34 protein-coding genes, 1 other RNA gene and 1 pseudogene are annotated in these 55,917 nt (G+C 45.8%); 26 read left to right on the top strand and 10 right to left on the bottom strand.

The genetic code is table 11. The annotated features are described in order from the left end of the window. Window positions 1-360: 360 nt before the first annotated feature. Together LN893_RS13330 and LN893_RS13325 are read right to left on the bottom strand one after the other, a co-directional pair. Window positions 361-3,315, bottom strand: coding sequence for a M16 family metallopeptidase (locus LN893_RS13330; RefSeq protein ID WP_229970831.1), 2,955 nt, complete (start codon window positions 3,313-3,315; stop codon window positions 361-363). Window positions 3,316-3,368: 53 nt separating this feature from the next. Continuing rightward, window positions 3,369-5,270, bottom strand: coding sequence for a DNA polymerase III subunit gamma/tau (locus LN893_RS13325; RefSeq protein ID WP_229970829.1), 1,902 nt, complete (start codon window positions 5,268-5,270; stop codon window positions 3,369-3,371). A 594-nt stretch (window positions 5,271-5,864) separates the two neighbouring features. On the opposite strand from LN893_RS13325, the gene LN893_RS13320 reads away from it, so the two are divergent. From LN893_RS13320 to LN893_RS13255, 14 genes are all read left to right on the top strand, one after another. Further along, on the top strand, window positions 5,865-6,362 hold the full coding sequence (locus LN893_RS13320; RefSeq protein WP_229970827.1) for a hypothetical protein: 498 nt from the start codon (window positions 5,865-5,867) through the stop codon (window positions 6,360-6,362). Window positions 6,363-6,573: 211 nt separating this feature from the next. Continuing rightward, window positions 6,574-6,943, top strand: a transfer-messenger RNA (tmRNA) gene (gene ssrA, locus LN893_RS13315). A gap of 399 nt (window positions 6,944-7,342) precedes the next feature. Then, window positions 7,343-8,602, top strand: a complete 1,260-nt coding sequence (locus LN893_RS13310) for an exo-beta-N-acetylmuramidase NamZ family protein (protein WP_229970826.1) — start codon at window positions 7,343-7,345, stop codon at window positions 8,600-8,602. A 538-nt stretch (window positions 8,603-9,140) separates the two neighbouring features. Next, window positions 9,141-12,209 carry a SusC/RagA family TonB-linked outer membrane protein gene (locus LN893_RS13305; protein WP_439651208.1) on the top strand — a complete coding sequence of 1,023 codons (3,069 nt, stop codon included), beginning with the start codon at window positions 9,141-9,143 and terminating at the stop codon, window positions 12,207-12,209. A gap of 11 nt (window positions 12,210-12,220) precedes the next feature. Then, the gene (locus tag LN893_RS13300; RefSeq protein WP_229970822.1) at window positions 12,221-13,837 is read left to right on the top strand and encodes a SusD/RagB family nutrient-binding outer membrane lipoprotein; all 1,617 of its coding nucleotides are present in this window, start codon (window positions 12,221-12,223) and stop codon (window positions 13,835-13,837) included. A 17-nt stretch (window positions 13,838-13,854) separates the two neighbouring features. Then, window positions 13,855-14,682 carry a DUF4397 domain-containing protein gene (locus LN893_RS13295; protein WP_229970819.1) on the top strand — a complete coding sequence of 276 codons (828 nt, stop codon included), beginning with the start codon at window positions 13,855-13,857 and terminating at the stop codon, window positions 14,680-14,682. Window positions 14,683-14,781: 99 nt separating this feature from the next. After that, window positions 14,782-16,329: a glycoside hydrolase family 10-like protein gene (locus tag LN893_RS13290; protein WP_229970817.1), complete on the top strand. Its 1,548-nt coding sequence runs from the start codon at window positions 14,782-14,784 to the stop codon at window positions 16,327-16,329. A gap of 292 nt (window positions 16,330-16,621) precedes the next feature. Further along, window positions 16,622-17,821, top strand: a complete 1,200-nt coding sequence (locus tag LN893_RS13285) for an anhydro-N-acetylmuramic acid kinase (protein ID WP_229970815.1) — start codon at window positions 16,622-16,624, stop codon at window positions 17,819-17,821. Between the two features lie 56 nt (window positions 17,822-17,877). Further along, window positions 17,878-20,889 (top strand): SusC/RagA family TonB-linked outer membrane protein, encoded by a 3,012-nt coding sequence (locus tag LN893_RS13280; RefSeq protein ID WP_229970812.1) that lies wholly within the window; start codon window positions 17,878-17,880, stop codon window positions 20,887-20,889. A gap of 26 nt (window positions 20,890-20,915) precedes the next feature. Then, window positions 20,916-22,232, top strand: a complete 1,317-nt coding sequence (locus LN893_RS13275; protein WP_229970810.1) for a RagB/SusD family nutrient uptake outer membrane protein — start codon at window positions 20,916-20,918, stop codon at window positions 22,230-22,232. Between the two features lie 387 nt (window positions 22,233-22,619). After that, window positions 22,620-24,452: an outer membrane protein assembly factor BamB family protein gene (locus LN893_RS13270; RefSeq protein ID WP_229970808.1), complete on the top strand. Its 1,833-nt coding sequence runs from the start codon at window positions 22,620-22,622 to the stop codon at window positions 24,450-24,452. Window positions 24,453-24,476: 24 nt separating this feature from the next. After that, window positions 24,477-25,289, top strand: coding sequence for an N-acetylmuramic acid 6-phosphate etherase (gene murQ, locus LN893_RS13265; protein WP_229970806.1), 813 nt, complete (start codon window positions 24,477-24,479; stop codon window positions 25,287-25,289). A 353-nt stretch (window positions 25,290-25,642) separates the two neighbouring features. Then, complete coding sequence (locus tag LN893_RS13260) at window positions 25,643-27,163, top strand: sodium:solute symporter (protein ID WP_229970804.1); 1,521 nt, start codon at window positions 25,643-25,645, stop codon at window positions 27,161-27,163. Between the two features lie 12 nt (window positions 27,164-27,175). Next, the gene (locus LN893_RS13255; protein ID WP_229970802.1) at window positions 27,176-30,064 is read left to right on the top strand and encodes an FAD-binding and (Fe-S)-binding domain-containing protein; all 2,889 of its coding nucleotides are present in this window, start codon (window positions 27,176-27,178) and stop codon (window positions 30,062-30,064) included. A gap of 121 nt (window positions 30,065-30,185) precedes the next feature. Here the strand turns inward: LN893_RS13255 and LN893_RS13250 are convergent, their stop codons facing one another. From LN893_RS13250 to LN893_RS13240, 3 genes are all read right to left on the bottom strand, one after another. Continuing rightward, entirely contained in the window at window positions 30,186-30,929 is a 744-nt protein-coding gene (locus tag LN893_RS13250; protein WP_229970800.1) for a DeoR/GlpR family DNA-binding transcription regulator, read from the bottom strand. A gap of 117 nt (window positions 30,930-31,046) precedes the next feature. Continuing rightward, window positions 31,047-32,222, bottom strand: coding sequence for an acyltransferase family protein (locus tag LN893_RS13245; RefSeq protein WP_229970798.1), 1,176 nt, complete (start codon window positions 32,220-32,222; stop codon window positions 31,047-31,049). A gap of 80 nt (window positions 32,223-32,302) precedes the next feature. After that, the gene (locus LN893_RS13240; protein ID WP_255710060.1) at window positions 32,303-35,350 is read right to left on the bottom strand and encodes a serine hydrolase domain-containing protein; all 3,048 of its coding nucleotides are present in this window, start codon (window positions 35,348-35,350) and stop codon (window positions 32,303-32,305) included. Between the two features lie 306 nt (window positions 35,351-35,656). On the opposite strand from LN893_RS13240, the gene LN893_RS13235 reads away from it, so the two are divergent. The 10 genes from LN893_RS13235 to LN893_RS13190 all read left to right on the top strand — a co-directional run bounded on the left by LN893_RS13235 (window position 35,657) and on the right by LN893_RS13190 (window position 49,746). After that, a complete protein-coding gene (locus LN893_RS13235) occupies window positions 35,657-36,577 on the top strand; it encodes an N-acetylmuramoyl-L-alanine amidase (protein WP_229970796.1) in 921 nt (306 codons plus the stop codon). Window positions 36,578-36,831: 254 nt separating this feature from the next. Next, window positions 36,832-38,088 carry a D-alanyl-D-alanine carboxypeptidase gene (locus LN893_RS13230; RefSeq protein WP_229970793.1) on the top strand — a complete coding sequence of 419 codons (1,257 nt, stop codon included), beginning with the start codon at window positions 36,832-36,834 and terminating at the stop codon, window positions 38,086-38,088. Window positions 38,089-38,371: 283 nt separating this feature from the next. Then, window positions 38,372-38,515 (top strand): hypothetical protein, encoded by a 144-nt coding sequence (locus LN893_RS13225; RefSeq protein WP_229970791.1) that lies wholly within the window; start codon window positions 38,372-38,374, stop codon window positions 38,513-38,515. A gap of 173 nt (window positions 38,516-38,688) precedes the next feature. After that, window positions 38,689-39,708: a dipeptide epimerase gene (locus tag LN893_RS13220; protein ID WP_229970788.1), complete on the top strand. Its 1,020-nt coding sequence runs from the start codon at window positions 38,689-38,691 to the stop codon at window positions 39,706-39,708. Next, window positions 39,708-40,796 carry an aminotransferase class I/II-fold pyridoxal phosphate-dependent enzyme gene (locus tag LN893_RS13215; RefSeq protein WP_229970786.1) on the top strand — a complete coding sequence of 363 codons (1,089 nt, stop codon included), beginning with the start codon at window positions 39,708-39,710 and terminating at the stop codon, window positions 40,794-40,796. Before LN893_RS13220 ends, LN893_RS13215 begins: the two co-directional genes overlap by 1 nt. A gap of 354 nt (window positions 40,797-41,150) precedes the next feature. Then, window positions 41,151-42,413 (top strand): DUF819 family protein, encoded by a 1,263-nt coding sequence (locus LN893_RS13210; RefSeq protein WP_229970784.1) that lies wholly within the window; start codon window positions 41,151-41,153, stop codon window positions 42,411-42,413. Between the two features lie 76 nt (window positions 42,414-42,489). Beyond that, the gene (locus LN893_RS13205; RefSeq protein ID WP_229970782.1) at window positions 42,490-43,698 is read left to right on the top strand and encodes a C40 family peptidase; all 1,209 of its coding nucleotides are present in this window, start codon (window positions 42,490-42,492) and stop codon (window positions 43,696-43,698) included. 257 nt (window positions 43,699-43,955) lie between these two features. Beyond that, entirely contained in the window at window positions 43,956-45,878 is a 1,923-nt protein-coding gene (gene nagB / locus LN893_RS13200) for a glucosamine-6-phosphate deaminase (RefSeq protein ID WP_229970780.1), read from the top strand. Window positions 45,879-45,964: 86 nt separating this feature from the next. Further along, window positions 45,965-48,316: a glycoside hydrolase family 20 protein gene (locus LN893_RS13195; protein ID WP_229970778.1), complete on the top strand. Its 2,352-nt coding sequence runs from the start codon at window positions 45,965-45,967 to the stop codon at window positions 48,314-48,316. A 137-nt stretch (window positions 48,317-48,453) separates the two neighbouring features. After that, window positions 48,454-49,746, top strand: coding sequence for a sugar MFS transporter (locus LN893_RS13190; protein WP_229970776.1), 1,293 nt, complete (start codon window positions 48,454-48,456; stop codon window positions 49,744-49,746). A gap of 115 nt (window positions 49,747-49,861) precedes the next feature. Here the strand turns inward: LN893_RS13190 and LN893_RS13185 are convergent, their stop codons facing one another. Then, window positions 49,862-50,680 carry a sialate O-acetylesterase gene (locus LN893_RS13185; RefSeq protein WP_229970774.1) on the bottom strand — a complete coding sequence of 273 codons (819 nt, stop codon included), beginning with the start codon at window positions 50,678-50,680 and terminating at the stop codon, window positions 49,862-49,864. Window positions 50,681-51,027: 347 nt separating this feature from the next. On the opposite strand from LN893_RS13185, the gene LN893_RS13180 reads away from it, so the two are divergent. Next, window positions 51,028-51,525: a DUF4112 domain-containing protein gene (locus LN893_RS13180; RefSeq protein ID WP_229970772.1), complete on the top strand. Its 498-nt coding sequence runs from the start codon at window positions 51,028-51,030 to the stop codon at window positions 51,523-51,525. Here LN893_RS13180 and uvsE read toward each other — a convergent pair. From uvsE to LN893_RS13160, 4 genes are all read right to left on the bottom strand, one after another. Beyond that, window positions 51,517-52,413: a UV DNA damage repair endonuclease UvsE gene (uvsE, locus tag LN893_RS13175; RefSeq protein ID WP_229970770.1), complete on the bottom strand. Its 897-nt coding sequence runs from the start codon at window positions 52,411-52,413 to the stop codon at window positions 51,517-51,519. The genes LN893_RS13180 and uvsE overlap by 9 nt on opposite strands. A gap of 108 nt (window positions 52,414-52,521) precedes the next feature. Continuing rightward, window positions 52,522-53,166 carry a carboxypeptidase-like regulatory domain-containing protein gene (locus LN893_RS13170; protein WP_229970768.1) on the bottom strand — a complete coding sequence of 215 codons (645 nt, stop codon included), beginning with the start codon at window positions 53,164-53,166 and terminating at the stop codon, window positions 52,522-52,524. A 170-nt stretch (window positions 53,167-53,336) separates the two neighbouring features. Next, window positions 53,337-53,801 carry a hypothetical protein gene (locus tag LN893_RS13165; RefSeq protein ID WP_229970767.1) on the bottom strand — a complete coding sequence of 155 codons (465 nt, stop codon included), beginning with the start codon at window positions 53,799-53,801 and terminating at the stop codon, window positions 53,337-53,339. Between the two features lie 319 nt (window positions 53,802-54,120). Continuing rightward, window positions 54,121-55,350 carry a metallophosphoesterase gene (locus LN893_RS13160; protein WP_229970765.1) on the bottom strand — a complete coding sequence of 410 codons (1,230 nt, stop codon included), beginning with the start codon at window positions 55,348-55,350 and terminating at the stop codon, window positions 54,121-54,123. A gap of 142 nt (window positions 55,351-55,492) precedes the next feature. Here LN893_RS13160 and LN893_RS13155 point away from each other — a divergent pair. Beyond that, window positions 55,493-55,882: pseudogene (locus tag LN893_RS13155) on the top strand (UPF0758 domain-containing protein); the annotation flags it as partial. Window positions 55,883-55,917: the final 35 nt, after the last annotated feature.

The following is a 55,917-nucleotide window of genomic DNA, read 5'->3' as shown; positions in this document are numbered from 1 at the left end:
AGTACTGTAAATCCTTAAGTTGACGGCATTGGGGGCAGGGGCCCTCGATTTGGAGCGTCTTGATTTTTTTGGTTCTTTTTGTATCAAGACAAAAAGAACAGAGACTTAAACTATAAAACAATCCTGTTCGACAGCAGTATCTCAGGCAGCTATGCGAACTTAGGCTTCCATGCCAGTGGCTGGTGCTTAACCTCCCTTCAACCAAGATTCCTGCGGAATGACAGAGAGGGGAAAGCTTTTACCATTATAGCACAAGATATAAATCTTTGTACAAGAACTATAGAAACAACAAGAGCAACCAATTTTGGCTGCTCTTGTTGTTTTGATCTAAGATCTAAAGTCTAGTATCTATAATCTAAATTAGTACCCAAAAATCTCCTCCAGCTTTAGCTGCTTCACTTTCCCGTATTTCTCCAGTTCCTTAAAGTTCAATCTGTCTTTAGAACCGATGACAAGTATGGCTTGTGGCTGCTCTTTAATGTACTGCTGCTGGAACTGCTGCATCTGATCGAATGTCAGGCTGTTGACGCTTTCGTACACGTCTTTGCGGATATCGTAATTAATACCCAAGCGTTTGGCACGCTCGTAATCGAACAGGATAGAGGATTTGGTGATGCGCTCCGTTGAAATGCTGTTGCGCAAAGAGGCTTTCGCGATCTCGTAGTTCTGCTCGGCCAGCGGCATGTTGTTGAGCAGTTCCTGCATACCTGCCATGGCTTCTGGCAGCTTGTCCGCCTGCGTACCGATGTACGACATGACATAGTTGGAGCGGTCTTTCTTAGCGGCCGTGCTGTAGCTAGAGTAGGCAGAGTATGCCAAAGCTTTAGACTCGCGCAACTCCTGGAATACGATAGACCCCATGCCAGAACCAAAATACTGGTTATACATTCTGATAGTTGGAATCATACCAGCATTATAAGGTATAGACTTGCTCAGGAACAGCAACTCTGCCTGCACCATGTTATAATCGACCCAGTAAACCATTGGCTGCTTAATATCCAGCTCAGCATATTCTTTCTCGGCAGGCGTTGGCTTAAGTTTGGCAGGAACGATATGGCCTGCGTTCAGGGCAGCTACCAGACTGTCTGTTTCACGTGGACCGTAGTATAGCACGCGGTGCTCGTAAGTAGGAATGCTTTTGATGATGCTTACCAGTTCCTGCGGCTTCACAGCCTTCAGCTGCTTTTCAGATAGGTTGGTTGTGAACGGATTTTTAGGTCCGTACTTGGCATAGTTCACCAGTGCCTGATTCAGAATAACGCTTTTGTTCAGCTTAGCATCGTTACGTGCTTTCAGCATACCCGCTACCATGTTGTCTAATGCAGCTTGGTCTGGTTTCGGGTTCTGAAGCGTGTTCTCGAACAGCGCCAATGCTTGCTCAAAGTTCTCATCCAGGCCAGACAACGTTACATACACCTGGTCGCCAGAAGTAGACACGTTAAAAGAGGTACCGAGTTTATAGAACTCCTTCTTTAAATCCTCTGCGCTGTACTTGTCGTTGCCCAGGTAGCGCAGGTAGTTCACCGCCATACCCAGCTTTTGGTCGTTGTTCGTGCCCATGTCCAGGATGTAGTACAGCTGGAAAAGGCCATTCTCTTTGTTCTGCGTGTACAGCAGCGGGATATTGTTCTTTAGCGATGCTTTTTTGATATCTTTTTCATAGTCTACAAAAACTGGCTCTAAAGCAGGCGCCTCTTTAGCCAAAATGTTTTTATAGTACTCTGACTGCGCATCACGGTTTACAGGCACAGGCGTTATGCTTGGCTTTTCTACCTTTTCGGCTACTGCGTTTTTGTTGTTTCGCTTGTACACCAGCACGTAGTTATCGTTCAGGTACTTGTTAGCCACCTCCATTACATCCTGCTTCGTAATCTTGGCAAACTCCTCTGGTCTGTTTACATAGTCTTTCCAGTCCATGCCGTAAATAAAAGCGGTTACAAAGGCATCAGCGCGGTTGTTGTTGCTTTCGTAAGACTGCATCAGCGATATCTTGTTGTCGTTAATGATAGCAGGAATCAGCCAGTCTTCAAATTTACCTTGCTTCACGAGCTCTACCTGAGACATCAGCAGGCTTTTCACTTCATCCAGGCTCTGGCCCTGCCGCGGAGAACCACCAAGACGGAAAACAGAGTAATCCTTCATCTGATTGTCGTAACCGTAAGCCTGCAACACCTTCTGTTGCTGGTTCAGGTTCAGGTCTATTAAACCAGCCTGGCCATTGTACAGAATACTGCTGATCATGCTTAGCACCAGCGCATCACGCGAACTCATGCCAGGGAAGCGGTAACCAATGGCTATACTTTCAGCACTTGGGCCAGACACCTCTTTTATAACGGGCTGCGCAATAGGCTTCTCCTGCGCCACGTTAAACGTAGGTACAGGTTTCTTCTCCAGCTTTCCGAAATGCTTGTCTATGGCTCGTATCGCCTGGTCAAAATCAATGTCACCACTTAGGGCGATGGCCATGTTGTTCGGTACATAGTATTTATCAAAATACTTCTTTATCTCTATGATAGAAGGATTTTTTAGGTGCTCTATGGTACCGATGGTGGTTTGTGTACCGTACTGATGTGTCGGGAAAAGTGCTGCGTTTAGCGTCTCCATCACTTTCCAGCCGTCGTTGTCGAGGGAGCGGTTTTTCTCTTCGTATACTGCCTCCAGTTCCGTGTGGAACAGGCGTGGCACCATTTCAGAAAAACGATCGGCCTCCAGTTCCACCCAACGCTCCAATTGGTTTGAAGGAATGTCGTTGGTATAAACCGTCTGCTCTACCGATGTATAAGCGTTAGTGCCTTTTGCTCCGATGCCGCCTAAAATCTTGTCGTACTCGTTGGCAATGGCATAAGTAGCAGCCACACCCGAAATGCTGTCTATTTGGTGGTAGATCTGCTTGCGGGCAGCTGGATCTGTGGTACTACGGTGCTTTTCGTATAGCGCCTCAATCTTGTCCAGCTCTACTTTCTCTTTTTCCCAGTTTTGCGTGCCTAGTTCGGTAGTGCCTTTAAATACCATGTGCTCCAGGTAGTGTGCCAAACCTGTGGCATCGGCAGGATCGTTTTTGCTGCCTGCACGAACCGCAATATACGTTTGTACACGCGGCGCATCCTCGTAATCCGTCAGGTATACTTTCAGACCGTTATCTAAGGTATAGATGCGGGCATTCAGCGGGTCGTTTGGTACAGTTTCGTATTTGTATTCTTTTTCGGTAGCAGTAGCCTGGGTTGTAGCCTGCGACTGATATGTTTCGTTTTTACATTGCGTAAAGGAAAGGCCCAGCGCAAGCAACAACAGAGAAGATGTTCTTCTTGAAGTCATAGAATTGTTAAATAGTCAAGGTTAGCACTATTCAAATATAATATTATAACTGATTAAAAATCAGTATCGAGTCCAAAACGCTGCTTTAAATCGACGAGCACAGGATATTTCTCTGCCAGATAGTTAAACTTGTCCTGCGAAGTATATAGCTTACGCTCGTCCTGCATTTCTACCACTTCTGCTCTTAATTTTATGCTTCTGTTACCGAGTTCTTTTTTTAACTCACCCAGTATAGCAGGACGCAAGCTCGTGAACTGGTCCATCATCACGTGGTTCTCCAGGTGCAGCACAATCTCATTGTCCTCGCTGATGTGGTACTGGCGGTTCAGGAGCGTGTACTCCATCATATTTTCTTCCCGCTTACGGCGCAGAATGCTATGCCAAACCGTTTTCAACCTTGCCTGGTCAACAGGAGTTATCGTGCCGTAGTGTTCTTCTTCAGCCTCTTCTGCCACGGCAACTTCTGCTACAGCTGCCTGCTTGTTACCCAAGTCTTTCAGGCTGGGTATTTTGCTCAGCTTTTTCTGGGGAGGCAGCGGTATACCTGGTCTGGTTCTTTCTGGGGCAGGAGCAGGCGCTGCCTGTGCCTGCGGAGGAGCTATGTGTGCATCAGGTGTTACCTGCTGCGGCTTCGGTGGCTGCTGCAACCCTTGCGAAGGAACAGCGCCAGGCGAATGTTGTTGCAAACTCTCAGAAGGCACTGTGCCTGTGGCAGACTGTTGCAGCTGCTGCGATGGCACACCGTTCGGTTGCATGGCAGCCGACGGTACTGGGGGGGCACCTGTAGTTGCGGTAGAAGCTGGTGCCGTAGCGCCTACCTTAGCTTTTTTTAACTCAACGCCGTCTTGTGCAAAACTCAGGGCCGCGTTCAGGTGGGCCATCTTCATCAGGCATAGTTCCACGTGGAGGCGCTGGTTTTTGCTGCTCTTATAGTGCATGTCGCAAGTGCTCACCAGGTTCAGGCCTGAGAGCAGAAAGCTTACACTCGACTTCTGCGCTTGCTCGGCATACTTGGCTTTGATGTTATCCGATACCTCCAGCAATTGCACTGTCTGAGGGTCTTTACACACCAGCAGGCTACGGAAATGCTCGCCTATACCCACCAAGAAATTGTGAGCATCAAAACCGTTCTTCAGAATCTCATCAAACAAAAGCAGCGAGCCAGCCAGGTTCTGGGCCAGCAAGTGGTCTGTCAGCCTGAAATAATAGTCATAATCCAGGATGTGCAGGTTCTCGACAGTAGCTTTGTAGGTTACGTTGCTGCCTGAGAAAGTCACCATCTGGTCGAAAATAGACAGGGCATCGCGCAAGGCACCGTCTGCTTTCTGAGAGATCAGGTGCAGTGCATCGGGCTCGGCCTGTATACTTTCTTTTTGAGCGATGCCTCCGAGGTGGCGCACCATGTCCTCTATTCTGATGCGGTTAAAATCGAAAATCTGGCAACGGGAAAGTATGGTAGGGATGATCTTATGCCGCTCCGTCGTGGCAAGTATAAAAATGGCATAGGAAGGCGGTTCCTCCAGCGTTTTCAGGAAAGCGTTGAAGGCCTGGTTCGAAAGCATGTGCACCTCATCTATAATATAGATTTTATACTTGCCCGTTTGTGGCGCATAACGCACCTGCTCCACCAGATTACGGATATCCTCTACAGAGTTATTAGAGGCGGCATCGAGTTCATGGATGTTAAACGAACTGTTGCTGTTAAAGCTACGGCACGATTCACACTCGTTGCAGGCTTCTATCTCGGGTGTGATGTTTTGGCAATTGATTGTTTTGGCCAAGATGCGGGCACAGGTAGTTTTACCCACACCCCTCGGACCGCAGAAAAGGAACGCCTGCGCCAGATGCTGGCTGCTGATTGCGTTTTTAAGGGTATTGGTTATATGGTGCTGCCCCACCACGCTGTCGAACGTGGTCGGACGGTATTTACGCGCTGATACTACAAAATTTTCCATTAGTACAAAGATAATCAATCTGCACCTGAGATGGGAGAGAGAAGGGAGTTAGAAAGTTAAAAAGTTAGAGGGTTAAAGAGTTTTTGATTTAGAAAGTTTAGGAGTTGAGTTTTTGCCTCCTCCCTTTTGCCTCTCCTTGTATGGGAGGGAGTCTGTTATTACTTTCTTTTTTTGCTCTATGCTATAGTTGAATAAACTGTGGGAAGCATCATAAAACTATGACTCAAATTGAAAGCTGTTTTGCTAATTAGAGCTATCTCTGTGCATATCGCTGCTGCTATACCTAAAGGAAGAGCGGCAGTAAGTAAAGCTCTCCTTATATTAAACAAGGAGGGGTAGGGGTGGTTGAATCTGCACTAGCAAAAATTCTCAGCGCCAGAAACATTTTTTGCTGTTATACCAGTGATGTTTCCTAGTTTGTATTAAATTGCTACTATGTTATGCCATCAAGTTAGGTAGTTAGGGTGGTATAAATGGCTTTGATGTTATTTTGAATGTTAAGCAAGTTTTCAAAAAGCTTGTCAATATTTACTTTTTCTATCTTTGGTGAACTGCATGATACGCTTTTTCCTCTTTCCTAAAATGTTATGCCTTGTGCTGTTACTAATAGGGTTTGTAGTAGTGGTGCCAACTTATGGGCAAAGCAAGCACAATGGAATGCCTTTGTTGCAGGCCAAGACGAACAAAGTGAGTTTTAGAGTAGGAGGTGTTAAAATAAACGGAAACTGGACTATAAAACCTGAGGCAAACCCGAATGTCTTACACGTACAGGTAATAGATGCGAAGGAGAAGTTTACGTTCTACACCGATTCAGATTCTGTTTCTTATGATGTAAGGCCTGGGCAGGTTCATCAGTTTTATGTGTTGCTGAACAAGCAAAGCTATGTGCTGACAGAGGTTAGGGGGTTTAAAGATGCTGAACATAAAGAAGATACCAAGTTGCTGAATATGAAGCGACCTAAAGGATCTATTCTGGGAGAACTATGGGACAAACATCATGTAGGGGACGTGGTAGATGGTGTTAATTCATACGCCGACAAAGCCTCAAGCGCCTTTAGTTGGGTAAAAAGTAAAATAGGTTCAGGAGACTGACAGGTGATATGCTGCGAAGCAAGGCCTTTAGGCTACGGTGGCAACAGGTTAGAGAAATTATGTCATATTTTGCCTGCAAACGCGCCTTTTTGCTAGCTATTGGAACAAAAAAACGGCTATATGAGTTAAACTTGGCAGATAAAGAGTAACTTTGCTAACTGGCATACTTCTTGTATGTCTTACTCTGCAAAAGACACGTTCTTTTATTTATGGGGATGACTGGAATTGACAGCTTGTGCAGGTTGCGTGTAAGCATGTCGGGTGATGAACGTACCACCTGTAAAAAATCCGTTCAAACAACAACCGGCGAATCTAATTACGCCATGGCTGCTTAATCTAGGTATTAAGTAATTGCCATAGTCTCGTGCAGGTTTCGTGAAACTGCTTGCACATCAGAGGCTTCGAACCGTTTTACTAGTCTGTGTAAAGGTGCGGTGCACAGGCGAAATTAAGCATCTAAGGAGTGCGCATAAGTTTGGCTTATACTTGCAAACTCCCGACAATCCGAATAAACCTAAGCATGTAGAAGGCACGACAATTTCCTTGTCTGGACCAGGGTTCGAATCCCTGCATCTCCACTTTATAAGTACAATTAGTAAAACAAAAAGCCCGTAATAGACTCTATTGCGGGCTTTTTGTTTTACCGCCTGCCAAACAATTCTATTTGTAAGAATGCTTACAGTATAAGCAATAACAATTCTGCTGTTTTAGGTTAATCTGCATATTTATGCTGGTTTTAAAAAAATATACGCATAAATGTTTGTTGAATAATTTTCCTTTGCTTTTATTTACTTCAAAATAAAGGGTGAGTGAGTGCTTCGTTTATTTTTAAAATTTTTACTGAGCTAAGTATTTTTAGTTGTACTGAGTAAATTGATGATATTTTAAATCGTGAAAATCAAGGAAGTCAAAGGAGGTAGAATATGCTTCAAATAGTTGAGGTACTGTTATTTAATAAGGTATTTTAGTCTGATCTGTTTATGATGAATGTTCGGTTTCTGAGTTTCCTGCTTTTACTGGCTTTTTACGTTCTTGCCAGCTCCTGTAGTCAGAGGTTGCAGCGGCCATTGGGAGTTGCAGTTCCGCAGAAAGTTGCAGTTCCTGTAGACACTAAAGAAATAGTAACAGGTGCCGATCAAACTGCAGTATACTTGCCGTACCTGAAAGGCAAACGAGTAGGGATGGTGGTAAATCCTACATCTATTATTGGCAAAACACCAAGTGTAGATAGCCTTAAAGCGCTAGGAGTGAACATTGTAAAAGTTTTCGGGCCTGAGCATGGTTTTAGAGGTGATGCTAGCGCAGGTGTAAATGTGGATGATAGCGTTGATCCGAAGACAGGTATAAAAGTAGTGTCTTTGTACGGTAAGAACAATAAGCCTACAAAAGAGCATTTATCTGACGTAGATATCATGATTTTTGATATTCAGGATGTTGGAGCCAGGTTTTATACTTACACCATTACGATGCACCGAGTGATGGAGGCATGCGCAGAGAATGGAGTAGAGCTCTTGATCTTGGATAGGCCAAATCCGAACGGCTACCTTGTAGATGGCCCCATACTGGACATGGAATTTAAGTCTGGAATAGGAATACATCCAGTGCCCATCGCGCATGGTATGACGATAGGTGAATACGCTCAAATGATTAACGGGGAGGGCTGGTTAGCCAATAATGCTACGTGCAGCATACGCATAGTTAAAGTAAAAAATTACACGCACGACCTGCCTTATACTTTGCCCATTAGCCCTTCGCCAAACCTAAATACGCAGCAGTCTATATTGCTTTATCCTACCCTGTGCTTGTTCGAAGGCACCATTGTCAGCCAGGGGCGGGGGACTTACTTTCCTTTTACCGTGTTAGGTAACCCAGACTTAAAGGGTAAATATGATTTTTCATTTACTCCTGTCGGAATCAAGGGTATGAGTGAAACTCCGCTCCATCAGGATCAGGCATGTTATGGCTTAGATCTGAGAAACTATGACACCAGCAAATTCCGCAAAAACAGGCAACTGAATTTATGGTGGTTAATGGAGATGTATCAGGCTTACCCGCACAAAGAGAAATTTTTCGATTTTAAGCAAAGCAAGCAAATGGGAGACTTCAACAAGTTGGCAGGGAATAAGTTGTTGAAGGAGCAGATTATAGCTGGCGTTTCGGAAGAGGTCATACGCGCAAGTTGGGAGCCTGGGCTAAGCCAGTACAAGGAAATGCGTAAAAAGTATCTCTTATATCCTTGAGAGCATGTTAAAGTCTCTTGAGTAGGTCTTTTATCAATGTTAAACTCAGGTAAGTTAGGCTAGTATGCACTAGAGAATCAAGTTGTTTTGTGCCCCAGGTTAGTAAGCGGTGCTATGCTTGTAAGGTGGTGGTTAGATGTTTTGAAATTCAGTTATAGGTTACTTAGAAGATATTTGTAGGCAAGCTAAAGGAGTGCAGTTTTGCGTTTTTGATGCGTTTTTGTCTTTTATTTTAAAAATAAATGCATAAACGTGTTGTTCATTTAGCAAAAGTTCATAGATTTAATAAATCTTATATGAGGGGGGAAAGTGCTTTTGCAGGGGAAGCTTATTTTCTTTTGTAGGATTAATACAAGTTGATGCGCTCCCAAATCTCTGTTCAGCTAACTGCTTCAAGTCTATCTATATTAATTGCCTAGGTTGAGTTCTCTCTGGTTCCTGTTGTCTATACCTGTGTTTTATATTGTTACTAAACCAAATTAATCTAACCATTACTTAGCTTGTTATGAAGAGAAAATTACCATGTTTCTTATGGGGAATTTGCTTTCTCCTGTTTCACTTCCAAAGTTTTGCGCAAAGCAAAGTAATTAGTGGAACCGTGACCTCCAGATCTGATGGAAGTACTTTGCCTGGGGTTTCAGTTGCTGTAAAAGGCACTACTAGAGGAGCTGTTACAGATGCGGAAGGTCGCTTTACTGTTGAAGCTGCTCCAACAGATGTTCTGATCTTTAGTTTTGTTGGCATGAAGCCGCAGGAAAAGATTGTTGGCGGTGCCTCTACACTTAATATAGTGCTACAGGATGATTCGCAAGCTTTGAGCGAGGTGGTGGTAACGGCTTTAGGTATTGCGGAAGAGAAAAAAGCCCTTGGCTATGCTATAACAGAAGTTAAGGGAGACGTAATTGCCGAGACACAGCGTGATAATTTTCTAAACGCAATGGCTGGCCGGGTGGCAGGTGTCGATGTTACCGCTACTTCAGGCTTGCCAGGAGCCTCTTCTGCAATCACTATCAGAGGGATTAGCTCACTAAGCGGCAATAACTCCCCGTTATTTGTGGTAGATGGTTTGCCTATCAGCAACAATACAACATCTTCTGGTATTTTGGCTTCTTCTGTTGGTGGCGGTCCATCGTTCGAGAACAGAGGGATAGATTTTACGAACAGGGCAGCCGACATCAATCCAGAAGATATTGAGAGCATAACAGTACTAAAAGGACCAGAAGCTTCTGCTTTGTATGGTATAGAGGCAGCCTCTGGAGCTATTGTGATTACTACTAAACGTGGAAAAATAGGTCCAGGTAGAGTTAACTATACCTACAATACAAGAGTAAGCAAGATTAGCAGCCTTCCTGAACGCCAAATGGTTTATGACAGAGGCGTGAACGGATATAGTGCTGAAGGAAATGAAGAGTTATACTTCTTTGGAAGCAGATATCCAGCAGAAACGCAATTCTATGACAATGTTGGAAATTTCTTCCAAACTGCTATTTCCCAGAAGCATAACCTTTCTATTGTTGGTGGTAATGAGGCAACTCAATATCGTATTTCTGGTGCTTATACCAACTCTCAGGGTTATGTACCCAACACAGGGTTAGATCAAATTAACTTATCTTCTGCAATTACTTCAGACATCAACAAGTACATAAAAGCAGATGTTACTTTTGACTATACCCGGGCAGACAACGATAAGTCTTTTACAGGTGTCAATGGTTCGTTTCTGCACTTGTTGTTATGGCCAATTACCGACGACGCCAGTAATTATTTAACGCCTGATGGTGGCAGAAGAGACTATTCTGAATTTTCAAACGGTGTAGAAAACCCTTTCTTTAATGTTAACTCTAACGTATTCAATAGTTTAACAGATAGGTATAGAACAAATGCAAGCTTAACTATTGAGCCTACTACCTGGTTAAGATTTGTAGGCCAGGCAGGTGTAGACTACTATACAGAGAAGAGTACTATTGTGCGCCACCCAGAATCAAATACTGGTAAATCGTTCGGCGGTATTTTTGACCAGGCTGTAGCTACTACCAGAAACCTTACCTTACAGTACTACGGGCAAGTACATAAGTCTTTCTTAGCAGATAAACTAAACGCTAATTTAACCTTGGGTAGTGCCATCCGTGACAACAACACGTTTAGTGCCTCAGTTACTGGCCAAAACTTTCAAGCTCCTAACTTGTGGTCGATTAATAACACCGCATTGGAGACTCAAAGAGCTTTCAATAACTTAGTGCAGTACCGTAACGTTGGAGCTTTTGGCCGATTTACGTTGAGCTGGGACGAGATGATTTATGCTACTGTTACCGGTCGTAATGACTGGAGCTCTACTCTGCCCGTTGAAAACAACTCTTTCTTCTACCCATCTGCCAGCTTAAGCTTTATTTTTACAGAGCTTAGGGCATTCGCAGGTATCCGTGATATTCTTTCATATGGTAAGTTAAGAGGATCAATAGCGCAGGTTGGTAAAGATGCGAGACCTTATTCTATCTATCCATTCTACGAAACTCAAACCACCACTGGTGGCGGTTACGCCTATGGTTTTACTGGCCCAAGCCTTACCTTAAGGCCAGAAATGACCACTTCGTATGAGTATGGCATAGAGGCAAAATTCTTTAACGACCGTTTCGGTTTTGATGCAACGTACTTTAACAAGACGTCAGAAGACCAGATTGTTGCTAACATGCGCTTAAGCTATGGTACTGGCTTTATCTTAAGCACCTTTAATGCAGGAACCATACAAAACGAAGGGATTGAGTTGCAGTTAAATGCCACTCCGATCTTAACAAACAACTTTTCATGGGATATTAGAGCAAACTACACAAGAAACAGAAGTGAGTTAGTAGAACTTCCAGAAGGTGTAGGGGAGTATTATAACTCTGATACCTGGTTGTACGGCAATGTAAGAGCTGGAGCAAGAGTAGGTGGTCCGTTATCAACCTTTACGGGGTATGATTATAACCGAAACGATAAGGGAGAGATCTTACTTAGCCCGACAACAGGTTTGCCAAGCATCAACACAAGCGAATGGGTGGCACTAGGTGATAAACAACCAGATTTTACAGCTGGTATAACAAACACCTTCAGGTACAAGAACATCTACTTAAACTTCTTGTTAGACTTTAGAGTGGGTGGCGATATTTATAACGCCACAGAGCACTACATGGTAACGCGTGGGTTAAGCCCAAGAACCCTGAACAGGGAAGAACCTCGCATTATCTATGGTGTGTTGCAAGACGGAATGGAGAACACCGATACACCAACCCGCAACAATATTCCGATCGATCTGTCGCGTAACTCAAGCTATTGGAGCTCTATTTATTACTACAATTCTTTCATCGAGAAAGATATTAACTGGGTACGCTTAAGAGATGTAACGCTGAACTACCGAATACCTGCAGCAACATTAAGTAAAACCAAGTTCATCAAAGACTTTAATGTATTTGTGACAGCCACTGACGTGTTTATCCTTACCAATTACTCAGGCATTGACCCTATCTCTAGCGCGACTTCAACAGCAAGCGGTGGAGCTGGCGGTGGTGGCATGGATTATGGTAACTTTCCGTTGCCAATTAGCTGGAACTTTGGATTTAGAGTAGGATTTTAGATTGGAAAATCATGAGAAAGATATTTTATAGTGCACTTATAGCAGCTGGCTTACTCACTTTTACAAGTTGTGAGAGCTGGTTAGATGTGAACACGAACCCTAATGGCCCAGACAGGCTAGAGCAGCCAGATTTATTTTTGCCGCAAGTACAGGCAGCTTTGGGAGTAGGTATACAATGGGACGGCAGGTTTACCGGCTTCTATACCCAAATGTGGACCTTTACAGGAGTAGATTATGCCTTAGATCTTCATGCTAATCCCCTTTCTGATACTTATGCCACCTTGTGGAGAAACGTGTATTGGAATATGGGTGTTGGCCTATCCGACATGATAGAAAATGCGGAGAGAAACAAGAAGTATGATTTTGCTGGGGTAGGTTACATTATGAGGGCATGGGGGTGGCAGTTGCTGACTGACTACCATAGCGACATAATCGTTTCACAGGCATTTGAACCAGGCAGAAACTCCTTCGATTACGACTCGCAAGAGTTTGTATATGAAGAAATTCAGCGACTGTTGAAGCTAGGGATACAAAACCTGGAGCGGACCGACGGCCTAAGCCCAGATGACTCTGGTTTGGCTGCTGCTGACTATATTTATCAAGGCGACAGAGGGAGATGGATAAAGCTAGCCTATGGTTTACTGGCTAGAAATGCTCACAGATTGACAAATAAGTCAAGCTATGATCCTAATGAGGTAATCGGGTATGTTGATAAGTCGCTTGCCAGCAACGCAGACGACGCTTTTATAAGATTTGAGGGAACAGTGTCTGCTAACACAAGTTTCTTCGGCCCGCTGCGAAACAACATTGGTAGCTACAGGCAAACTGATTTTATAGTTAGACTGCTTGGTGGAAATGAAGAGGTGCTTAATCCTGCACTGTCAGACCCTAATGCTACAGACCCTTATTATGAAGGCGAGCACCTGAGAGATCCACGCTTAACGGCAATGTTGGCTCCTTCTCCTGCAGACAGTTTGTATAGAGGGCTTACGCCAGCACAAGGTATAGGAGAATGGACGGCTGGTTCAGGTCAGCGACCAAATACCTTCTGGAATACAACATCAGGAAACGCTGTGGATCCGAGTGCAGGGCAAATCTATTTCTTTGGAAATGCAGAGCCGTTTCCGCTAATGACGTATGCCGAACTTCAGTTTGTAAAAGCTGAAGCCGAATGGATAAAGGCTGGAAAAGCTCCTTCTGCGCAAGCTCTGGAAGCATACAAAAACGGTGTAACTGCCCACATGGGTTATGCACGTCAGTTTGCAGCTGATAAAGCCTTATATGATGAGCGAATGGCTGCCTATTTGGAAAGCGATGTGCTAGTGCCTGATGCGGCCTCTGGTTTGACGCTTTCTAAAATCATGCTGCAGAAGTACATTGCTACCTGGGGCTGGGGCTTTTTTGAAACCTGGTCTGACATGAGAAGATACCACTATACCGAAGGCGGTGCCTATGCTGGTTTTGAACTGCCACAGGAACTGGCTGCTGCAAATGAGGGTGTGCCAGCCTACAGAGGACGACCAAGATTTAACTCAGAGTATATGTGGAATAAAGCAGCCTTAGATGCGATAGGAGGCAATGATCCTAACTATCATACTTACGAAATGTGGTTTAGTAAACCAGAATAAGCTATAACTCGAAAGACATGAAGAATATAATCAATAAAACACTGGGAATTCTTGCCGTAGCCTTGATGCTTGGGGCTTGTGAAAAAAATGAACTTCCGGAGCTAACTGTACCGCTGGACACAACAGTAGATGCGAAAATGAAATTTTTCTTCCACTCGCAGGATGCACCTAAGTCTCTCTTTACTTTGAATGGAATAAGAGTTACGGCTGCAGCTCCAACTACTGCTGGTGAAGTGCAGGGGAAAGCCTACGGTTCTATTTACCCGAACAATAACTATGCAGAAGTGCCTGCAGGAACACATACCTTGAATGTGATAGATCCTGTGGCACTAAATGGCCAAGGCCAGCCAACGGTATTGGCAAGTACACAGGTTAGTCTGGAGGCTAACAAAAATTATTCTGCTTACTTAGTTGGTAGTGCAGCGGCAAATAGCCTTGAAACTTTTTACATTGAAGACAAACTTCCACCAGAAGATTATACTTCTATTTGGTGGAGGTTTGTACACACGATGGAAGGTACTCCTTGGAATGTTGATGTATATGTCATTCGCTCAGCAGTTCCAGCTACTGAGGATACTCCTGAAGAGCCGGTAGAAGTATATACATTAGGCACCGATATTCCTTTCAAAGGACATGGGGAGTATGTTCAGCTAAAGACAGGAACATTTACTTGGAAGGTTTTTCCTGCTGGTACAGTAACTCCAGAAGAAGCGATAACGGCTAAACCTTACATTTCGCAAAGTTTTGCGCTTTCTAGCCTTGGCAGAGTGTACACACATCAAATTAGAGGTACTTACCAAGGAGCAACTGTTTCAGGTAAAATAGATTACTGGAGAGACCGATAAGAATTTAAATTTAAATTTAGATTAGTATGCAAATAAAGGCCCTCCCTTAGAAATAAGACTGGAGGGTTTTTTTTAGCCTTTAAAGTTGCGCATTTAGCTATGGCCAAAAATTACTTCCTCAGCTTTGTCTTCTTATTTATTTCCTGTGGCCTGCTGGCGCAACAGGTAAAGCCAAACCCCAAGCGGGAGTTTAGGGGTGTTTGGATTGCTACAGTTCAGAACATAGATTGGCCCTCAAAGCCTGGAGTCGTAGTAAACTCAGAGCTGCAAAAGCACGAGTTTGTGCAAATACTGGATCAGCACCAGAAAACAGGCATAAACGCCGTAATGCTGCAGGTGCGCCCTTCAACCGATGCCTTTTATGCCAAGAGCCGTGAGTTGTGGAGTATGTTTCTTACAGGCGAGCAAGGTGTAGCCCCAAATCCATTCTACGACCCGCTGAACTTTGCTATTGAGGAGGCACACAAAAGAGGTATGGAACTGCACGCATGGTTTAACCCATACCGCGCCACAAATAACCTGATCGATTCTCTCATAAACAAAGATCATATTACCCGCACCAAATCAGAGTGGTTCTTTACTTATGGCGGCAAAAAGTACTTTAACCCAGGCCTGCCAGAAGTGCGCGAGTATATAGTAGGAGTAATTATGGATGTGGTGCGGAACTACGACATAGACGGTGTTCACTTTGACGACTACTTCTATCCTTACCCAGGCAAAGAGCCGCTGCCAGATTCAGTAACCTATGCTTTGTACGGTAGCGAACTTGCCAACATCGAAGATTGGCGCAGAAACAATGTGGATCTGCTGATTCACACCCTGTCAGACAGTATACATGCCGCAAAAAGTTATGTGAAGTTCGGTATCAGTCCATTTGGTATCTGGCGAAACAAGGCACAGGACCCTGAGGGTTCAGAGAGCAACGGCCTGTCGGGCTATAGTGCTCTGTATGCCGATGCACGCAAATGGGTGAAAAAAGGATGGGTTGATTATGTAAATCCACAGGTATACTTTCCGTTTAACTATAAACCAGCGCCGTACGAAAAACTGCTTGACTGGTGGAGTGCCAACGCATTCGGGAAACATGTATATGTTGGACAGGGAGTTTACAGAGCAATGGAAGACCGTGAAGGCTGGCGCGATAAGCAGCAGTTACCTAACCAGGTACGTTACCTACGCAATAACCCAAACGTGCAGGGTAGTGTGTTCTTTAGCTCAAGGTCGCTTACAAATAACTTAGCAGGCTTCAGAGATTCGCTGCAGCATGACTTTTACCGTTATCCAGCCTTGCAGCCAGCTATGCAGTGGCTGGATGATGTGCCGCCAGCAGCTCCTGCAAAGCTTAGCCACCCCAAGAAGCTACTGTTTGGCTGGAGTAGAAATGCAAAACTACAATGGGAACTTCCTGCTGATCCTGCAGCAGAAGGTGAAATTTATGGCTATGTCATCTATCGCTTCGGAAAAAATGAAGAAATCGATCTGCAAGACCCAAAGCATATCATAAAGGTAAGCTTTGATAAACACACCACATCGTTTTATGATGAAACGGCTAGCGGTGGCAAACGCTATCAGTACGTCGTGACAACCATCGACCGTATGAAGAACGAAAGTTTGCCTTCTAATGTATTCAGCGTGAGAATCTGGTAAAGAATATACACTTGCGGGTTTGTTCTTCTATTGAAAATATAGTTGCATAAACCAGTGCTCCATCAGGTTTTATATAGTATATTTAGTTGGAGGTTACCTTCTGTATAAAGTTCAGCAGGTTTAATAGCTTATGAGTTAGTTCTCCTTCTGATATTTCAGTTGTTCTTTGTTATAAGTTCTACCTACAAAGTTTATCTTATACAATCACAGGTCTAATTTTTTAGGTTTAAGAAACAATTAAATCAAGCCTTTAAAAATCTGATCCGATCTTCTTTCCGCAGCATTTTTCTATATGAACAAAGGTTTTAGTCGCTTATTCGAAATAGTTAATAAAGAAAAGAGAACTATCATTGGACTTATGTCTGGTACCTCGCTCGATGGGCTTGATATTGCCCTTTGCGACTTTACAGGTAGCGGAACTACAACGCAGGTGACACTTCGAGAATTTGCTACTGTTCCATATAGCAAAGAATTTAAAGATAAGGTAAAGGCGGTTTTCTCTAAACGGCAGGTCGATCTGGAAAATGTCTGCTTAATGAATGCCTACATCGGAAGCTTTCATGCGGAACTTATAAACAACTGTTTACAGCAGTGGAACATAAAACCACAGGAGGTAGATGTTATTGCCAGCCATGGGCAAACCATTTATCACGCACCTGTCTCGTTGCACAAGTTAGACGGAATGCCAGATGCTACTTTGCAAATCGGGGATGGAGACCATATGGCCGTTAAAACAGGTATTGTAACGCTTAGCGACTTCAGACAGAAGCACATAGCAGCAGGTGGCGAGGGTGCTCCGTTGGCTGTTTACGGAGATTATCTTCTTTTCTCGGAGCAGGGGCAGAACCGCATCATGCTTAATATTGGTGGTATTGCCAATTTTACGTTTCTCCCTGGCGATTTAGATACAAGCAAAATATTTTCTACGGATGTGGGGCCAGGTAATACCTTAATGGATGCTTACGTGCAAGCCAAATTTCCAGGAAAGTATTATGATGCTGAAGCTACAATAGCGTCTGAAGGAACGTGTAACAATGCCTTGCTGACAGCTTTACTAGATCATTCTTTTTTCGATCAGGGCTTTCCGAAAACAACAGGTCCCGAACTGTTTAACCTTGCTTACTTAGAGCAGGCTCAAAAAAGATCTGGCACCGAAGCGCTTTCCCCATCAGATGTAATGGCGACTTTAAACCGCTTTTCTGCAACAGGTATAAGTGATGCTTTAACAAAAGCCTTAAAAGAAGAATGCTTTGAGATTTTCTTAAGCGGTGGTGGCATGCATAATCCTTTACTTATACAGCACTTAAAAGAAATGCTCCCAGGTGTGCCTCTCAGAAATACTTCAGAGCTGGGAGTTGCTCCAGATGCGAAAGAAGCCGTTTTGTTTGCCACGCTCGCCAATGAGTGCCTCTTTGGGGAGCTTATAGATTTTGGGGCAGGGCAAAAAAGTGTTCCCTCTGTTCATATGGGTAAAATAAGTTTACCAGAATAAGCGCCATAAGTTTAAAAGTTTTCTAGTGTAATAAACCAACCCAAACTAATCTAAGCATGAGAGAAATTTATCTTAAAAAGTGGTGTAGCAGCAAAATGACTTTGCTGTGGACGCTCTTGCTGGCTATGTTTAGCCATATAGCAGTTGCACAAAACACCCGCTACACAGTTTCAGGAGTAGTGACAGATTCCCGTACAAAAGAGCCGCTTCCTGGCGTTGTTGTAAAGTTTCGGAGCAGTAATAACGGAACCGCCACTAGTGCAGATGGCACCTACACCTTGATGGAAAGCTTGCCAGCGGGTACTTACCAGTTAACTTTTTCTTTTCTGGGGTATAAGCCAGAAACTAAGTCTGTTGAGCTTGGTTCTGCTGCTGTGGTTAATGTAGATGCACAGTTGGGCGAGGATATTGTCGGTCTTGAAGAAATTGTAGTAACAGGTACATCGGTGGCTACAAGTAAAAAACAATTGGGTAACGCTATTTCCACCGTTTCGGGAGCCGACATACAGCGTGGGGTTGCTACTTCAGTTGATCAAGCCTTGGCAGGTAAAGTGGCAGGTGCGCAGATATCGCAGAACTCTGGTAACCCTGCGGGCGGTATAAGTGTGCGATTGCGCGGTACAAGTACAGTTGTAGGTTCAAGCGACCCTTTATACATTGTAGATGGTGTTATTATAAACAATGGCTCTCCAGAGCTGATAGACCTTGGAGGTTATGCTCAGAACCGCCTTGTTGATATCAATCCGAATGATATCGATCGGATAGAAATTATAAAAGGAGCCGCAGCTGCAGCAATCTACGGATCTAGGGCAAGCAACGGTGTGGTGCAGATTTTTACGAAGCGCGGTAAAGCAGGAAAGCCTAAAGTAACGGCCTCTACTCAGTTTAGAGTAAACGAAGTGCGCAAAACGCTGGAGTATAATGACTATCCTTTCCGCTTTGTGAACACAACCGCCTCTGATTTGACTCAGGAACCTGTACAGCGCTACGATTTCCAGGATATGATTTTCCGTACGGCTTACGGAACTGAGAACAACTTGTCGGTATCGGGTGGTAGCGACAATACCCAGTATTACTTAAGCGGCAACTACCTCAGCAACCAGGGAATTGTTGATAATACGAGCTTTAACAGGGGAGGCGCACGCCTGCGCATAGACCAGACGCTTAACAGCTGGATGTCAATTTCATTAGGAGCTAATTACGTTATCAGTACAAGTAAAGAAATTCCGAATGGTGGATTAAGTGAAGCATACGGTGCCCTGACAGGTTTTATTTTTAGCAACAACTTTATAAATCCTGAACCAGTTGACGGCGTTTATCCTTCAACAGCCCCAACTTCGATACTTAGAAGAACAAACCCTTTAGAAGCTATTAACCGCTTCGACTTCGGGCAAAGAACCAACAGGTTTATCGGGGATTTTCAGTTGATGTTAAATCCGATCAATAACCTGAATATAAACTATACTTTAGGTTATGATAATGCCACGCAGATTGCCACAGGCTTTATTCCAGTAGGAAACACGACTCCTTCATATAATACAGGTTACTCCCGTCGTGCAGATAGAACCTCTTACCTGTTGAACAACGACCTAAATATTTCTTACAGAACTAATTTTGGAGGCTGGCTGGAGTCATCGACTGGTGTTGGTGCTACGGCGCAATTAGAAAAAAGCTACACAACCGGCATTACAGCCACGCAGCTTGGGCCCATAGCCGAAACAATTAATAATGGCGCAACAATAGTAGCTGGCGAGACAAGAACAGATATTAATATACTTGGTTTTTTTGCCCAGCAAACTTTTGGTATTGGTGATCGCGTTTTTCTGACTGGTGCAGGACGTTACGATGTTTCTTCGGTTTTTGGGGAGGAAAACAGGTGGCAGTTCTATCCGAAAGTAAGTGGTAGTTACCTTATTTCAAATGAAAATTTCTGGCAGGGCCTGACCGATATAATTCCTGTTCTTAAGTTTAGAGCATCTTACGGGCAGGCAGGTAACTTAACCGCAATTGGTGCATACGACCGCTACACTAACTATAATCCTGTTTCGCTGCCAGGCATGCCTGGGGTAATATCTTCTACACTTTTGGGTAACGCAGGTATCAAACCAGAAAGGCAAACCGAAACAGAAGTAGGGGCCGATATGAGCTTCTTTGGAGGAAGGTTGGGACTGGAGTTCTCTTACTACCATAAAGATGTTAAAGACCTGCTGCTATTTGTTGGACTTACGCCATCTTCTGGTTTCCTGAACCAGTATGCTAACATAGGCACGATGACCAACAAGGGTTTTGAGCTGTTAGTAACTGCTGCCCCTATTCAGAAGCAAAATCTAAAGTGGACCTCTACTGTTACGTTCTCAAGAAACAGAAACGAAGTAAACAACATACCTGGGGGCTTGTTAACGTTCGCTGGTGGTTTCGGTCAGGTTGCAGCTGTAAATGGATATCCGATAGGCGCATTTTACAGCACTTACTTTGCTAGAAACCCTGATGGATCATTGTTGCTGACGCCTGCAGGCTTGCCACAGTCGGAAAGGGTAGGGCGCAATGCAGACACAGGACAGCCAACAGGTGCCACCAGAAGCAAAGTGATCGGGGATCCGAACCCAGACTGGACAGGCTCCTTCATCAATGAATTGTCTATTGGTAAAGGCTTGTCTTTACGTGCGCAGCTTGATGCTTCTTATGGTGCTGATGTGTTCAACTTTACTCGTCGGGTTGGTGAGCGTGATCTTTACGGCGGCCTTGCCAGCTACGAACCTGAGTTAAGAGGAGAGGTTCCGAAAGGTACTTCTGCTGCTCTGTTTGGTATTTTTGAAAACTACATCGAAGACGGCTCTTACATCAAACTAAGAGAAATTTCTGTAGCTTATGATTTTAAGCCTGCCTTTTTAAATAACAATAACGTGCGTGTAAGTTTAGCAGGCCGCAATTTATTCTCAATAGACAATTACAGCGGATACGATCCAGAAGTGAATGCTGCAGGGCAAACTACAGCCGTTCGTGGGTTTGACTTTGTGGAGGTGCCAATACCTAGAACATATGCTTTAGGTGTTAACGTGTCGTTCTAATCTTCTTCTTTTTAATTGATAATCAAATGAAAAATATAGCATCATATTTAAAAATAGGCTTGCTGTCGGGCTGTTTGCTGCTTACCGCTGGTTGTGAACTGGATATACCAAACCCCAATGCCGCAAGTGACCTTCAGGTCCTCTCTTCGCGAGACGGCATTATTGCCTTGAGTGTAGGTCTTCGTCAATTTTATTCTACTTCAGGTTTAGAGGCGGCTTATCTCTACCCTGGTGTAACGGGCCGAGAGCTGAAAGGTGTGGCTACTTTTACGAATGTACTAGAACTAGAGGCTGGAGGAACAGCATTGCCTACATTTAATGGCAATGTGCTTAGCTTGTGGTCCAGAATGCAACGAACCATGAGTATGAGCGAGCAAATTTTAGAGAATGCTCCTAACATCCCTGCCTTAACTGGCGGAACACTAAGTGGAATACTGGCGCATGCGCATCTTTTTAAGGCAATGGCTTTAGGTAACTTAGCTGTAGCGTTTGAGCAGGCAAACACAGAGACAAGTGCAACCGAAGATGTGACTTTTAAGCCAAGGACTGAAGTGTTGGCGGCAGCTATTTCCCACCTAAACCAAGGAATTGCTTTGCTAAATGCCACTCCTGTTTCGCAGGAGTTTATTACACAGGTTACGGGCTCTGCATTTAACCTGAAGAACACACTTTATGCCTTCAATGCCAGGTATAACCTATATGCTGGTAACTATGAAGCTGCACTTGCAAACGCTAATCAAGTAGATTTAGCAGTTAAGTCCGAGTTTGTGTACAGCACGCTTAGTCCGAATCCAATTTACAATTCCATCTTTATTCTAAACTACTTCAGGCCGCGCGATAACTTTGGGTTGCCTGCAGAGTTTGTGGAGGAAGGGGATGCCCGTTATGATTTTTACCTGACCAGCCCTGACGCAGTCGTAAATGGTGATCCCGTAAAGACGCTGGCAGGTTTCTTCAATACTCAAACCTCCAACATTCCTGTATACTTAACTGATGAGATAAAGCTAATAAAAGCTGAGGCCATACTTCGTAGTAACGGATCGTTGCAAGAAGCGCTAGATCTGATAAACGAAGTCAGAACGCAGGAATCAGGAGATCCGTTTGGTGTTAATGCCTCGTTACCTGCCTATACTGGCCCAGTTACCCGAGAGGCTTTGTTATTTGAGGTGTACATACAGCGTTCAGCCGAACTGTACTTAACAGGACAGAAGTTGGAAGACAGTCGCCGCTTTGGCCGTCCAGGACCGCCAGACAACACAGCGGAGCGTAACCGTAATTTTTACCCTTACCCTGACCAAGAACGATTGAATAACCCCAATACACCAGAAGATCCCGCTATCTAAATGCAAACAGGCGGCTAATCTAGCCGCCTGTTTGCATTTAACAAAAACCAATGTAGTAAGAGAGAATCAAAACACTTGTTGCTTTCGCTACGACTACCGAAGCAGCAAGTGTTACTGCTCAGTGTAGAAAAACAAGTTTCGGAGCGCTAATAAAAAAAAGTTTGCGTTTTTATGCATTTATGGTCTTAATTATGTGCATGAATATGAATTATTTACTTTAGTTTCTATAAATTTACGTGACAATGACCATAGGTTTATGCGTTTTTGTGCGTATTTTGTTATAGAATCTGATGCTGTAGGTAAAACTGTTTTATTTCTGATAGCCTTAACAAAGTCCTTTTGCCAATGATGCGAGTGCTTAAAAATACTATCCTGCTGGCTTTGTTAATGATAACATCATTGAGCAAGGGACAGTCGTTTAAGTTTGCGTTTGTTTCGGATACACACATTGGAGGCAATACTGCAGAGGAAGACCTTCAGCGCACGGTAAACGATATTAACGCCAATCCTGCCTTAAGCTTTGTTGTTTTATCTGGAGACATTACTGAATTTGGTTCCGACGAGGAACTGACGCTGGCAAAGCAGGTGCTAGATGGATTGAACAAGCCCTGGTATATTGTGCCAGGTAACCACGATTCAAACTGGTCGGAGAGTGGCAGCAACAGCTTCAGGACCATTTTCGGAGCCGAGACTTTTGCCTTTACGCACGGCGGCTATTTGTTTGCAGGTACCAGTTCAGGCCCGAACATGCGCATGGGGCCAGGACAGGTGCCAAGAGAAAATCTTGTGTGGCTTGATTCTGTGCTGACCAACATGCAGGACCCGAGCATGCCTGTCATCTACATCAACCATTACCCGCAGGACTCTTCGCTGAACAACTGGTACGATGCCATTGATTTGCTGAAGAAACGAAACACACAGCTGATTCTGCATGGGCACGGGCATGGCAACCGCCGCTTTACCTACGACGGCATCCCCAGCGTAATGGGCCGCTCTAACCTCAGAGCAAAAGATCCTGTCGGCGGGTACAACATCTTAACGATAGAAAACGGCGCGGCAAGTTTTGAAGAAAGGAACCCCATGGAGCAGACGCAGAAGAAATGGGTAGAAGTACCGTTACAGAATCATCATTACGAAAAGGAAACAGCACAATACCACCGACCATCTTTTGCGGTAAACAAACTATACCCGAACGTGAAAGTAGTGTGGGAGTACCAGGATGACAGCGACGTAGGAGCTGGAACAGCTACAGGTAAAGGCGTAGTGGTGGCAACCAATACCAGCGGCGAAGTATATGCTTTAGCTAAGAAGAGTGGCAAGCGCAAGTGGACCTATAAAACAAACGGCAAAATTTATTCTACACCTGCCATAGCAGGAAATTATGTGGTGGTAGGTTCGTCCGATAACCATATTTACTGCCTTTCTGCCTCAAACGGAAAGCTGCTTTGGAAGGCAGCGTCCTCCCGACCTGTACTTGGTTCTCCTGCCATTCAGGATAAGGTAGTTTATATCGGAGCCTCCGATGGACATTTTAGAGCCTTCAGCCTGAAGAACGGACAACTGCTTTGGGATTTTGACCAGGTGAACAACTTCGTAGTAACAAAGCCGCTGTTTTACAAAGGCAAAGTATACTTTGGAAGTTGGGGCAACGATTTTTATGCCTTGGATGCCGCCACAGGTAAACTAGCCTGGAAGTGGAACAACGGCTCCCCCAACCGCATGTTTTCGCCTGCTGCCTGCTATCCTGTAGCTACCAAAGGCAAAGTGTTTATAGTTGCCCCAGACCGCTACATGACTTCTTTGGATGCTGCAACAGGTAAAGTAGTATGGCGCAAGCAAATGAAAGACATTCGTGTGCGTGAATCGATGGGAATGTCTGCAGATAGTGCGCTGGTGTACGTGAAAACGATGGACGGACAGGTATATGGTGTGTCTACAATTGCAGATTCTATGCAAATCGACTGGAAATCAAAGCTGCAGCTGCCTTACGAGCTGGTTCCATCGGCTATCGTGGAGAGCAACGGCATCGTGTATGTGCCAAGCCACTCAGGTATGGCAAGCGCCATCGACAGGAGAAGCGGAGAGGTGCTGTGGAAGTATAAAGTATCAAACGGCCTGATGAACCCGATTATGCCGCTGGATAAGAAAAGAGTTGTGGTGAGCACGATGGACGGCAAGATCGCTTGTCTGGAGTATTCCACTGAAATAAGCGAAAAATAGAAAAAGACTTTTAGAAATATACAAATGGAAATCACTACCGAGAAAGAGTCAAACTACGATAATCTGGAGAAGATGTCTGTAAAGGAGATCCTGGAGAATATCAACAATGAAGACAAAACTGTACCGAATGCTGTGGAGAAGGCGCTTCCGCAGATAGAAAAGCTGGCATTAGTGGCGGCGGAGAAAATGAAAGCAGGCGGAAGGCTGTTCTACATCGGGGCAGGTACAAGTGGCAGGCTCGGCGTGTTGGATGCCTCGGAGTGTCCTCCAACCTTCGGTGTGCCTTTCGATTGGGTAGTGGGTTTAATTGCAGGTGGTGATGGTGCCATCCGCAAGGCCGTGGAGTTTGCCGAAGACGATACTGAGCAGGCCTGGAAAGATCTGCAGGAGTATGGCATAAACGAAGGTGATATAGTAGTTGGCCTGGCAGCATCTGGCACTACGCCTTACGTGATTGGCGGGCTTAAAAAAGCCAACGAAAACGGTGTGGCTACGGGCTGTATTGTGTGTAACTCAGGTAGCCCTGTAGCAGCTGTGGCACAATATCCTGTAGAAGTGGTGGTTGGTCCTGAGTTCCTCTCTGGTTCTACCCGCATGAAATCAGGCACGGCGCAGAAGCTGGTACTGAACATGCTGAGCACCACCGTAATGATACAACTCGGCAGAGTGAAGGGCAACAAAATGGTAGACATGCAGCTTTCGAACCACAAACTCTACAACCGTGGTGTACGCATGATCATAAGCGAAACAGGTATAGACGAGGCAACCGCCGCCGCTCTTTTAGAGAAACACGGCAGCGTGCGCAAAGCCATCGATAGTGTGTTGATTTCTTCTTAAGTTGTGCTTTTGACGCTGGTGCGAGCTTGCAGCTCGTACCTCTATCAAAGCATAGGGCATAGGAAAGTTTTGCTGCACATGTAGCAGTAGTCCCATGAATTGAAACAGCATTGAGCGGGTAAATGTGTTGAGATACGAGCTGCAAGCTCGCACCAGCGCTTTGTTTTTCCTACAAGATGACCTTCAAAGGGGACAAAGGTTCAGCCTCTTCAATTGTTAAATAGAAACCCTGTAAAAGCCACAGCGCGAATTAAGTAGCAAAGGTGGCATATCTTGTTTATACTTGCAGAACCGCCCGCTTTAAAAGCAAAGGTTTGTGCCATTTATCTTTTTCGCACCAGATTCTATAGCTTATGTCTCCTATTGTGCTCTTGTCCTTCCTGATAGGCTATTTTGCCGTTCTGATAGGCATCTCTTACTTCACCTCGAAAGGCGCCTCCGATAACTCTAGCTTTTTTATAGCCAACAGGAACTCGAAGTGGTATTTTGTGGCCTTCGGGATGATAGGTACAGCTTTGTCTGGTGTTACGTTTATCTCGGTGCCTGGCGCTGTGGCCAACAGCAGTTTCGGTTATTTCCAGTTTGTACTGGGCAATGCGGTTGGTTTTGTACTAATTGCCACCGTGCTGCTGCCGCTGTATTACCGCATGAACCTGATCTCCATTTATACTTACCTGGAACGGCGGCTGGGTTACTGGAGCTATAAATCGGGAGCTATGATCTTCCTGGTTTCCCGCGTAATCGGCTCTGCTTTTAGATTATACTTAGTAGCTATTGTGCTACAGAAGTTTATTTTTGATGCTTGGAATGTGCCTTTCGGAGCCACAGTGGCCATTTGCCTCGTACTCATCTGGCTGTACACGCACAAAGGCGGTCTTAAAACCATTGTGATTACGGATACGCTTCAAACAGTTTTCCTGCTGAGTTCGGTACTGCTCTCAATCTGGTTTATCTCTAGGAGCTTGAATATGGATTTGATGCAGACGTTTGAGGCGGTGAAAGAAAGCTCTTACTCAAAGATGTTTTTCTGGGAAGACTTCTTAGGTAATAAAGCCCATTTCCTGAAGCATTTTATAGGTGGAATTTTCGTAACCATCGCTATGACGGGCCTGGACCAGGACCTGATGCAGAAGAACCTCAGCTGCAAAAATATCGGCGAAGCCCAGAAAAACATGCTCACTTTTACGGTAGTGTTTGTGTTTATCAACATCTTCTTCCTGAGCGTTGGAGCTTTGCTATACCAGTATGCTGCTGCGAACAACATTGATGTAACGGCGCTGAGAACGCCTGACCACCTGTTCCCTGAAATTGCACTCAACCACCTGAATATCATTCCTGCCATTGTGTTCATGCTGGGTTTAACGGCGGCTACCTTTGCCACTACCGATTCAGCCCTCACCGCTTTAACTACCTCTTTTTGTGTCGATTTCCTGAACTTCGACAAGAAAGCAGATCAGAATGATCCTGGCCTGGTGCGTACGCGGCACATGGTACACATTGCTTTCTCAGTGGTGATGCTGCTGGTGATACTTGTGTTTAGGATGATAAACGACGACTCAGTGGTGAATGCTATCTTTAAAGCCGCTGGTTATACTTATGGTCCGCTACTGGGATTATTCGCTTTTGGCATGGCCAATCAGCGAGGCGTAGCAGACAAGCTGGTGCCTTTTATCTGCCTTGTCTCACCTATCATCACCTACGTGCTTGATAGCAATTCTGTAGCCTGGACGGGCTACGCGATGGGCTTTGAACTGATCGTGGTAAATGCAACGATTACATTCCTACTGCTGTTGCTTACCAGCAGGCCAGGCACAGCAGAAGAGAAAACTGCTTTTGCGAACTCAGGTTCTAAAGTAAAACAAACAACTTATTAAGCTTCCTTTTTTATGGAAATTGAAAAGCTTTTGGAAACCGTTTTGCCAAAAGCGCGCATACGCTCACGGCTAATTGATGTAGTTTCTTACGCATCGGATGCTGGCTTTTATTACCTGAGGCCGAAGGCCGTGGTGCAGCCCATCTCGGAAGAAGAGGTGAAAGGCCTTTTCGCACTTTCGCAGCAGCATAGGATTCCGCTTACCTTCCGTACTGCTGGCACCAGCCTTTCGGGGCAATCCATAACAGATGGTATACTGGTTGATCTGAGCCAGTTCTGGAACAAAGTGCAGGTGGAGGCAGAGGGGGAACTGGTGCGGGTGCAGCCAGGTGTGATTGGGGCCATCGTAAATGCTTTCCTGCGGAAGTATAAACGCAAAATAGGGCCAGACCCTGCGAGTATTAATTCGGCCATGATGGGTGGTATACTCTCTAATAACGCCAGCGGCATGTGCTGCGGCGTGAGCAAAAACTCCTACCATACCACCAAATATATTCGGTTTATACTACCCAACGGCAAGAGCTATACGACCGAATCGGCACTGGATTATATCAAGTTTGGTGAAGAATGTCCAGCGCTATACTGCAAGCTACACGAACTGAGGGCACAGGTACAGCAGAACCCTGCGCTGCATGATTTGATTCGACACAAGTATAAAACCAAAAATACCGTTGGCTATTCCGTTAACGCTTTCATCGACTATAACCACCCGCTGGACATACTGGCGCACTTGCTCATAGGGGCAGAAGGCACGTTGGGTTTCATAGCAGAAGCTGTGCTGCGAACTGTTCCTGACTATCCAGCTAAATCCACGGCACTGCTATACTTTCCTGATATCTATGCGGCCTGCCAGGCTATTATGCCTTTAACAGCAGTTGGTGCAGAGGCGGTAGAACTCATGGACAGGGCCTCGTTACGTTCCATAGAACATATGGCGGGAGTGCCTGCCATTATCAAAACTTTGCCAGAAACGGCTGCTGCTTTACTGGTAGAATTCCAGGGACATAACCTGGAGGAGCTGCAGGAGAAGATTGCCAACTTCTTATTAGTTTCGCCTCAGCTGGCATTGCTGGAGCAGCCTGTTTTCACCGCCGACCCAACGGAGCAGGCACTGCTATGGAAGGTGCGCAAAGGCATGTTCCCTGCGGTGGGTGCCGTAAGAGCCAGCGGCACTACGGTTATTCTGGAAGACATTGCCTTTCCTTTGGAGAAACTAGGCGATGCTATCCTGGACCTGCAGGCGCTTTTCCAAAAACACAACTATAGCAAGGCCATTATCTTCGGGCACGCCAAAGACGGCAACATACATTTTGTCGTAACACAGGCTTTTGACTCGCCTTCCGAAATAGAAAGGTACAACCGCTTTCTGCAGGAGGTGGTGGAACTGGTGGTGCAGAAGTATAACGGAGCCCTGAAAGCCGAGCACGGTACAGGCCGTAACATGGCCCCATTTGTGGAGACGGAGTGGGGAAGCGAGATCTATGGTATCATGAAAGCCTTGAAAGAGACCATCGATCCTGATAACCTGCTGAACCCTGGCGTGATCATCAACCACGATAAAAATGCGCACATCCAGAACCTGAAAGAGTTGCCGAAGGTGGAGGAGGAAGTGGACAAGTGCATGGAGTGCGGTTTCTGCGAACACAAGTGCCCTAGCCGAAATATTACGCTTACGCCCCGACGGCGCATTGTGGTACGCAGAGAACTGCTGAAGCTGAAGCGTCAGGGAAACAAAAAGCAGCATAAAGAGCTGCTACAGCAGTACCAGTACGATGGCCTGGACACCTGTGCTGTGGATGGCCTCTGCGCCACCGCCTGTCCAGTCGACATCAACACGGGCGACCTGGTAAAACGGCTGCGACGGGAAAGCCACAGCGATCTGGCGAACGAACTGGCGCTGCTGGTGGCGAAGAATTTTAAGCCTGTTACCTCCGTCGTGAAAGCTGGTTTAAAAGTGGGTGCTGGCGTAAACAGCTTCTTTGGCGAAAACACCTTGGCAAAGCTTACAAAGAGTGCGAAAGATGTAGTGCCCGCCATGCCTTTATGGTCGAACCAATTGGCGGCTGCGCCTGGTTTTGCCGCTCAGGTAGCAAAGGCGAGTAGCACCAGAGACAAGGCTGCCGTGGTATACTTCCCGACCTGTATTTCCCGCACCATGGGAGATACGGCAAGCGGAAAGAAAAGCACCGTAGAAATTTTCATCAGCATATCAGAGAAAGCAGGTGTAGATTTTTTGATTCCTCAGGACACCCAAAGCGCTTGCTGCGGACAGATTTTCTCATCGAAAGGCTACAGCAAAGCATTCGCCTACACCGCCAACGAGACAATAGCGAAAGTATGGCGATGGACAGATGAAGGCCGTCTGCCACTGGTGCTCGATGTCACCTCCTGTACTTATACTTTGCAGCATTGCCGCCCTGTGCTCACGCCCGAAAACAAAGCCAGATTCGATAAGCTCAAGATTATCGACAGCATCGACTACATAGTAGATCATTTGCTGCCTCGTGCTTTTGTGGCGCGGAAGAAGGAGCGGGTGGTGCTGCACCCAGTGTGCTCGCTGCAGAAAATGGGGCTGGAAACGAAATTTGTAAATATAGCCAGGCAGCTGGCGCAGGAGGTAACGGTACCATTGCACGCAGGCTGCTGCGGCATGGCTGGCGACAGAGGCTTTTTAGTGCCCGAGCTCACCAAATCGGCCACCGCACCCGGAGCAAATGAAGTAAAGCAGCAGGAATACGACGGCTATTACTCCAGCGCCAAAACTTGTGAAATGGCCATGACAGAGGCAGTCGGTAGAAATTATGAATCGATTATGTATCTGCTGGATGAATGTATAGCGCAGCACCCAGGTACGGAAAGTATAGCCGCAAAGGGAACACCTGGCAAACTGCAGACGGCGTAAAAGGCAAAAGAGGGGCTGCTTCTATAGAAGCAGCCCCTCTTTTGCCTTTTACGTGTGGGTTCTTATGCCACTACAAAATAGCTTCACTTATGTTTGAGAGTTGTGCTACCTGCGTTGCAAACTACAGTACTGTTATGGCTTTCGTGTATTCTTGTAGCTCAGGTGATTTTGGGCTTAAGTCTGTCACCAAATAATGTATTGCATTCAGTTCGCAAACTGTCATGTTCTGATTCGAACCGAGCTTTTCAGATATGCTCATGATGACTGTTTTCTTGGCAGACTTGATCATCGCTTTCTTTACCTGCACAACTTCCCAGTCAGAGTCAGTAACGCCGTCTTCCACCGAGACACTGTTGGTACCCAGTATACATAAGTCTACTTTAATTTCCGATAGCTGGCTCACCACCTGTGCTCCGATGTTGATGTGTGAGTTTTTGGAAAGCTGTCCACCTAAAAGAAAGATATTGATGTTGCTACGTTCTGCCAGCTCCAGTGCAACCAAAGGGCTAACCGTAAAGAAAGTGCATTTCAAGCTATCAGGAACCATGCGGGCAACTTCGATCATGGTAGTGCCACCGCCTACAAGCACTATCATTTCATCCTGAAGAAGTTGTATTACTTTGCGGGCAATCTCCTTCTTAGATTCCTTGGCATACACATCAGATTGTTGAAAAGGGTAGTGGAAAGACTTTGATAAAGCGCCTCCGTGTACTTTCAGAATTTTGCCGCTCTCCGCCAACTCATTTAAATCCCTTCGTACCGTATCCTCCGATACATTAAGTTTTAAACTTAAATCTGATGAAAGTACTTTGTTGTGTAGGTTTATCTGCTTTATGATAAAAGCCTGCCGTTCTTCCTTGAGCATACTGTTCTTCTTTGATAGCTAACTATCAAATATAATGCAATTTCTATAAATTAGATAGAAGCGTGTACGGCTGCGCCTAATTTCTAATTCTTAATTTTTAATTAGGTGCATCCGTAACTATACCTTCACATAAATCCGCTTTTTATCCATCCAGAAACCAACCAGCCACATCACAAGCATGTAAGTTATGGCGAAGAGCAGCGAAGCAGTTTTTCCTTCTGTCCAGGTAAGAAATAGGTTTTCGTAAAGCCATTTTTGCAAACTTATACCATTAACCTGCACAAAGTTGAGAGTTTTGATCAGCAGCGTGGCCAGTGCAAAAATAAATAACGGGTTTCTGCCGAAAGCCTGGAAAAAGTAAGTCCATTTTACAAAACCCATTACTTCTATAGTAAAGATCAGGGTGCCAAGTATGATCAGGCTCAGGCCGACCGTGTGCAATACATATGAGCTCGTCCAGATAGGCTTGTTGATGGGGAAGTACAAATCCCACACAAAAGCAATGGCTACCAGCACAGCACCAGCCACATTCAGCTTAGAAACTGTGCCCATATTGTTGCCATTCTTCTGTATGAACATGCCTGCAACATAACCTGCTATTACGTTTACAGTGGCAGGTAAAGTGCTTAGCAAACCTTCAGGGTCGAATGGGATGCCAAAGCCCTTGTAGAGGTTCTGCTCGGGTAGTAGCATACTGTCGAACTTTAGGGCGGCGTTGCCTTCCAAACTATAAGGATCGGCGACATCGCCGAAGAAGTACATGATGGCCCAGTAAACGAGCAGCGCTACAACACTGGAAGCAAGTGCCCCTTTATACCTCAGGTAGTGCACAACCAAAGACGCGATGCAGTAACAAAGGGCAATACGCTGCAGCACACCCATAATGCGCAGGGCTGTAAAATCCTTTAGCACCAGTTGTCCTTCGGGTTCGCGTGTGACAAAAGGGAAAAGGTTAAGAAAAAGGCCGATGAGAAAAATAAGCGCTGTTCTTGTAAATACTTTTTTCAGAAAAGAGCTTTCTGGCTGCGTCTCAAACTTGCGCATACTAAAGCTCATGGCGTTGCCCACCACAAACAGGAACGAAGGGAATACTAAGTCAGTGATCGTAAAGCCGTGCCAGGCTGCGTGTTTAAAAGGCGCATAAATGTTGCCCCAGGAGCCAGGGTTATTTACTATTACCATCAAGGCTATGGTTAATCCCCGAAGGACGTCGAGTGCCAGGTATCGCTCCGAATTCTTGGTGCTGAGCAGACCCGTTGTTGAGTTGGTGGAAGCGGTAACAGTTTTATGCATGACTTAAAAGATAGGCTAATAAGACAATTAATAATCATAAACAAAGAAGCCGCTCCTTTACAGGGAGCGGCTTTTCTAACTTATTTTATTTTATCGAAACAGGTTTTTTCTTTGTTTATAGCTTTATCCATGGCATCATAAACTACCTGTAACACCTTAGTGCGGGTGTTTAGTCTGCTCAGTTTCGGATTCTCGCGGGTAGGGTTTACGCGGTTCGACAGAAATATATATACGATGTCATTTATAGGGTCAATCCAAGTATAAGTGCCTGTAAAGCCAGAGTGGCCAAAACTTTCAGCAGGAGCGCTTTTGGCTGCGTTGCTATTTTCGCTTCCTGGCTTAGAAGGTCTGTCGAAGCCGAGGGCGCGGTAGTTGCCTTCATCGCAGAATTGGCACTTGCTGAATTGGCTCACAGTATTGCCTGCTATGTAAGTTCGGTTGGCGTAGGTACCATCGTTTAAGTATAGCTGCATCAGCTTGGCTAAGTCGTTGGCATTGCCGAACAAACCTGCATGGCCACTTACACCGCCCAACATAGCTGCGCCTTCGTCGTGCACCGTACCGTGTAGCAGCTGCTTACGGAAATGTGGTTCATACTCCGTAGGCACAATCTTCGACTGCGGGTAGTACTTGTAAGGGTTAAAAGTTAATGAAGTGGCACCAATCGGTTTGTAGATGTTCTCCTTTAGGTAAGATTCAAACTCTTTTCCTGTGATGTTCTCAATTACTTTCGGAGCAAGTATAAACGACAGGTCGCTGTATACATAGCCAGGCTTCTCATTCAGCGGCGATTTGGCAATCTCTTTGTAAATCTTGTCGGCATATTTGCGGTGGATGTACAGGTTCTGCGCTACTTTAATTGGGAAGCGGGCAGAGGAGTCTGTTTTAAAAGTAGCCCACTTAAACTTACCGTTTTTCTTCACTGTTTCTTTCCAAAACGGAATCCATGACTTCAGGCGTGCTTGGTGCGTAAGTATGTCGCGGTACTTTAGACTCTCTTTGTTTGAGCCCTGCATCATCGGCAGGTAGCTGCCTAAGGTTCTGTCTACATCAAAGCGGCCTTCGCCTTTCAATTTCATGAAAGCAGCCAGTGAGGTGCTGATTTTAGTTACAGAAGCCAGGTCATACAGGTCTGTTTTCTGCACAGGCATTTCATTATCGTAGGTGTGGTGGCCGAAAGCTTTGTAGTAGATCACTTTGCCGTTTTTAGCTACCAATACTTGTGCGCCAGGCGTTGCCTGTTCACGGATAGCCTCTGCCACAAGTGAGTCTATACCAGCAAGGTCCTGAGTTTTTAAGCCCACTGCCTCTGGCATGGTATAGGCCAATCGAAGGCCGCCTTGTGTCGTAAGGCCGTCGCCAATGCGGAAGGCATTCGAAACCGTAACAGGCAGTTTTCCTCTCGCCCCGATGCCACCGAAAATCAACTGAGAAGCTAAATCCTGCGCCACGTCATTTTCCTGGTAGGCTGTAAGCACGGCATCGGCTTTTTCAACGCCTTCGAATTTGGCTAAACTATAAACGTTGCCAAACACGCTAACTATAGTTGGTTTAGAGCGAATCAGGTCTTTCAGGAAGAGGTTCATCTCGGCAGTGATGCCGAAGTTGCTGCTGCCCGCTTTCAGTTGAAGTTTATGCACTCCTGCTATCACCAAGTTATAGTTTTGCAGCTTTTCCTTCATCTGCTGCAACTCTGCTAAGGTGCTGTTAGGCGAAAGAAAGAAAGTATCTACTTGTGTATAGCGGGACAGGCCACGCTGAAAATCGGTTTCCTGGGTAGTGCCTATAGCTAAGGCCGCTACTTTTAAAGTATCTAAAGTCTGGATCGGGAGTATGTTCTTTTTGTTGCGCAGCAGCGTCAGCGATTGCTCCGTCAGTTGGCGGTTCAGGTACTGGGCGTGCGGGTTGTTCAGGTCCTCAATCAGGTGCGCTGTTTCAATCGGTTGCCATTTGTCCAGGCCCATCCATTGTTTCGCGGTGAGTACTTTGCGGCAGCGGGCATCAATTTCTTCCTGCGTAATTTCTTTGTTAGCTATGGCATTCTTTACCTCTGCTATCGTGGTTTTTACATCCATCGTGTTCAGCATCACATCGTTTCCAGCCAGCAAAGCCTTCACGTCAACCACACCAGGAGGGTAAAACTTGGCCACGCCTTGCATGTTTAGCGCATCGGTAAACACCAACCCTCTAAAGCCCAGTTCTTCTTTTAAAAGATCGGTAACGATGGATTTAGATAAAGTAGAGGCTAGGTTTGGCGTGTTGTCCAGCACAGGAATGTTCATGTGAGCCACCATCACACTGCCCAAGCCGTTTTTTATCAGCTCACGGAAAGGGTACAGTTCTGTAGAGTCGAGGCGAATGCGGGAGAAGTGGATAACAGGCAGGCCGTAGTGCGAGTCTACGTTTGTATCGCCGTGACCGGGGAAGTGTTTGGCACTTGCCAGTACGTGCTGGTCCTGCATGCCTTTCATGTAAGCAATGGATTTACGGGCCACGTTATACTTGTCTTCGCCAAAAGAGCGGAAGCCAATAACAGGATTGTTGGCGTTGTTGTTAATATCTACGGTAGGCGCAAAATTCACGTTGATGCCCATGCGCTTACACTGGCGGGCAATTTCAGCACCCATCTCATACAGCAACTTCTCATCCTGAATGCCGCCCATTGACATTTGGTAGGGGAAACGCACGGTGCTGTCCAGGCGCATCGAAAGTCCCCACTCGCCATCTATCGATACCATCAGCGGCACTTTGTTTTCGCTCTGGAAACGGTTCGTCATCTTGGCTTGCCGTACTGGCCCGCCCTGGAAGAAGATAACGCCGCCTACTTTATAGGTTTTGATCAGGTTGCTCACCGAGTCGATATGTGCCTGGTCTCTGTTCGAGTAAACAGGAATCATGACTAATTGAGCAATGCGTTCCTCTGGCGTTAGGGAATTGAACACAGAATCGGCCCAGGCTTGGTTACCGCCATAGAAAGGAGGATCGGTGGCTGGATTGAAAGCAGGAGTCTGCTCACGCTTGGCTGCAGGTTTGCGGAATTTTGCGTTCTTGTGTTGGGCCTGCAGGTTATTCAGGCAAAGCGCCAACAAAAGCAGAATGCTAAAGGAGCAGAGAAATTGTTTTTTCAAAGCGATAAAAGATTTGATAGTAGCAGATCTACTGCAATTTAAAAGAATTTTGCTTAGTTTTATTTTTATTTGCAGGATTTTTTTTAATTCCCGCAAATAAAAGCAATATTAGTGTCGTGTAATGTAAGGTTGTGTGGGAGATAGAGCTAAAAGTGCTGTGAAAATCGTTTTTTAGGATCTGCTTTTTAGCTAATGCACGGTGGCTGTGCAAGTTGTGCCAGACGGAAGACTACAGCAATTTAACAATCTGACAATTTAGCAAATAGTACATCAATCAACAACCAAAATTTGGTACAGGCAAAACTTATGAAGTATTTTGCGATTAGACTGACTTTATTTTTAGCGGCGGGTGCTTTGGTCGCCTCCTGCTCAGTTAATCCTTATGCTTCCACCAATCGATCTTATAAAAAGCAGGTTAAGGCCTATACCCGTGCTTTGCGAACTGCTCCCCTGCAAGAGGTCGACACCATTGCATATCCGCGGGGAGACCAGTGGGTGGGCACCACCAACTTCAGTATGCGCAAGCCGAACTATGTGATTATTCACCACACGGCCCAGAATTCTACAGAGCAGACACTGAAAACCTTTACCACACCCCGCACCAGTGTAAGTGCGCATTATGTGATCGGGCGCGACGGCAAAGTATACCATATGCTGCACGATTACTTGCGCGCCTGGCATGCAGGGGCAGGTAGATGGGGCAACGCCACCGATCTTAACTCCTCTTCTGTAGGCATAGAACTGGATAACAACGGCTCAGAGCCTTTTACAGATGAAATGATCACTAGCTTGATAGGGGTGCTGGCAAAACTGAAAAAAGAGCATGGCATACCCGCAGCCAATTTTATAGGCCATTCTGATATTGCGCCAGTTCGGAAAGTAGATCCTAGTCCTTTGTTTCCCTGGAAGAAATTGGCAGACAACGGCTATGGCCTGTGGTACGATGAAAACGTGCTGGATAGCGTGGTGGTGCTGAATAAGCCTGTGCTGCAGGATAGTACGCTGAACCTGGAGGCGTTTCAGGTGTTCAAGAAAGTGCCTGTGCAGGGGCCAGTGCCTGAATGGTTTAATCCGCAGGAAGTCTTACGCATTATCGGCTACGACACACGCAACATGGATGCTGCCATTAGAGCTTTTAAAATACACTTTGTGCAGCAGGATGTAAGCCCTGTGCTAACGGAGCAGGATAAGGCGATACTTTACAATTTGTATAAGAAGTATTTATAACGATACACGTAGCACGACACAATACACACGACTTTTTTATACATGGTTAAGTGGTTATTGCTAAATAGATGGTGCTCTTATAGTTTGAAATCTCAACCATCTAGCAATTAAATCATGCAGCCATTTAACAATTTAAAGCGAAAACATAAACGATGACCCGATTGCAAACTATAAAGTACAGGTTAGGCTGGCAGCTGTGCTGTTGCTTGGTAATGCTATTGCTGTTGGGTTGTAGTAGTTCGAGAAATACACCTGTGGCATCAACGGAGCCTTATGAGCCTGCCGTTATCAAACGGCAGGTGCTGGAGTCGGAGGCGCTGCATAATCGTTTTGTGGGGTTTGCTTTGTACGATCCTGAACTGGGGCAGATGGTGGTGGAGCATAATGCCGATAAGTATTTTGTGCCAGCCTCCAATACGAAACTCTTTACGTTCTACGCCTGCCTTAAGATGCTGAGCGATTCTATACCTGCGCTGAAGTATGCAGTGCACGGCGATTCGCTACTTTTCTGGGGTACTGGCGACCCAACGTTCACTCACATGGATGTGAAGAACTCTCTGGCCTACGATTTCCTGAAGAACCGCCCAGAAAAGCTATTCTATATCGATGCGCCTTTTGCCAGCACACCCTTTGCCACCAACTGGGGCTGGGACGACTATAACTATTATTATCAGCCAGAGCGTAGTGTTTTTCCGATACACGGCAACATCATCAAGTTTACGAGCAAAAATGGCAGCCCTTATACTACCACGCCTGCCTATTTCAGGAAATCGATACAAGTAGACACTTTGCAGGAAGGGCAGGGCGGCGCATTTGTGCGAGGCTGGCGAACGAACGACCTGACCTACTACCCGAAAAATGCAGCTAAAATCTATTCGCAGGAGGTGCCTTTCATAATTTCACCCGAGATGACGGTACAGCTTTTGGCTGATACACTCAAACGACCTGTAACGCGGGTGAAGCGATCGGTGCCACAAGATGCGCAAACATTCTATGGTTTGCCTGCCGATACCGTTTACAAGCGAATGCTGCAGGTAAGCGATAATTTGCTGGCGGAGCAGTTGATGGTGCTGTGTTCTGGCACACTCTCCGATACATTATCAGTGGAAAAGGCCATCAGGTACACTGTAAACAATTATCTAACTGATCTCCCTGATAAGCCTGTATGGGTGGATGGCTCTGGTCTGTCGAGTATGAACATGTTTACACCGCGCAGTATCATCGTTCTGTTGCAGAAGCTACAGCAGGAGCGGCCGCAGGCAGAGTTGTTCAAGCTGTTGGCAGCAGGAGGCAGACCAGGTACATTTAGAAGTATATACCAGGCTGATGTGCCGTTTGTGTTCGGAAAGTCAGGTACGCTGTCGCATGTGCATAACCAGAGCGGCTACATCATCACGAAAAGCGGGAAAGTGCTCCTCTACAGTTTTATGAACAATAACTTTAGAGGATCATCTGCTGAAATCCGCAACGAAATGGTACGTATCATGACGGAAGTGCACGAGAAGTATTAGGGCTGCGCTTTGCTGCGCCAAATTAAAAATTAGAAATTAAGAATTAGGGATTAGATATCAACACCGCTAGTGCGAGCTTATAGCTTGTACTAAAATGGTCAAGTACAAGATGTGCAGGTGTAAGATACAGTTAAAACCTCTGCTTATGCCAAAGTTAAGTTCCTGCTGATGGAAAGAAGCACGAGCTACAAGCTCGCGCTAGCGGAAGCTAACGGAAAAAGATTACCACAGAAGTAAAAAAAAGCCGTTGGTGATCGAGGAAAAAAGCTTTCCCAGTTTTTCCATGAGGCACCTTGTAGGTGTTGCGGTGCCTGCAGGGCAGCACGAGCACCGCGAGGGCAGCTTCAGCTACACAGTGCCGAGTGGGAAAACGAGTCCCCGCGGACTTGGAGCGCACATAGCAAACTATAAAACTATAGGTTTGTAAAACTGAGGATGGACAGTAACTATAAAACGATAGTCACTGCATAAGTATTAAGGGGAGCTTAAACACACCCCCTTACCCCTTCGAGGAGGGAAATTTGCTCTCTGTGCAAATCATCTAGTGGTGGTACAAATAGAACTATAAAATAGATACTAAACATCAACCATACAAAACCAATGCTAAAGCTAACCATCCGATCATTTGCGTTACCGCTCAAACATACCTTCACCATCTCCTACGACTCGCGTGATGTGCAGGACACGCTGATTGTGGAGTTGCAGCATGGGGAACACAAAGGGTACGGCGAGGCTACCAGCAATCCCTACTATGGCTTCACGATAGAGAACATGACGGCAGCGCTCGAAAACATTCGGGAGCAGATTGAAGCGACAGAGTTGACAGATCCAACAGAATTTTGGGCACAGATGCAGCCACACTTGGCAGATAACCCTTTTGCACTTTGTGCTTTGGATATAGCCGCCAACGACCTGTTCGGCAAAATGAATGGAAAGCCGCTGCACAAACTATGGGGCCTGCAAACCGATACCATGCCTCTCACAGATTATACTATCGGCATCGACACCATCAACAACATGGTGAAAAAGCTGAAGGAGTACCCGTGGCCGCTTTACAAAATAAAGTTAGGTACGCCCGAAGATGTGGCGATTGTAAAAGAGCTGCGCCGCCATACCGATGCTACTTTCAGGGTAGATGCGAACTGTGCTTGGGGTGTGGAAGAAACGATAGAAAATGCACGCCAGCTGAAGCCGCTGGGGGTGGAGTTTATCGAACAACCCATGAAAGCATCCGATATGGATGGTATGAAGAAAGTGTACCAGCACTCGGTGCTTCCGCTTATTGCCGACGAAAGCTGCATTACAGAGGCAGACGTAGCTAAGTGTCATAATCATTTTCATGGTGTGAACATTAAACTGGTAAAGTGCGGAGGTCTAACACCTGCCCGCCGCATGATTGCCGAAGCCAAAAATTTGGGCATGAAAGTAATGGTAGGTTGCATGACGGAGTCAAGTGTAGGCATCTCGGCCATTGCGCAACTGCTGCCGTTGCTCGATTATGTGGATATGGACGGGGCACTGCTCTTAAGTAAAGATATTGCCACAGGCGTAACCATCGACTATGGCAAAGTGAACTATAGCCCAACAGTAAACGGAACAGGAACAACGCTGATAGGCTAATGGCTGCCGCTGCCAACGTACATATCGACCACCTGCCAGGCCGCACGCTGTTGCTTAACGGCGTGGAACACCTGTTTTGCAGCGGCACTTCATACCTGGGCATCTCCAGTAATAAGGAGTTCCAGCAGCTTTTGATAGAGGGTATGCAGCGGTACGGCACCAACTATTCCAGCTCCCGCAACTCAAATTTACAACTGAAGATGTATGAGGAAGTGGAGGCATATCTGGCAGACTATACTGGAGCCGAAGCCGCGCTTACCATGTCGTCGGGCTATCTGGCGGGGCAGGCGCTGGTACAGACCTTGCAGGGCAGCGGATATTTTATCTATGCGCCAGCCACGCATCCAGCGGTATGGCGAAGTTCTGCCGATGCCACCGATCCGAAGCAGACGCATGAGGCGTGGGTAGTGCAGCTACTGCAAGAGGTGTCAAATTTGACGTACAAGCACATCGTTATTGTTTGCAATTCACTTGATCCGCTGAAAGCCCGCAGCTATAGTTTCGATTGGATGGCGACTTTACCCAAAGACAAGCAGTTTACCTTGATTGTAGATGATTCGCATGGTTTTGGTGTAACGGGTAAATATGGAACAGGAATATATGGGCAGCTAACGCAGTATGCGCAAGCGGTTCGGATTATCGTAGTAAGCTCCATGGGAAAGGCTTTTGGAATACCAGCTGGTGTTATTTTAGGCGATCGGCAGCTAATTGAGCAGTTAAAAGCAAATCCGCATTTCGGAGGTGCTTCGCCTGCGACACCTGCTTACCTGTATGCATTTTTGCACAGCAGCGAAGTTTTTGCAGAGGCAAGAGAAAAGCTGTTCTCAAACATCGCCAGTTTTAAGCAGCAGCTTGAGCAACCTGAACTGTTCAGCTTTTTCGACCACTATCCTGTATTCAGGACCACGCACGAAGATTTGTGCCCGTTTCTGCTGGAGCACCAAATCCTGATTTCCAGCTTCCGATACCCAACACCAGCTGATGAACCTATTACCCGTGTTATATTAAATAGCCAACATACCACCGAAGACATACAACGCCTGACAAACTTGATAAACCAATATGAACAAGTACTTTACAAGCCATAGAAACAACTTTTAAGTGTGACATAAGATGCAGGCATAAAACTTTAAGCTGTAATAAAGGGCTGAGCTAGTTGAGAGTTGATCTTGAAATGACCCCACCCCTAACCCCTCCTAGCAGGGGAATCAGGAATCGTCATTTCGAACGCAGTGAGAAATCTGGAATCTTTTATGTATGAATTTGTATCAGATTTCTCCCACTGATCGAAATAACAAAATGGTTAAGTTAGTTGCAGTTGGTTCAGCAGTAGGTGCGCATCGGCAGTAACCTAGGATAACGGAATACAGCAACATCATACAAAGGGAAAATCGTGTGTCTTGTGTCTTGATACTTGTGTCGTAAAAAGAATCAAACCAAATATGGAAGAAACCACCGTACAGGAAGTACCACTTATCACTAACGATGCCGTTGTGCTAGGCATACTAGTCATCATACTGGCTTTTGTTTTTAGTACATCATCCAGCGATAGACCTATTTTCAAGAAGTTTTACTCGGTAGTGCCATCGGTGCTGCTGTGCTACCTGATTCCAAGTTTGCTAAACTCCTTTGGCATCATCTCAGGAGAGCAGTCCAGCCTGTACCATATGGCTTCACGCTACCTACTTCCTGCAAGTCTGGTGTTGTTCACCATCAGTTTAGATTTAAAAGAGATCTGGAAACTGCGCCACAAAGCAGGGCTTATGTTTATTACGGGTACTGTCGGTATTGTGATCGGTGGTCCGCTGGCTATACTTATAGTATCCACCTTCGCGCCGGATATTGTAGGCGGGGCAGGACCTGATGCCGTGTGGCGCGGACTTACAACTATAGCAGGTAGCTGGATAGGCGGTGGTGCGAACCAGTTGGCTATGTATGAGGTTTTTCAGCCCAATCCTAATCTGTTCTCAGCGGTAATTGCGGTAGATGTAATAGTGGCAAACGTTTGGATGGCGGTGCTGTTGTTTGGCGTTGGCTATAGCGAAAAGATTGACAGGTTCTTTAAGGCAGACAGTACCACTGTGAATGAACTGAAAGAAAAAGTGGAGAAGTATAGATTGAGCATTATGCGCATTCCTAGCATGGCTGATACTATGGTGGTGATAGGCGTGGGCTTAGGAATAACAGGCATTTCGCACTTTTTCGCAGACATTATTGCGCCTTGGATCGAGGCCAATGCCCCTTACCTGGAGCAGTTCAGCCTTACTTCAGGTTTCTTTTGGCTGGTGGTGCTGGCAACAACCTTTGGCATGCTGCTTTCTTTTACCAAAGCACGTGAGTTAGAAGGCGTTGGTGCTACCCGCATCGGAAGCATATTTCTGTACATACTGGTGGCAACGATAGGTATGCAAATGGACATCACAGCCATTGTTAGTCAACCTGGCCTGTTTTTAGTGGGCTTTATTTGGATTATTATGCACGTGCTTTTGTTGTTGATAGTAGGCAAGCTGATCAAAGCGCCTTTCTTCTTCCTAGCTGTGGGTAGTCAGGCCAATGTCGGAGGAGCAGCGTCAGCGCCTATTGTAGCAGGAGCTTTCCATCCTGCCCTGGCACCAGTAGGCGTGTTGCTGGCTATTTTAGGCTATGGTGTCGGCACCTACGGCGCTTACTTATCGGCACTACTCATGCAGATGGTAGCCCCATAAATTGAATTTAAGATGTGCGTGCAGCAAATTCGTGTGTCTTGTATCGTGATACCTGTATCGTAAAAATTAAATCGCTATGATGAAAAAGAACTTATATGTAGCCCTGCTCCTGTTGATGGGAGCCTGCGCTGGCAGTAAAACCACTACAGAACCTACTTCAGATGCAACAGCAACAGCCAGTACGGCTACGCCTGCTGCTCAACCGCATATTGATGCTGTGCGTCAGCAGTTTGCACCAGACAAGCGTGTGGCCTTGTTTCAGGTAGAGCCGCACGGTCAGGTTTTAGCTGGCGAAACAAATATGCCCGAGGCCAAGAAAGCATTATTGGATCGCCTAAGCGCAGCAAATATTTCTTTTGTAGATAGTATACAGGTGCTGCCAGAGGCGGAGCTTAACGGAGAAAATTTTGCCATTGTGCGCAACTCTGTAGCTAATCTTCGTTCGCAACCAAAGCATTCGGCAGAACTGGCTACGCAAGCTACATTGGGTACTCCTTTGAAAGTGTGGAAAAAGCAAAGTGGCTGGTATTTGGTGCAGACGCCAGATCAGTACCTTGCTTGGGCCGATGCTGGTGGTATTACCTTGATGGATGAAGAGCGATATGCTACATGGCAAGACGGTAAAAAAATCCTTTACACAGAACCTTACGGTTTCGCCTATGCCAGTGCCGATTCAAAATCTGCCACCGTTTCTGATATGGTTTTCGGAAATGTGATGCTGTTAAAAAATCAATCTAAAGGTTTTTATGAAGTAGAGTTTCCTGACGGCCGAACTGCTTTTATAGATGCAAGCGAAGCGGCTAATTATAAAGATTGGGTAGCCAGCCGCCAGCCAACGGAGCAGAACCTGGTGGAGACAAGTAAAAAGCTGCTGGGCCTGCCTTACCTATGGGGTGGTACCTCTTTTAAGGGTGTAGACTGCAGCGGCTTCACCAAAACAGTGTACTTTATGAACGGCTTAGTGCTGCCCCGCGATGCCTCGCAGCAGATACAGATAGGTGAGTTAGTAGACACAGAGAATGGCTGGCAAAACATGCGCCCAGGCGATCTGCTTTTCTTTGGTGTTCCAGCTAAAGACGGTAAATCAGAACGTGTCGTGCACGTGGGTATGTGGATCGGAGGAAATCAGGAATTCATTCATTCAGCAGGGCAAGTACGCATCAACAGCATGAACCCAGAAGCACCTAACCATGATGCCTTCGAGCTAGGCCGTTTTCTAAGAGCAAAACGCATTACGCCGCAGGCAACGCTGGTAGATTTGAGGGAAAAGCCGCTTTACGAGTAAGTGAAGTAGTGGGAATAGCCTAAGTGCCTCTGTTTTATTTATATGTAACTGTTTCCTCTGCCACTTACAGCATCTTTTTAGGCCTGTAAATGGCAGAGGAAAAGTTTGAAATGCTGTTAATCCGGAGACCCCATAAAACTGGTAAGTCACGAATTTAGGGAGATTTGCGTCAGCAGAAGCTACCGTGAGTCGTGTGTCCTAAATCTTATTCCATTTTAAAAAATCTTATAACAAAACTTTACTGCAAAAAATAAACTATGGCCCGTTTAAATCTTCTGGAGGAGACTCGATTTGAAAAGCTTCCTGTCTCCGTTTATCCCGACCAGCACGTTGCCTCTAAAAATGTAGCGCGCCGCATCGCCGAACTGATCCGATACAAGCAGTCGCGCGGGGAGCGTGCCGTGCTAGGACTTGCCACAGGTGTAACACCAATTGGTGTATATCGTGAGTTGGTGCGCCTACATAAAGAGGAAGGGCTGAGTTTTGCCAACGTAGTTACTTTTAACCTGGATGAGTACTACCCGATGCAACCGACAGCTGAGCAGAGCTACGTGGCTTTCATGGAGGAGAACCTCTTCGACCATGTAGATATCGATATGGCTAATGTGCATATCCCCGATGGTACACTGGAGCAGGACGAGATTCATGCCTATTGCTTAGCATACGAGCAAAAGATTACGTCCTTCGGAGGGCTAGACTTGCAGATTTTGGGTATCGGTCGTACAGGGCACATTGGTTTTAATGAACCTGGCTCTGCCCCAAACTCAGGTACACGCCTCGTTACGCTTGATGACCTGACCCGCCGCGATGCCTCGAGAGACTTCGGTGGTAAGGAAAATGTGCCACGCAAGGCCATCACCATGGGTATCGGTACCATCTTCAAAGCCCGTGAAATCATTCTGATGGCCTGGAGCGGTAAGAAAGCACCAATCATTAAAAAAGCAGTGGAAGGTGAGATATCTTCAGATGTACCAGCCACTTACCTGCAGCTTTCCGAGCATGTGGAGTTTGTGCTAGACCAGGATGCAGCCTCTGGCCTGACTCGCTTCGATACACCTTGGCTTGTAAAAGATTGCGTTTGGGATGAAAAGCTGATCAAGAAGGCTGTGATCTGGTTGTCTACGGCTGTAAATAAGCCTATTCTGAAGCTGACGGAGGAGAACTACAACAACCATGGTATGGCACAGCTGGCTACCGAGAAGGGGCCAGTGTACAATATCAACATAGACATATTTAACAAAGTGCAGCGCACTATCACGGGTTGGCCTGGAGGCAAGCCAAATGCCGATGACAGCAATCGTCCTGAGCGTGCCGAACCAGCACTGAAGCGTGTGGTTATCTTTTCGCCGCACCCCGACGATGATGTGATCTCGATGGGCGGTACGTTTATACGGTTGGCAGACCAGGGGCACGATGTGCATGTGGCGTACCAAACCTCAGGCAACACAGCGGTTTGGGACGATGAAACACTGCGCTTCGTTGAGTTTGCCATAGACTTCGGAAAATCGCAGGATAGAGATGTGCAGCAACTGGAGGAACTTTACAGTAAGATGAGGTCCTTCTTGAAAGGTAAGCAACCAAACCAAGCCGATATCAATGAAATCCGCACTGTGAAAGGGCTTATCAGAAAAGGAGAGGCTATTGCGGGTGCCAGGTTCGCTGGTTTGGAAGATGACCACATTCATTTTATGAACCTGCCGTTTTATGAGCGGGCTAAAGACCAGAAATTGTCAGGCTTTGAGGATGACATAAAGCAGACAATGGAGCTGCTGCAGCAAGTAAAACCGCATCAGGTATTTGCAGCAGGCGATTTTGCCGATCCGCATGGCACACACAAGGTATGCTTCGATATAGTGTTGCAGGCCCTTACTCGCCTGCGCGAAACCGAAGAATGGACGAAAGATTGCTGGTTATGGCTGTACCGTGGCGCATGGCATGAATTTGAGACCCACGAGATTGAGATGGCTGTACCATTGTCGCCACAGGAGGTGATGCGCAAGCGCCACGCCATCTTTAAGCACCAGTCGCAGAAAGATACGCCTGTTTTCCCAGGTGACGATGCACGAGAGTTTTGGGTGCGAGCTGAGGAGCGTACCAGCGAAACCGCTAAATGCTACGACAGACTTGGCTTGGCAGAATATGAGGCCATGGAGGCTTTTGTTAGGTGGAAATTTGAATAACTTCTTAAAAGGAGCTGTTAAGGTTACCATAACAGCTCCTTTTACTAAATAAATTGGTGTATTTTAGGAGAACATAAAGGCTTGGGATGAACATCAAAAATAAAATAATAGCACTTATAGTTTGTATAGCCATTTTTGCTGCCGTTTCTACGCTGCTGCCAGTTGGTGCCCAGGCACAAGTTAAAACCCAGCCCATAGCTGTTATACCACAGCCCTTACAGTTGCGGCCACAGAACGGCAGTTTTACTTTTAAAGCAGATACAAGGATTTATGTAGATGCCAAGAATAAAGAGCTGAAGAAGATAGGGCAGCGACTGGCGCAGGATGTGCAAAAGGTATCTGGTATACTGCCTCAGGTTGTGGAGAAGAAGCCTGCTGCCAAAGCATCTAACCTAATTCTTTTGACATTAGAAGGTGCTGCAGATTCTTTAGGTAAAGAAGGCTATACGTTGCAGGTGCAGCCGTCTCGGGTGGTGTTGGCTGCAAACGAGCCGAACGGTATCTTTATGGGTACTCAAACTATAAAGCAGCTGTTGCCGCCACAAAAAACGACACCCAATGTTGCTTTGCCTGCAGTAGATATAGTAGATAAGCCCCGTTATGCCTGGCGTGGCATGCACCTAGATGTAGCGCGTCATTTTTACCCAGTGGAGTTTGTGAAGCAGTACATAGATTATCTTGCCATGCACAAGATGAACTCTTTCCATTGGCACCTGACAGAAGACCAGGGTTGGCGAATTGAAATAAAGAAATACCCTAAGCTAACAGAGGTTGGAGCATGGCGCGACAGCACCCTGACCGGCCATTACTGGGATTTGCCACAAACGTACGATAATAAACGCCACGGAGGCTTTTACACGCAGAATGAAATACGGGAGGTAGTAAAATATGCCCAGGAGCGTTACATTAATGTAGTGCCCGAAATTGAAATGCCAGGTCATTCTTTAGCGGCTCTCACAGCTTATCCAGAGCTCTCCTGCACAGGCGGGCCTTTTAAAGTAGAGTCGAAGTGGGGCGTTTTTGACGATGTATATTGTGCTGGCGATGAGAAAACCTTCACCTTTCTGGAGGATGTATTAACAGAAGTGATGGACCTGTTCCCGAGCAAAGTTATTCATATAGGGGGAGATGAATCTCCGAAAGCCCGCTGGAAAGAATGCCCTAAATGCCAGGCTCGTATAGCTGCCGAAGGGCTGAAGGATGAGCACGAGCTGCAGAGCTACTTTATTCAGCGCATGGAAAAGTTCGTGAATGCCAAGGGCAGAACCATTATCGGTTGGGACGAGATACTAGAAGGCGGCCTGGCACCCAATGCTTACGTAATGTCCTGGCGTGGTACTGCAGGAGGTATAGAAGCAGCAAAGCAGAAGCATTATGTGGTTATGACACCTGGTTCGCATGTGTACTTCGACCACTACCAAGGTGAGCGTGAGCTTGAACCTACAGCCATACATGGCTTCACGACATTAGAGAAAGTATATTCTTTTGAACCCACGCCAGCGGAGTTGTCCGAAGACGAAAAGAAGTATATTTTGGGAGCACAGGCTAACGTCTGGACGGAGTATATACCTACCCAAGAACATGTCGAATATATGATCATGCCGCGGATGTCGGCGCTGTCGGAGGTATTATGGACACCTGCTGCTAAAAAGGATTGGGAGGATTTTAAAGTGCGTATGCAGCAGCAGTACAAGCGTTTTGATGCGATGGGTGTAAACTACGCCAGAAGTGCCTTTAATGTAAGGCAACAGGTAAAAGTAGATGCAAAGCGTGGTGTGGCTGAAGTTACTTTCCTGACAGATGCTGCCAATGCTCCTGTCTACTATACTTTGGATGGCACCAACCCGACTACTTCCTCTAAAAAATACACAGAGCCCTTTACGTTAGATAAGACAGCCACGATAAAAGCTGCCTCTTTTGTAGACGGTAAATTGGCTGGCAAAGTAAGTACAAAAACATTTGATGCCCATAAAGCCTTTAACAGTAACATAAAGCTTAATACACCAGCACATAAAAGCTACGCCAGCCAGAACGCATTGGTGAACGGCCTAAAAGGAACCACAGACCAGACGGATGGCCAGTGGACAGGCTTTTACGGGACAGATATGGAAGCTGTGATCGACCTTCAGAAGGAAACTTCTTTGAGCAAGCTTAGCACTTCTTTCCTACAAAATATTGGCTATCGTATTTTCCTGCCCGCACAGGTGGAGTATGCCGTGTCGGATGATGGGAGGAACTATAGAACAGTAAAGACGATAACAGCAGTTAACCCTGCAGGGGAAGAAGGTATTCTGAAAAAAGAAGTTGTAGCCACCATAGCGCCTACCAAAGCGAGGTATGTGAAGGTAACAGCAAAGAATGTAGGTGTAAGCCCTGCCAAATACCCATCGGCTGGACAAAAAACATGGTTGTTTGCCGAAGAAATAATAGTGGAGTAGAGTACATAGTAGTACTTTTTATGCTTAACTTTTAACCTTTATTTATTTAAATGATAGCTTCTGTAGCTGTTGAACAAAGCGATAGGCTCTTTTACTGAAGCCAATCTTCTACAAGCTTACCATAAAATTTTAAGATAATGACAAAAGTAGCTTCGACGGCAAACAATAACTCGGCACAGGTTGACCAGCCTAGTCACTACATGCGGTCCATTCTGGTTATAGGTGCCCTGTTTTTTATATTCGGCTTTGTAACCTGGTTAAATTCTGTACTGATCCCTTACCTACGGATTGCCTGTGAGCTCAACAATTTTGAGTCTTACTTAGTGGTTTTTGCCTTTTATATTTCTTACCTGGTAATGGCAGTGCCCTCTTCTTGGGTGCTAAAAGCAACAGGATTTAAAAAAGGCATGTCAGTTGGTTTGCTTGTTATGGCGGCTGGGGCGCTTCTTTTTGTACCTGCAGCGCTAAGCCGCACCTATTGGGTATTTTTGCTCGGTTTGTTTGTGCAGGGCACAGGCCTAACAATTCTGCAGACAGCCTCAAACCCTTATATCACTATACTTGGTCCGCGCGAAAGTGCTGCCAAACGCATTAGTGTAATGGGCATTTGCAATAAAATAGCAGGCAGTATAGCGCCGATAATTATGGGAGCCGTGGTGCTTACAAATGCAGATGAGTTGGTGGAGCAACTAGGAAGTATGGATGTAGCACAAAAAGCTGCAGAACTTAATGCCCTGGCAGAACGTGTTATAACGCCTTATCTTATAATAATGGCTGCACTAATTGTGCTGGCTGTTTTGGTGTACTTTTCCTCATTGCCAGAAGTAGATACCGACCAAGAAGATGAAACGGTTGCTGCAGCCAACACCAACAAGAAAAGCATATTTCAGTTTCCGCACCTGTTGTTAGGGGCTTTCGCTCTTTTCCTGTATGTAGGGGTAGAGGTTATGGCAGGAGATACGATCATCAGTTACGGTGCGTCGCAGGGGATAGCCTTAACCAGAGCTAAGTTCTTTACCTCTTTTACATTAGGCGCTATGATTGTTGGGTACCTGATCGGAATAGTAGCTATACCTCGCTTCATTAAACAAGAGAAAGCGCTACAGGTATCGGCTGTGTTAGGTGTGCTTTTTGCCATTGGAGCTATTCTTACGAGCGGCTTTACGTCGGTACTGTTTATCGCACTGCTTGGCTTGGCAAACTCGCTGATGTGGCCTGCTATCTGGCCGCTGGCTATTGCTGATTTGGGCCGTTTTACTAAAATAGGTTCTTCTTTCCTGATTATGGGCATAGCAGGCGGCGCTGTGCTGCCATTGGCTTACGGTTACCTGGCCGATACCTACGATCCGCAGCAGGCGTATTGGCTGATGGTGCCGTGTTACCTGTTTATCTTATATTTTGCCACAGCTGGTCACAAGGTCCGTTCCTAGTTACTCCATACTCTAAAGCACAAAGGCCACAGTCTCCTTGAAACTGTGGCCTTTGTGCTTTTAAACTAAAATCTTCCTTTGTCAGGATGACGTGTGATCAGGAAAACCCTAGCTTTTACAGGTCTTTAATTCTGTTAAATAAATCGGCTCCAGCTCTTAGCTGACCAGCCGTAGATGCATGTAGTTTATCCTGCGGAAGCCGCTGATAATTTCGCGTCTCCACAACTGAAAGCGTCCGAGCGTCTGAGGTCGAGCGTTTAACTTTAGCCGCGTTCACTACATTAGCATACCTAAAACCACCCACATCGTTGAACACTTTATAAATAATGCGTTTTGTGTCTTTCAGATAAGACACCTGATCTAAAGAGGCAAATAGTGCGGCTTCGTTTGCGGCATAAGCGATTGCTTTCTGTTCATCAACCGCATCATTTTCGCCTTGCCACCAAGTTATGCTTTTAAATACAGGACTCTTTCCTTGAGCTAGCAGCGATTGCCTTGCTTTTTCTATTGCCAGCTTCGCCTGGGGAAGTAACTCTTTGGAGCTAGGGTGCCAATCCTGCAGCTCACTAGAGCCAGAAGGGTAGAGTTGCGTGTTGCCAACACCAATTACCACAAAATATACCTCATCGTTTTTATAGTTCTTTAAGAGGTGCGCGGCGTTGACCACCATGCCAAATTTACCCTCCTTAGATTGTGTGTTCACACCTGCCTGAATGGGTTCGAAGCTATATCGTGCTGCGTTAAAAATGTAACAGCTATCTAAAGGTTCTCTTAGTTCCTCTGGTAATTGATAAGCATAGGCCTCACCTATGCTGTTAGACTGTCCGGCTATGATATGAACATCAACTGCCTTCTCAGGAGCTTTCTCGCAAGACGAAAAGAAGAAGGGGCAAAGTAAAAGGAGTTGTAGTGTAAGCGTTAGTTTCTTTTTCATAAGCAGTAAAAACACAGACTCATGTAATTATATTTGGGTAATCCTTAGTTACAGCCTTTAGAAGAGGTTTTCTAGGCTACTAAGCTAGTGTTGAACGTGAAAAACAATATATAGTTCTAATCATGTAGATGAGTTGTCCTTCGAGATTTATAGCATAACTAAAAGAGGCTAGTGTGCCTGCCGATTCTTAACATTAGCTTTAAAATGAGTGAGAGTAGTAGTTTAAATATTCTTTCTAGTTCTTGACTTCTAGTTTTCAGCTTGGCACAGCATCAGCAGAAAAGCTTTATAAATTGAGTAAGAAATAGTACTGTTTACTTTCGCTGCTGTAATGCGTATAGCTGCATATGGCAAATTCTAGCGGACGATACACTCGCACTCCACGCTCTGAAAACCTGAAATGGGTAGAGTACATGGTGAGCATTATGGATAACCAATTTCGCTTTCCTGGTACAAAGTGGCGGTTTGGCCTTGATCCTATACTTGGCCTTTTACCCGTTGTAGGTGATCTTGCTTCTTTTAGTATGTCTGCCGTAATTGTACTAACAATGGCCAAGCATGGAGCAAGCGGTAAGCTGGTTGCTCTAATGTTAGTAAACATTGCTCTAGATGCTTTGATAGGCAGTATACCACTGCTCGGAAACATTTTCGATTTTGCTTTCAAAGCCAACGAGCGAAACGTGCGCATGCTGCGTGCCTACTACGAAGAGGGCAAGTACCAGGGAAGCGGCAAGAATGTTGTTCTTGGGGTGCTGGTAGGTATTATTGTGTTGTTCGTGCTGTTAGTGTGGGTGCTTTGGGAACTAGGCGAATGGATTTATAACTTGTTGCTGGGGCTATTTTAATCGCCCCAAGCTCTTCGCTACTTCTACTGCTTTAAGGGCACTGGCTTCCTTATCTTTTATCTCCAGCATAATGTCCATGTCCAAGCCTTCGGTTTCTGCCAGAAAATCGTGAAAAAGCTGCTCTGGTATACTTTGCACATGCTTTCCTTTGCGTTCTCCCAAAGCCTGGGCGCTGTAGTCCATCATCAGGATGCCGTCATGTTCGGGGTGCCATGTCTGGGCTGCCATTTCCACAGCTTCTCGCATAGGTTCGCCGTTGTTTATACATTCGTGATGCAGGTTATCAAAAATGATAGGCACACCTGTGAGCTGGTGCAGGTACAGGCAGTCCTGTAAGCTATAAGTGCGGTCGTCGTTCTCGACACAAAGCCGGGCTTTTACGGCATCAGGTAACTGGTTGTGGTACACACCTGCAAACCGGCCTAGTGCCGTTGCTTTGTCGCCATAGGCACCGCCGCCGTGTATCTGTAGCTTAGCGGTTGTATCAAGCCCCATTAAGTCTAGTATAGTACCCTGGTACACCAATTCTGCAATGCTGTTCTGTACAGTCTGTTCGTTAGGAGAATTAAGCACCACAAACTGGTCGGGGTGCATAGAAATGCGCATGTTGTGCTTCTTGATATAGTCACCAAGTCTGCGGAAGGTCATTGTAAAATGCTCTTGCCAGTTATAGGTGTTGACAGGGTGGGAGGCAAAGGGAATCAAGCCAGACGTTAGCCGAAAGAACAGCATGTCATGCTCCACATTATACTCTAAAATGCGGCGCAGGCAGGCTAAGTTTTGCTCTACAAGCTCTATTAGCCGCTCTTCGGTATACGAGGCTAACCGAAACGTACGGGACGAGGAACAATCAAGCGATTGGTTTATGCAGGGATATCCTATTTTCATGCAAGGTTATGTTGTACTATAGTAACCTACGCAAGCTGCTTTTGTTTGGCTGCCTTTGTTATTGCCGATATCCTGTATGGTCTCTAAAAGAAAGAGGTTACAGATGTTTTAATCGTAACCTGTGTTGTCTTTAAAGAACTTGTTGTATTTTTTTCTTTCCTTCTCCTGTTCCTGCCGCCTTAGTTCGGTCTCCTGCTGCATTTGCCACTGAGTTACCTGCTTGTTCTGCTTTCCATCTTTCGAGAACATCTCATAGAGCATAGTAAACGGGCTCATAATAGTAGCTGGAGTTGGCGGTGGGGGCGGAGGGATGTCTACATCAACGTAGCCAGGATTTCGCACAGACTCTGGAGCCTCACGTTTCATGTTGCGGAGAGCGCGGTCTATCATCTCCTGCGACGGTCTGCTGCTCACCTGCACTTCGCCCAGCATCACACTATCCTGTTGCAGAACAATGTTTACCCGCAATTCTGATACAGGAAGCCTACCTGGTAGGTATAGCAAAGGCTTGTAACCAACGGCCCTAATCAAGAGCGTGTCCTGTGCAGCAATGTCAATCAGGAACTTTCCTTGTGCATCAGACACTACGGCAACGTCGCTGCCAAATTTTATAACGCCTGCCCCTGGTATAGGTGTGGTTTTATCGGACTCTAACACGGTGCCGCTTACCCTTATTTTCTGCTGTGCCAGTAATGGTGATGCTGCAAACAACATCAGGAAGAAGATAAGGTATAGAAGCGGGTTTTTGAACATCGGGATTAGATAGCCTGCATGAGGCGTTGCTTAAGATAAATACGCTCTGGCAAGCTAAAAATTATACAGGATAAAAAATAATCTAAATTAATCGCGCTGCCAAAATACAGCTTTAAGTAACAAGAGCCTGCTGCAAAAAAGGCAGCAGGCTCTTGTGTGCGTGCAATAAGTTACTGTTGGTTCTGGTTTGTACCAGATTGGTTATTGCCTGATTGCGCAGCATTTGTGCCTGTCGTGTTAGTAGCACCATTTCCAGAGCCTGTTCCAGTAGCGGCGTTATTGCTGGTGGTATCGGTGCTGCCAGAAGAGCCGTTGCCAGAGGAACTATAGGTAGCTGTCTGTCCTGCTCGTATGGTAGATACATTGTTATGTAAAGGGTTGATAGTCGATAAATCAACCTTTTCAGTATAATACTCTCTCACCAGTTGGTCAGCTGGCACATCAGCCTTTTGTTTACCAGGGTTGTTTCTGCCTGCTGTTCCAGGTAGCTCGTAGCCTCTAATGTTAGAGCGTTTTACTTCTTCGGAGCTTGTCATGGCAGTGGAGTAGTAACCTCCCTCTTTCTCTTCGCTGCAGGATGTGGTGGCAAACAGTAGCGTACCTGCTGCTATTACAGAATATAATGTCTTTCTCATGATGATATATGTTTTTGAGGTGCCAGTAACTTGATGTTATACCAGTATAGGCATTTTTCTTTTTTTGATTATTTACGGGGTGAGGTTTTATATGTTATAACCAATGGCTTTGTGGCTGTTGTCGGAGAGTTAGGGGTGCGGTAAGCAACTATAAGATTGGTTTTGATGCTGATGCGACTTATAGCCTCTCTATAACATTAGCTTGGGATGGGCTATTAATTGTTTATCAGCATAAGAGTTTATAGTTTGAGTTAAAGCCAAGGGACTTCAGCAGGCTTTTATTACAAGCTACTGAGGTCCCTTGTTTCTATTATATTACTTATGCACTTTTGAGTTCGAAAACTGTAATCTCTGGCCAGAACCCGAAACGGCCAGGGTAGCCCAGAAAGCCAAGTCCCGTGTTTACGTACAGATACTGCTTTCCTTGTTGGTAAAGACCTGCCCACTGCTTGTACACGTACTTAATAGGACTCCACTTCCAGCCAGGTATGTTCACGCCGAACTGCATGCCGTGGGTGTGGCCCGAGAGGGTAAGGTCTATGTCCTGAAAGGACTTATTTATTTCGCCGTCCCAGTGCGAAGGGTCGTGGGAGAGAAGTACCTTAAACGGCACCTGCTCTGTTCCCTGGTAAGCCTGTCCCAAACGTCCATGCTTTGCAAAGCCACGCATACCCCAGTTTTCTACACCCAATACCGCAATCTTTTCACCGTCTTTGTCTATCAGGCGGTTCTCGTTCAGGAGTATTTGCCATCCCATTTTACCATGAGAGTCTATTAGCGCCTGTAGGTTTTGGCGTTTGGCTTCTGGACTTTCCCACTGTATATAATCACCATAATCATGATTGCCCAGCACAGAATAAACCGCTGTTTTGGCTTTGATTTCTTTCAGTGTGTCCAGGTGCTCCTCCAACTCTACAGCCATATTGTTCACCAGGTCACCTGTAAAAAACACAAGGTCTGCCTCTTGCTTGTTTATCAGCTTAACAGCTTCTTTCAGTGGTTCGCTAGAGTTAAAGCTACCTGTGTGCAGGTCCGAGATCTGCAGCATTTTATAGCCGTCAAATGCTTTTGGCAGGTTCGGGAAACGGAGTGTTACGCGCTTTACACGGTAGTCATAAGCCCCTTTCACCATACCATAAATAAAAGCGGAGAAAGGCACAGCGGCTACCACCAATCCTAACTGACTCAGGAATTTGCTGCGCGACGGATCATAAGTTGGCTCATTGCTGGCGCTGTTGATCACAATTTTGCCAAGCCTGATGGCATCATCCACAAAAAGAAAGAGCAGCAATACAAGTTTACTGGCAAAAATGATAAAAAGTGTGCTGGCCAGGTAAGTTTTAAAGGCATCGGGTGGAGTACCACGCGTAAGCGAAGCCAATACAAAGGTGATGATGGTGATAGCTGTGATGGCCCAAAAGCCGCCATAAATAACGCGCTGCCAGACAGGGCTAAGGTTTTGTGTAGCTGTTTTAATTGCTTGGAATACATACAGGTCTATCAGAAAGATGAGCAGACCTGTTATTGCTAATGAAAAAATACGTCCCATATTTATCTTATGCCACAAGCGTTAGAGCTGTGGGAGTTATAACATCAAAATAAATTTAAAGCTTAAACTGCTAGGCCTGAACCAATTCTTGCTGAAATGGATTTGACTAACATCGCTTTTGTTTATCAAAATCTGTACCGTTGTGGAAGAAAACGTTCAAGTTGCTGATACTTTAGTTTATCAGCCTTCTTTAAACATTAAAACCTGGGCCGAAGAAGACCGCCCGCGCGAAAAACTACTGCTAAAAGGAAAGGCTGCCCTCAGTGATGCTGAGCTAATTGCTATTTTGATAGGTTCTGGCACGGCCAAACTTACAGCCGTAGACGTAGGCAAAATTATTCTGGCTGCCGTAGGCAACGACCTGAACGAACTTGCCAAATTGTCAGTGAACGACCTGAAGAAGCACCCAGGTATAGGCGAGGCCAAGGCTATCTCTATTGTAAGTGCCTTGGAACTGGGCCGCCGCCGCAAAGAGACTGCCGCTGCCGCCAAGACCCGTATCACCTGCTCCACCGACATCTACAACTACATCCTATGTTTGTTCTCAGTGTCTTAGCTGCTCTTCTT

This window comes from Pontibacter harenae, assembly GCF_020907245.1.
In the GTDB taxonomy this organism is placed as follows: Bacteria; Bacteroidota; Bacteroidia; order Cytophagales; family Hymenobacteraceae; genus Pontibacter; species Pontibacter harenae.
The sequence above is the reverse complement of the archived record's forward strand: the minus strand, read 5'-3'. Positions and strand labels throughout refer to the sequence as shown.

Excerpts from the sequence above, each read along its gene's own strand:
- LN893_RS13330 (WP_229970831.1), bottom strand. The coding sequence starts at position 3,315 with ATGACTTCAAGAAGAACATCTTCTCTGTTGTTGCTTGCGCTGGGCCTT.
- LN893_RS13325 (WP_229970829.1), bottom strand. The coding sequence starts at position 5,270 with ATGGAAAATTTTGTAGTATCAGCGCGTAAATACCGTCCGACCACGTTC.
- LN893_RS13310 (WP_229970826.1), top strand. The coding sequence starts at position 7,343 with ATGATGAATGTTCGGTTTCTGAGTTTCCTGCTTTTACTGGCTTTTTAC.
- LN893_RS13300 (WP_229970822.1), top strand. The coding sequence starts at position 12,221 with ATGAGAAAGATATTTTATAGTGCACTTATAGCAGCTGGCTTACTCACT.
- LN893_RS13295 (WP_229970819.1), top strand. The coding sequence starts at position 13,855 with ATGAAGAATATAATCAATAAAACACTGGGAATTCTTGCCGTAGCCTTG.
- LN893_RS13290 (WP_229970817.1), top strand. The coding sequence starts at position 14,782 with ATGGCCAAAAATTACTTCCTCAGCTTTGTCTTCTTATTTATTTCCTGT.
- LN893_RS13285 (WP_229970815.1), top strand. The coding sequence starts at position 16,622 with ATGAACAAAGGTTTTAGTCGCTTATTCGAAATAGTTAATAAAGAAAAG.
- LN893_RS13280 (WP_229970812.1), top strand. The coding sequence starts at position 17,878 with ATGAGAGAAATTTATCTTAAAAAGTGGTGTAGCAGCAAAATGACTTTG.
- LN893_RS13275 (WP_229970810.1), top strand. The coding sequence starts at position 20,916 with ATGAAAAATATAGCATCATATTTAAAAATAGGCTTGCTGTCGGGCTGT.
- LN893_RS13270 (WP_229970808.1), top strand. The coding sequence starts at position 22,620 with ATGATAACATCATTGAGCAAGGGACAGTCGTTTAAGTTTGCGTTTGTT.
- murQ (WP_229970806.1), top strand. The coding sequence starts at position 24,477 with ATGGAAATCACTACCGAGAAAGAGTCAAACTACGATAATCTGGAGAAG.
- LN893_RS13260 (WP_229970804.1), top strand. The coding sequence starts at position 25,643 with ATGTCTCCTATTGTGCTCTTGTCCTTCCTGATAGGCTATTTTGCCGTT.
- LN893_RS13255 (WP_229970802.1), top strand. The coding sequence starts at position 27,176 with ATGGAAATTGAAAAGCTTTTGGAAACCGTTTTGCCAAAAGCGCGCATA.
- LN893_RS13250 (WP_229970800.1), bottom strand. The coding sequence starts at position 30,929 with ATGCTCAAGGAAGAACGGCAGGCTTTTATCATAAAGCAGATAAACCTA.
- LN893_RS13245 (WP_229970798.1), bottom strand. The coding sequence starts at position 32,222 with ATGCATAAAACTGTTACCGCTTCCACCAACTCAACAACGGGTCTGCTC.
- LN893_RS13235 (WP_229970796.1), top strand. The coding sequence starts at position 35,657 with ATGAAGTATTTTGCGATTAGACTGACTTTATTTTTAGCGGCGGGTGCT.
- LN893_RS13225 (WP_229970791.1), top strand. The coding sequence starts at position 38,372 with ATGAGGCACCTTGTAGGTGTTGCGGTGCCTGCAGGGCAGCACGAGCAC.
- LN893_RS13220 (WP_229970788.1), top strand. The coding sequence starts at position 38,689 with ATGCTAAAGCTAACCATCCGATCATTTGCGTTACCGCTCAAACATACC.
- LN893_RS13215 (WP_229970786.1), top strand. The coding sequence starts at position 39,708 with ATGGCTGCCGCTGCCAACGTACATATCGACCACCTGCCAGGCCGCACG.
- LN893_RS13210 (WP_229970784.1), top strand. The coding sequence starts at position 41,151 with ATGGAAGAAACCACCGTACAGGAAGTACCACTTATCACTAACGATGCC.
- LN893_RS13205 (WP_229970782.1), top strand. The coding sequence starts at position 42,490 with ATGATGAAAAAGAACTTATATGTAGCCCTGCTCCTGTTGATGGGAGCC.
- nagB (WP_229970780.1), top strand. The coding sequence starts at position 43,956 with ATGGCCCGTTTAAATCTTCTGGAGGAGACTCGATTTGAAAAGCTTCCT.
- LN893_RS13195 (WP_229970778.1), top strand. The coding sequence starts at position 45,965 with ATGAACATCAAAAATAAAATAATAGCACTTATAGTTTGTATAGCCATT.
- LN893_RS13190 (WP_229970776.1), top strand. The coding sequence starts at position 48,454 with ATGACAAAAGTAGCTTCGACGGCAAACAATAACTCGGCACAGGTTGAC.
- LN893_RS13185 (WP_229970774.1), bottom strand. The coding sequence starts at position 50,680 with ATGAAAAAGAAACTAACGCTTACACTACAACTCCTTTTACTTTGCCCC.
- LN893_RS13180 (WP_229970772.1), top strand. The coding sequence starts at position 51,028 with ATGGCAAATTCTAGCGGACGATACACTCGCACTCCACGCTCTGAAAAC.
- uvsE (WP_229970770.1), bottom strand. The coding sequence starts at position 52,413 with ATGAAAATAGGATATCCCTGCATAAACCAATCGCTTGATTGTTCCTCG.
- LN893_RS13170 (WP_229970768.1), bottom strand. The coding sequence starts at position 53,166 with ATGTTCAAAAACCCGCTTCTATACCTTATCTTCTTCCTGATGTTGTTT.
- LN893_RS13165 (WP_229970767.1), bottom strand. The coding sequence starts at position 53,801 with ATGAGAAAGACATTATATTCTGTAATAGCAGCAGGTACGCTACTGTTT.
- LN893_RS13160 (WP_229970765.1), bottom strand. The coding sequence starts at position 55,350 with ATGGGACGTATTTTTTCATTAGCAATAACAGGTCTGCTCATCTTTCTG.